Below are 57671 nucleotides of genomic sequence, written 5' to 3'. Positions count from 1 at the left end.
CCATGGCCGGGAAGGGGTGGGGCCCGGCCACGGTGCCGAAGAGGTAGTGCGTGTGGTCGACGTTGGCGACCCAGTCGCGGAACGCCTCGTTGATGGCGTCCTTGAGGGTGCGGGAGCCGGATTTCACGGCGACGACCTCGGCGCCGAGCATGCGCATCCGGGCCACGTTGAGGGCCTGCCGCTCGGTGTCGATCTCGCCCATGTAGATGGTGCAGTCGAGCCCGAAGAGGGCGCAGGCGGTGGCCGTGGCCACGCCGTGCTGGCCGGCGCCCGTCTCCGCGATGACCCGCGTCTTGCCCATCCGCTCGGTGAGGAGAGCTTGGCCGAGCACGTTGTTGATCTTGTGGGAACCGGTGTGGTTGAGGTCCTCGCGCTTGAGGAACACCCGGGCGCCACCGGCGTGTTCGGCGAACCGCGGCACCTCGGTGAGGGCGCTGGGCCGGCCGGTGTAGTGGACGAGCAGGTCGTCGAGGCGGCGGGCGAACTCGGGGTCGGACTTGGCCTTGTCGTACTCGACGGCCACCTCGTCCACGGCGGCGACGAGCGCCTCCGGGATGAACGCGCCGCCGAACGTGCCGAAGTAGCCCTCGGCGTCGGGGACCCGGCCCTCGGGGTCGGGAATGAAGAACTCGCTGGGCATGCGGAAACCTCGCAGGGGCGAAAGCCCCGGTCTGGTGGGATGGGGGTCACGTCGAAGGCGTGCGCGCGCTGTCCCCCCGGGCCGCCGTCCCGCGGTGCGGAACCACCGCGGGGTGTCCCTCCGCCGCCACGGCGATCAGCCGCGACGGCGTGAACGGGCGAGGTGTCACGGGAACCACTCACGGGGAGCGAGGAAGACGAACCCCCGTGCCGTCAGGGCGAACCCGGATTCGGCTCAGCGCAGGTGACCGGCGCGCACGCCGAGACGCCATCGCATGCCATTGACCTGGCCCGGCTCGTCACCGATGACATACCGCACCCGTCGCCCGTGCACCCGCCGCGCGGGCGCCCGGCAGCCGCGCGGCCGGCACCCACGGGCGAGGCGGGCATACGGATCCCTGGTCGCCACGGTGATCGGAAGCATCATCGGCGCCAACCCTACCGGGGTACGGCCGTCCGTGTGACCACCGGACAGCGGTGGCCACTGGACCGTCCCCAGAGTCATCGTCAGCCCCGCCCGTGCCGCAGCGCCGGGTGGGCGCCCGCCGCCACCAGGTCGGCGACCGCCGTCTTCGGGTCGCGTCCGGTCACCAGCGACTCGCCCACGAGTACCGCGTCGGCGCCCTCGTTGGCGTACGCGATCAGATCGTGGGGCCCGCGCACTCCGGACTCGGCGACCTTCACGATCCCTTCGGGGATCTCGGGCACGACCCGCTCGAACGTGGAGCGGTCGACCTCCAGAGTCTTCAGGTTGCGCGCGTTGACGCCGATGACCTTCGCTCCGGCGTCCACCGCCCGCTCCACCTCGTCCTCGTCATGCACCTCGACCAGCGGCGTGAGCCCGATGGACTCGGCGCGCTCGACGAGGGACTCCAGGGCGGGCTGGTCGAGGGCGGCGACGATCAGCAGCACGAGGTCGGCGCCGTATGCCCGCGCCTCCCACAGCTGGTACGACGTGACGATGAAGTCCTTGCGCAGCACGGGGATGTCGACCCGGGCCCGCACGGCCTCCAGGTCGGCGAGCGAGCCGCCGAAGCGGCGCTGCTCGGTGAGGACGGAGATGACGGAAGCGCCACCCGCCTCGTAGTCCGCCGCGAGCCTTGCCGGATCAGCGATGGCCGCGAGCGCGCCCTTGGACGGGCTGGAGCGCTTGACCTCGCAGATGACCTTGACTCCGTCGCCGCGCAGGGCGGCGACGCCGTCCTTGGCCGCGGGAGCTTTCGCCGCGCGCTCCTTGAGCTCGTCGAGGCTGACGCGCGCCTGCCGCTCCGCGAGGTCGGCACGGACTCCGTCGATGATCTCGTCGAGCACACTCACGCGAGCGGCCCCCTTCCTGACGGTTGATGATTCAAGAAGCCCGATGGAGGTCGGGCTTCGGCCACCGGACCGCCTCGGCGGGCGAAACCGATCGTCACTGTGATGGTATCCGCAGGAAGGCGCAGGCCTCGCATCTGGTTGACGCCGGTCCCACTACCTGGACATTCATAGGTTGATCAAGGGTGTAGCCAGCCACCGAAGGGCAAGTTCCGGACAACCGTGAAAACCAGCAGCAGGGGAATCAGGATCCACAGGTGCACGGGCTGGAGTTCGATCCGCTGCGGGCGCCCCCGGGCCGCCCGGACCACCCAGACGATCCACACCACGGCGAAGACCAGACAGCCGACGACGGCCAGGGCGTTGTCCTGAAGCGCCGTCGGAATGTCGCCGTGGACGAAGGCGTGGGCGCTGCGCAGACCGCCGCAGCCGGGGCAGTACAGACCGGTGTAGTGCAGCAGCGGGCAGACGGGGTAGTGCCCCGGTTCGTTGGGGTCCACCACCCCGACGTATGCGAAGGCCGCGACGACACCCGCGAGCGCCCCGACGGGGACGGCCGTCCGCCGGAGCACGGCGGCGGCTCCGGTGTCCGCGCGGGTCGGGGTCGGGATCGGCGATGCGGGGTTCACGCCGGCCATTCTGCCCGCCCCGGGTCCACCGTGCCCGAGAAGACGGGAGGCGGCCCCGGCGCTGATGGGCCGGGGCCGCCTCCCGCCGACGGCTCGTGGAGCGCTCAGCTCTCCGTCGCGCTCGCGGGCTGGTGCGCAGTGGTCTTCGACTGGCCGAGACCCATCTGGCGCATTATGCCGCCGACGACCCCCCCGAGAGCGACGATGGCTATGCCCGCCCAGAAGCCGACGGGCTGGGCCATCACGGTGAAAGCGCCCCCGACGCAGAAACCGATGAAGGCGATGATGACACCGGTCCAGGCGGCCGGGGTGTGACCGTGGCTGCTGCCCGACATGACTTGCTCCTCGTTAGCTGAATGTGCATGTGTGAGCCGGACGCTCGGCGCCATTCTCCCGTACCCGTGCCCACGGCGTGACCTCGGGGTCGCTCCTCGGACGTCAGGCTCCTGTCGGGTCCTCGCCCCGGTCGAGCGCCTTCCACAGGTCCTCGGGGCGGTCCGGGTCGACGGGCCTGACCGCGCGCGGCCGAGGGGCGCCGTCGCGCTCGTAGCGGCCCGACATCGCGGGCCACAGCCTGCTGTAACGCAGGGCGAGCAGCCCGGCGACGAGGATCAGCGCACCGCCGACGGCCGCGACGTACGGCCAGGCGGTGTGCGTGAGCGCGATGGCGGTGGCGGAACTGTCACCGGCCGCCTGTGCCGCCTTCTCGTCGAGTGCCGAGTTGTCCCCGGCGCCGAGCAGCGCTGCCGCGACGGTGCCCGCACCGGACAACGCCAGCAGACCGGCGACGAGCAGGCGTCCTGCCCTGCGGACCGCGAAGACGGCGACGAGCGCGGCGAGGCCCACTATGGCGAGGGCCGCGGGCACGCCCGTGACATCGCTGCCCTTGACGGTCAGCGGATAGTGGCCACCGGCCACCGGCACGGCCCCCGCCGACCAGCCCTGGCGGGAGGAGAGCAGCGCCACGGCCGCGCCGAGCGCGCCGCACAGCAGGGCCAGGGCAAGGCTGCGGCGGCCGGACCGGACGGGTACGGCGGCCTCGGAGCGGGGATGAGGTACGGCAGTCACGTACCCACTATCACCCGAGCCCCCGGCGACGCGTCACCCGGGTCGCGTCAAACCCGTGATCGCGCAACCCCTCCTCCATGTCGCTCCCGGAAACAGCACACGGGACTCCCGGGAACGCACACGGCGCCGCGTACCGCCGCGCGTCAGGATGACGTGAGCCGGTTCGCCGTGTGCACCGCGCGCAGGACGGCGGCCGCCTTGTTGCGGCACTCGTTGTCCTCCGAGACCGGGTCGGAGTCGGCGACGATGCCGGCCCCGGCCTGCACGTACGCCGTGCCGTCCCGCAGCAGGGCCGTCCGGATGGCGATGGCGGTGTCGGAGTCGCCCGCGAAGTCGAGATAGCCGACGCAGCCGCCGTACAGCCCCCGCCGCGACGGCTCGAGCTCGTCGATGATCTGCATCGCGCGCGGCTTGGGTGCGCCGGAGAGCGTGCCGGCCGGGAAGCAGGCCGCCAGCACGTCGAAGGCGGTGCGGCCGCCGGCGACCCGGCCCGTCACGGTCGAGACGATGTGCATCACGTGCGAGTACCGCTCGACGGACATGAAGTCGACCACCTCGACGGAGCCGGGCTCGCAGACCCGTCCGAGGTCGTTGCGGCCCAGGTCGACGAGCATGAGGTGCTCGGCACGCTCCTTGGGGTCGGCGAGCAGCTCCTCGGCAAGGGTCTGGTCCTCCTGCGGGGTCGCGCCGCGGTGCCGGGTGCCCGCGATGGGGTGCACCATCGCCCGGCCGTCCTCGACCTTCACCAGCGCTTCCGGGCTCGACCCGACGACGTCGAAGCCGTCGAAGCGGAACAGGTACATGTACGGGGACGGATTGGTGGCCCGCAGCACCCGGTACACATCCAGCGCGCTCGCCGTGCACGGCGTCTCGAAGCGCTGCGAGGGCACGACCTGGAAGGCCTCGCCCGCCCGGATCCGCTCCTTGATGTCCTCGACGGCCTCCTGGAAGTCCACGCCGCCCCAACGCGCCGTGTACATCGGCAGTTCGGACGGCGGGAGAACGGCGGGCGGCTGGGCGACCGGACGGGACAGATCGGCCTCCATCGCGTCGAGCCGGGCCACGGCGTCCGCGTGGGCCTCGTCGACACCCGTGTCGAGGTCGTTGTGGTTGATCGCGTTGGCGATCAGCAGGACCGAGCCCTCCCAGTGGTCCATGACCGCGAGATCACTGGTGAGGAGCATGGTCAGCTCGGGGAGCCTCAGCTCGTCGCTCTCGCCGGGACCGATCTTCTCCAGGCGGCGCACGATGTCGTAGCCCAGATAGCCGACCATGCCGCCGGTGAAGGGGGGCAGGCCCTCCTGGCGTGGCGTGTGCAGGGCCTCGACGGTGGCCCGCAGGGCGGCCAGCGGATCGCCGTCGACGGGTACGCCGACGGGCGGAGCGCCCAGCCAGTGGGCCCGGCCGTCCCGTTCCGTCAGGGTGGCGGCGCTGCGGACGCCCACGAAGGAGTAGCGGGACCAGGAGCGGCCGTTCTCCGCGGACTCCAGCAGGAAGGTGCCCGAGCGCTCCGCGGCCAGTTTGCGGTAGAGCGCGACCGGGGTGTCGCCGTCGGCGAGGAGCTTGCGCGTGACCGGGATGACGCGGCGGTCGGTGGCCAGCTTGCGGAACGTCTCGAGGTCCATGGCGGCAGACCTTACTGATGCCCGGAAGGTACGCCGGAAGGGGCGTTCTCGAGGAGCACGTCGGCGTCGAAGCAGCTGCGGTCGCCGGTGTGGCAGGCGGCGCCCACCTGGTCGACCTTGACCAGCAGGGTGTCGGCGTCGCAGTCCAGGGCGACCGACTTCACGTGCTGGACATGACCGGAGGTGTCGCCCTTGACCCAGTACTCCTGACGGCTGCGCGACCAGTACGTGCAGCGGCCGGTCGTCAGGGTGCGGTGCAGTGCCTCGTCGTCCATCCAGCCGAGCATCAGCACCTCACCGGTGTCGTACTGCTGGGCGATGGCGGGGATCAGCCCGTCGGCGCTGCGCTTGAGGCGCGCCGCGATCTCGGGGTCGAGGCTGCTGGGCCTGCTGGGGTCGGGCGTGCTGGTCATGCGGACCATTGTGCCGCGCCACGCCGGCCGTCTCGGCCATCGTCCGGTGGGCGGACTGCCCCCCCGGTCGTACGCTGACACCATGTCGACCCATGCCAAGCGTGAACGACTTCTCCTCGCCGATCTGTTGGAGGCCGCGGGTCCGGACGCCCCCACACTGTGCGAGGGCTGGAACACCCGGGACCTGGCCGCGCATGTGGTGGTGCGCGAGCGCCGCCCGGACGCCGCGGGGGGCATCCTGATCAAGCAACTCGCGCCGCGCCTGGAGAAGGTGATGGAGGAGTTCACCGCGAAGCCGTACGAGGAGCTGATCCAGCTCATCCGTACGGGCCCGCCGCGCTTCTCCCCCTTCTCGCTGAAGCAGATCGACGAGATGTCGAACACCATCGAGTTCTACGTCCACACGGAGGACGTCCGCCGGGCACAGCCCGATTGGACGCCACGTGAGCTGGACGCCGTCTTCCAGGACGCGCTGTGGTCGCGGCTGGAGCGGAGCGCCCGGCTGACCGGTCGCGGCGCGCCGACGGGCCTGGTGCTGCGCCGCCCGGACGGGCAGACGGCGGTCGCCCACCGGGGCACGCCGGTCGTGACGGTCACCGGCGAACCCGCGGAACTGCTGATGTTCGCCATGGGGCGGCAGCGGGTGGCGGACGTGCAGCTGGAGGGCGACGAGGACGCGATCGCGAAGGCGCGGGACACCAAGGAACTGGGGATCTGAGGCCGCGGGGCCCCGGCGGCGTGTTCAGCCCGGCAGCTCGGCGCGCCGCAGGTCGCGGGCGCACAGGGCGACGACTCCGCCGAGACCGCAGACGGCGGCACTGACGACGAAGACCGGGCCGGTTCCCCAGGCGCCGATCGCGGCGGCGGACAGCGGCATGCTGAGCGGCGCGAAGCCCAGGCTGACGAGGCTGGACACAGCGGTGACCCGGCCCAGGCAGGCGGGTTCGGACTGGGTCTGCAGCAGCGCGCCGCACAGGGCGCCGCTCAGTCCGGCGAGCAGGCCGACGAGCAGGGCCACCTCCACGGCGGTCACGATGCCCGGGACCTGGGCGAGGGCGCCGATGGCCACGGAACCCGCGAAGATCAGGTACGCGGCCAGCCGCCCCGCGTGGGGCAGCCGACCGCGCACGGTCAGCAACAGGGAGGCCGCGCCCGCGCCGGTGCCGAAGCCGGCCAGCACCCAGCCCATGCCGGAGGCGCCCCAGCCGCGCTCGTCGGCCAGCAGGGTGAGGCCCACGTTGAGCGGACCGACGAAACCGAGGTCGCCGAGGGCTATGGCCAGCATCAGGGGGGCCAGGACGCGGTGCCTGCGGATGTACCGCAGGCCCACCACCAGGTCGCGCCAGGCGGTCTGCCACCGGCGCCGGCGGTGTCGTCCGGGGGCAGCTCGCGCATCCGTACGGAGATCAGCAGCGGCACGGAGACGGCGATCAGCAGCCCGGCGAGCCCGAACGCCGACGCCGCGCCGCCGAGCGCGACGCCCAGGCCGCCGAGCGGGGCGCCGACGACACTGGCGAACCGGATCGCCAGGCCCCGCATGCCTTGCACGCGCGCGAGCTGGCCCCGGCTCGTCATGCGCGCGGGGAGGGCGCCCACGGCGGGCATGAACACGGCGTCCACGGTGCCGAAGACGAGGGCGAGCAGGGTCAGCGGCCACAGGCCGGGGCCGGCGAGCCACAGCAGGACCGCAACGCAGAGAGCGGCGGCGCAGCGTACGGCGTCGCTGCCGATGACGACCCTGCGGGGCCCGAACCGGTCCGCGATCACTCCCCCGCCGAGCATGAGCAGGGCCCTGGGCAGCGCGCTCACCGCCATCACGACTCCGGCCTGGGCAGGTGATCCGGCCTGGACCGACGCCCAGGACAGGGCGAGGTAGTAGACGTTGTCGCCGACCATCGACGCGGTGTAGGCGGTCAGCCAGCGCAGCACGTTGGCGTCGCGGTGGGCGGGGCGTTCGGCGGTGGGCGCGTCGGCGGATGCCGCGGACACGGTGGTCAAGGCGGTGGCCTCTCTCAGACGCGGAAGGGGAATCCGTACACGTGCAGCGCGACGTGCTCGCGCCCTTCGGTGTCACCGGCCTCTTCGGCGGCGAGCCCGCGTTCCTTGTACTTGAGAGCATCAGGGCGTCCAGCTCCCGGGACAGCTCGGCCAGTTCGGGTGCGGTGAGCCGGGCGAGGTACTCGGAGTCGAAGGAGGCGCTGTTCCACTCGGGGCTCCAGTGGGCGCGCTCGTCGATGTGGCGGTGGTACAGCTCGCTGCGCTGCTCGTAGAAGAGCCGGGAGGCCGCCATGTGCGCGGCCGCCTTCTCCGGTGCGTCCCGGAAGTCCTCGTCGTGGATGCTGACGCCTTCCGACGCCGGGCGCCACCAGCGCTCCCGCCCGTCGCCGCTCTGTCCCCGGGCCTCCTCGATCAACCCGTGCTCGGCGAGCTTGCGCAGGTGGTAGCTGACCAGCGAAACGGCCTCGTCGACGATGTCGGCCAGCCGGGAGGCCGTCGCGACGCGCTCGAGGTACAGCGGCGGAACAGAAGGCCCCGGTCACTCCCCGGCCGCCGGTGAGTGACCGGCGGCCGGGGCTCTTGTCGGGCGGGGTGATGCCTGCGACTAGCGGACGGGGTGCCCCGCTCCCCGCAGCGTCTCCTTGACCTGCCCGATCCTCAGGTCGCCGAAGTGGAACACCGAGGCCGCGAGGACCGCGTCCGCGCCCGCCGAGACGGCCGGCGGGAAGTGGGCGAGGCGGCCGGCGCCGCCCGAGGCGATCAGCGGGACCGTGACGTGCTTGCGGACGGCGGAGATCATCTCCAGGTCATAGCCGTCCTTGGTGCCGTCCGCGTCCATCGAGTTGAGCAGGATCTCGCCCGCGCCCTGCTCGGCGGCCCGGTGCGACCACTCGACCGCATCGATGCCGGTGCCACGCCGCCCGCCATGGGTCGTCACCTCGAACGAACCGGACGCCGTGCGGCGCGCGTCGACCGACAGCACCAGAACCTGCCGGCCGAACCGCTCGGCGATCTCGCGGATCAGGTCAGGACGGGCGATCGCGGCCGTGTTGACGCCCACCTTGTCGGCGCCCGCCCGCAGCAGCCGGTCCACGTCCTCGGCCGTACGGACACCGCCGCCGACCGTCAGCGGGATGAACACCTGCTCGGCGGTGCGGCGCACCACGTCGTACGTCGTCTCACGGTCGCCCGAGGACGCGGTGATGTCCAGGAACGTCAGTTCGTCGGCGCCTTCGGCGTCGTACACCTTGGCCATCTCGACGGGGTCGCCCGCGTCGCGCAGGTTCTGGAAGTTGACGCCCTTGACGACCCGGCCGTTGTCCACGTCCAGGCAGGGGATGACTCGGACCGCCAGGGTCATGAATCCACGGCTCCTCTTGCTGCTTCTAGCCTCTGAAGGCTTCCAGTTCCACTTCGACCAGGATGCGGGGGTCGACGAAACCCTCCACGACCAGCAACGTCGCGGCCGGGCGCACGGAGTCGAAGATCTCCTTGTGGGCTCGTCCCACTTCGTCGACGTCCCGCAGATGGGTCAGGTACATCCGGGTCCTGAGCACCGACCCGGGACCGAGCCCGAACTCGGCGATCGCCTCGAGCGCGCTGGTGAACGCCACCTTGGCCTGCTCGTAGGGGTCGCCCTCCCCGTACAGCACGCGGCCCCTGAAGGCCGTCGTGCCGGCCACCAGCACACGGTCGCCCGCCGCGACGGCACGTGCGAACCCGAAGGTCTCTTCCCACGGACTTCCGCTCTGCACGCGCCGTACGGCATCGGACGTCATGACGACACTGCCTCCAAAGCCTCTTCCAGAGTGAACGCCTTCGCGTACAGGGCCTTCCCGACGATGGAGCCCTCGACACCGAGGGGGACGAGATCGGCGATGGCCCGCAGGTCCGCCAGGGACGAGACACCGCCGGAGGCCACGACCGGGCTGTCGGTGACGGCGCAGACGTTCTTCAGCAGCTCCAGGTTCGGGCCCTGGAGCGTGCCGTCCTTGGCGATGTCGGTGACGACGTACCGCGCGCAGCCCTCCTTGTCGAGCCGCTCCAGCGTCTCGTAGAGGTCGCCGCCGTCACGGGTCCAGCCGCGGCCCCGCAGGGTGGTGCCCCGCACATCGAGGCCGACCGCGATCCTGTCGCCGTGCCCGGCGATGACCTTGGCGACCCACTGCGGGGTCTCCAGGGCGGCCGTGCCGAGATTCACACGGGTGCAGCCGGTGGCCAGGGCGGCGGCCAGCGTGTCGTCGTCCCGGATGCCGCCGGACAGCTCGACCTTGATGTCCATCGCCCTGGTGACTTCGGCGACGAGGGCACGGTTGTCGCCGGTGCCGAACGCGGCGTCCAGATCGACCAGGTGCAGCCACTCGGCGCCCGCCGCCTGCCAGGCGAGGGCGGCCTGAAGCGGGGAGCCGTAGGCGGTCTCGGTCCCGGACTCGCCGTGCACGAGGCGGACGGCCTGGCCGTCGCGGACGTCGACGGCGGGGAGGAGTTCGAGCTTGGCCATGGTCTACAAGGTTCCGATCCAGTTGGTGAGCAGCTGCGCTCCGGCGTCGCCGGACTTCTCGGGGTGGAACTGCGTGCCCCACAGAGCCCCGTTCTCGACGGCGGCCACGAACGGCTTGCCGTGCGTCGACCAGGTCACCTTGGGGGCGTGCAGCAGTTGGCTGGTCGTCTCGAACCGCCAGTCGTGTACGGCGTAGGAGTGCACGAAGTAGAAGCGTGCGTCCGCGTCGAGGCCGGCGAACAGCTCGGAGTCGGGCGGTGCCTCGACGGTGTTCCAGCCCATGTGGGGCACGATCTCGGCCTGCAGCGGCTCGACCGAGCCGGGCCACTCGTCGAGGCCCTCGGTCTCCACTCCGTGCTCGATGCCGCGCGCGAACAGGATCTGCATGCCGACGCAGATGCCCATGACCGGGCGCCCGCCGGACAGGCGGCGGTCGATGATCCAGTCGCCGCGTGCCTGCTTCAGGCCCTGCATGCAGGCGGCGAAGGCTCCGACACCCGGCACCAGTAGGCCGTGGGCGTTCATGGCCTTGTCGTAGTCACGGGTGATCTCGACGTCGGCTCCCGCACGCGCAAGGGCTCGCTCGGCGGAGCGGACGTTGCCGAAGCCGTAGTCGAAGACCACGACGTTCTTGGCGGTGCTCAATTCCACACCTCCAGCCGGAGGACGCCCGCGACGAGACACAGTCCCGCGCTGACCGAGAGCAGCACGATGAGGCTCTTCGGCATCTGCTGCTTGGCAAAGGAGATGATTCCGCCGACGAGGAAGAGGCCGACGACGATCAGGACGGTCGACAGTCCGTTCATGGCTCTACAGCGCGCCCTTCGTGGAGGGGAGGATGCCGGCCGCGCGGGGATCGCGCTCGCTCGCGTAGCGCAGCGCCCGTGCCAGCGCCTTGAACTGGCACTCCACGATGTGGTGCGCGTTGCGCCCGTACGGCACGTGCACGTGCAGTGCTATCTGGGCCTGAGCGACGAAGGACTCCAGGATGTGCCGGGTCATCGTGGTGTCGTACTCGCCGATCATCGGCGCCATGTTCTCGGGCTCGGTGTGCACGAGGTACGGGCGGCCGGACAGGTCGACGGTGACCTGGGCGAGCGACTCGTCCAGCGGGACCGTGCAGTTGCCGAAGCGGTAGATCCCCACCTTGTCGCCGAGCGCCTGCTTGAAGGCGGCACCGAGCGCGAGGGCGGTGTCCTCGATGGTGTGGTGCGAGTCGATGTGCAGGTCACCGTCGGTCTTCACGGTCAGGTCGAACAGACCGTGCCTGCCGAGCTGGTCGAGCATGTGGTCGTAGAAACCGACGCCGGTCGCGATGTCGGTCCTCCCGGTGCCGTCGAGGTCGATCTCGACGAGGACCGAGGTCTCCTTGGTGGTGCGCTCGCTTCTTCCGAGGCGTCCCTCGCGAGTCATGCGCTGTGCTCCTTCTTCAGTTCACGTACCGCGTCGAGGAACGCGTCGTTCTCCTGTGGGGTTCCGGCAGACACCCGCAGCCACCCGGGGACGCCGTTGTCCCGGACCAGGACGCCCCGGTCGAGAATCCCCCGCCAGGCCTCGTGGGTGTCGGCGAACCGTCCGAACTGGACGAAGTTCGCGTCGGAATCCGTCACGTCGTAGCCGACCGCGCGCAGTTCGGCGACCAGCCGGTCCCGCTCGGACTTCAGCTGCTCGACGTACTTCAGCAGCGTGTCGGTGTGCTCCAGGGCGGCCAGGGCGGTCGCCTGGGTGATCGCCGACAGATGGTAGGGCAGCCGTACGAGCTGGACGGCGTCCACGACCGCCGGGTGCGCTGCGAGATAGCCGAGGCGCAGGCCCGCCGCGCCGAACGCCTTCGACATCGTCCGCGACAGGACGAGGTTCGGCCGGCCCTCGATGAGCGGCAGCAGCGAGTTGCCGTGGCTGAACTCGATGTACGCCTCGTCCACGACGACCACGGACGGCTTCGCCGCCTGCGCGGCCTCGTACAGGGCGAGGACCGTCTCGGCGGGAACCGCGTTGCCGGTGGGATTGTTGGGGGTCGTGATGAAGACGACGTCGGGCCGGTTCTCGGCGATCGCCTTCGCGGCCGCGGCGAGGTCGATCGTGAAGTCCTCGTCGCGAGGGCCCGAGATCCAGCCGGTGCCGGTGCCGCGCGCGATGAGCGCGTGCATCGAGTACGACGGCTCGAAGCCGATCGCCGTGCGGCCCGGTCCGCCGAAGGTCTGCAGCAACTGCTGGATGACCTCGTTGGAGCCGTTGGCCGCCCAGACGTTCTCGAGGCCGACCTCGTGCCTGCCGGTCCTCGTCAGGTACTCGGCGAGCTTCGTACGCAGCTCGACGGCGTCCCGGTCCGGATAGCGGTTGAGGTCGCGGGCGGCGTCGCGCACACGCTCGGCGATCCGCTCGACCAGCGGCTCGGGCAGCGGGTACGGGTTCTCGTTGGTGTTCAGCCGCACGGGGACGTCCAACTGGGGCGCGCCGTAAGGCGACTTGCCCCGCAGTTCGTCCCGTACGGGAAGATCGTCGATTCCGAAGCTCACTTGCTCTCAGGCACCTTCCAGCCGAACCGGGCCTTGATCGCGGCGCCGTGCGCCGGCAGGTCCTCCGCCTCCGCGAGCGTCACCACATGGTGGGCGACCTCGGCCAGCGCGTCCTTCGTGTAGTCGACGATATGGATGCCGCGCAGGAAGGACTGGACGGACAGGCCAGAGGAGTGGCAGGCGCAACCGCCGGTCGGCAGCACGTGATTGGAACCGGCCGCGTAGTCGCCCAGGGAGACCGGCGCCCAGGGGCCGACGAAGACCGCGCCGGCGTTCCGCACCCGGTCGGCCACCGCTGCGGCGTCCGCCGTCTGGATCTCCAGGTGTTCGGCGCCGTACGCGTCGACCACCCTGAGGCCCTCGTCGACGCCGTCGACGAGCACGATCGCGGACTGCTTGCCCGCGAGCGCCGGGCGGATCCGGTCCTCGATGTGCTTGGTGGCCTCGGTCTGCGGCTCCAGCTCCTTCTCCACCGCGTCGGCGAGCTCCACCGAGTCGGTCACCAGGACCGCGGCCGCCAGCGGGTCGTGCTCGGCCTGGCTGATCAGGTCCGCGGCCACGTGCACCGGGTCGGCCGTGTCGTCCGCGAGGATCGCGATCTCGGTGGGACCGGCCTCGGTGTCGATGCCGACCCTGCCGGTGAAGTAGCGCTTGGCCGCGGCGACCCAGATGTTGCCGGGGCCGGTGACCATGGTGGCGGGCGGGCAGGACTCGGTGCCGTAGGCGAACATGGCCACCGCGGTCGCGCCGCCGGCCGCGTACACCTCGTCGACGCCGAGCAGGGCGCAGGCGGCCAGAATCGTCGGGTGCGGCAGACCACCGAACTCGGCCTGGGCCGGGGAGGCGAGGGCGATCGACTCGACACCCGCCTCCTGCGCGGGCACGGCGTTCATGATCACGGAGGAGGGGTAGACGGACCGGCCGCCCGGCGCGTACAGCCCGACGCGTTCCACCGGCACCCACTTCTCGGTGACGGAGCCGCCGGGTACGACCCGGGTGGTGTGCGCGGTGCGGCGCTGGTCGCGGTGCACGAGGCGAGCGCGGCGGATGGACTCCTCCAGGGCCGCGCGCACGGCCGGGTCGAGCCGGTCGAGCGCCTCACCGAGTGCCTCGGCCGGGACCCGGACGGACTCCAGGCGCACCCCGTCGAACCTCTCGGCGAAGTCGATCAGCGCCGCGTCGCCGCGATGATGCACGGCTTCGCAGATCGGGCGCACCTTCTCCAGGGCGGCCGATACGTCGAAGTCGGCTCGGGGCAGCAGGTCACGCAGGGCAGGCCCTTCGGGGAGGGCGTCGCCGCGCAGATCGATTCGGGAGATCACAAGGCTAATTCTCTCAGACGGCGACGGCCCGCTGAGCGGCCGTATCAGTGACTGATACGGAGCGTGTCCGGGTGGGCGGATTGCGTGGCCGCCCGGGCGCGGGTCGTACGGCGACCCGTCCGGGCGTCGCCGGGAGCCGCGCCCGCGCGTGTCGGACCGCCGGGGTCGTGTGCCCCCGGCCGGGTAAGCCGACGCGGGCCGCTGACCGGCCCCGGCTTCCCGGGGCTCCGGCGGGGCCGGACCGCGGCCGGCACACGGTGGTGCGGAAGGCGTCGATTATGGCCGGATCGAGTGACTGACACCGGACCCGGAAGATCACCTTCACCATTGGCGTTCGGCCCGTCACCCAGCGGGCATGAACGGTCGTACGAGCCCGCGAGCAGCCGGGGAGAAAGGAAGGTGCCGTGACCGAGGGTGCCGGCGTCCGCACCGGGGACCTGCCGGAGGACCTGACCGCGACAGAGGCCGGGATGTGGCAGGCCTTCCGCAACGGCAGCGCGTACGACGTGCGCAGCGGGGACGCCGCCGTGGACGATCCGCACGGCGGCCACCCGTGGGGACCCGAGCGCTCCGTGCGGGCACGGATCGTGGCCTGGCTCCTCCTGGGCGGGCCGCCCGCGCTGGCGGGACGGGTCGCCTCGCTCAAGCTGACCGGCGTGCAGATCACGGACACGCTGGACCTCGCGGGCGGCACGATCGTGCCGTACGTGGAGTTCATGGGCTGCCGGTTCGAGAAGGAGATCCTGCTGCCGGAGGCCCGCTTCACGACCGCACGGCTGGTGGACTGCTCGGTCCCGCGCCTGGAGGCGGCGCGGGTGCAGACCGAGGGCGATCTGCATCTGCCGCGCTGCCGGTTCCACAACGGCGTGCGGCTCACCGACGCGCACATCGGCACCGATCTGCTGCTCAACCAGGCCGTCGTCTACCGGGACCGGCGCGGCCGCTCGATCACCGCGGACGGGCTGACCGTCGGACAGGACCTCCAGGCCGAGATGCTGGAGTCGCACGGTGAGCTGAGCCTGCGCAGCGCCACCGTCGGCGTCTCGCTGAGCCTGCGCGGCGCCCAGCTGACCAACCCCTACGGCCGGCTGGCGCTGAACGCCCCCCAGCTGACCGTGGAGCGGTCGCTCTACCTCACCCCGGCGGGCGTCGGCAATCCGCTGCTGACCAGCGGCACCACACCCGCGCGCGGGACGCGGATGCAGCGGTTCGAGTGCCGGGGCGGGGTCCGGCTGGACGACGGGCGATTCGGGGACGCCATCGACCTGGAGCAGGCCCATTTCGCCCTCGAGGACGACCAGGAGCTGTCTCTGCGCCGGATCCAGACACCCGAGCTGCGCTTCCTGGGTGAGGGTCCCGAGCGCGGCAAGGTGGTCCTCTCGGGCGGGCGGATCGTGACCCTGGTCGACCGATGGACGAGCTGGCCGGGCCCCGGCAATCTGCACATGGGCGGTTTCGCCTACGAGAATCTCGTCCCGCAGGACGCCTTCCCGCTCGCCCGGCGCCTGGAGTGGGTGGCGGCGGCGACCGCCGAGTACAACCCGGAACCCTACGAGCGGCTCGCGACCGTGCTGCGCAACTCCGGGGAGGACGAGGACGCCCGCGAGGTGCTGCTCGCCAAGCAGCGGCGCCGCCGCGAGACGCTGCCGCTCGCGGCCAAGCTGTGGGGGTACGCGCAGGACTGGACCGTCGCCTACGGCTACCGGCCCGGCCGCGCGGCGGTGTGGATGGCGGTGTTGTGGGCGGCGACGTCGATCGCGTTCTCGCACGCGAGTCACCCCCCGGTGAACAAGGACGGCCATCCGGCGTGGAACCCCTCCCTGCTGGCCCTGGACCTGCTGCTGCCGGTCATCGACCTCGGCCAGGTCGGGCAGTGGCAGCTGAGCGGCGGCTGGCAGTGGTTGTCCGCGGTGGTGATCCTGCTGGGCTGGATCCTGGCGACGACGGTCGCGGCGGGGGCGACGAGACTGCTGCGGCGCGGCTGAACGGACAGCGGCCGGGCAGCCGGCACATAGGAGCCCAACCACACCGAAACGGTCTTCCTTTGCCGACTCTTGACTGTTGAGAGTACAACTAACCACGAATAATGTTTTCGCTCTGGCGCGTTCCCGACCTGCGGCTTTTCAATGGTCGACACCATGGCACTGCTGCGCGCGTTCATCCGCAGGACACGGATGGCCCGTTCCTCCTCCGACCTCGCCGCCGGGCTGCCCGCGGACGGCGAGGTCCTGCTCGACGCACCCGACGAGCACCTCGCACCGGCCCTGGTCGCGGCGGCCCGCGGCGACCACGGCCCGGCCGCCAAGCTGCTCGCGGCCACTCGGGAGACCGCCGAGTGGGAGGACCGCGACCGGTATGTGACACGGCTCGCCGGCTTCGCCCGCTCGCGTGGCGAGTGGTTCACGGAGTGGTGCGCCGTCGCCCCGGACGGCCCGGACGCGCTGCTGGTGAAGGCGGAACTGGCCCTGACCCGCGCCTGGGAGTCACCCGAGCGTGCCGAACTGCTGCGCCGGACAGGCTCGTTGATCACGGCCGCCTGCGAGGCGGATCCGCGCGACCCGGTGCCGTGGCGGGTGGCGCTCGACCACGCGCGCGGCACCGCAGCGGGGCACCGGGAGTTCGAGCGGCTGTGGGGCGAGGCGGTCCACCGCTCCCCGCACCACTACGGCTGCCATGTGGCCGCCCTGCGTTACCTCGCCTCCTCCTGGCGCGGATCGCACAGCGAGTGCCTCGACTTCGCCGAGACCGCGGCGCAGGACGCGCTGCCCGGCTCGCTCGTGCAGGCTCTCCCTCTGCGTGCGGCCTTCACCTGTCTCGCGGACGGCGGTGGGGCGGTGGTGGGCCGCGACCGGCTGGACGCGGCGGCGGACCGGGCGATCGCGTTGTCGGCGCTGTACGAGGCCGCCGACCCGTGGCCCGCAGAGGTCCGCAACCTCCTCACGTTCGTGCTGGTCAGGCTGGAGCGCTGGGAGGAGGCGTTGACGCAGTTGCGTATGATCGGCCCGTACGCCACGTCGTTCCCCTGGGAACGCGTCGGTGACGATCCTCTGGGCCTGTTCCTCCAACTGCGGGAGAGCGTCTGCCACGAGGTGCCGTCCCGCCGGGTCCCGCGTTCGGCCGGGCCGCTCCTTCCACGGAGTGGGCGCGCCGGATCCACGTCCGCGCGCGCCCATTAGGCTTTCCCGTCGTGACCACCGTCCGGCTCCCGCTCTTCCCACTCAACTCGGTGCTGTTCCCGGGACTCGTGCTCCCGCTGAACGTCTTCGAGGAGCGCTATCGCGCGATGATGCGCGACCTCCTGAAGACCCCCGAGGACGAACCGCGCCGCTTCGCCGTCGTCGCGATCCGCGACGGCCACGAGGTGGCGCCCAGCGCTCCGGGCATGCCGGACCCGACGGCACTGCCAGACCGGGGACCCACGGCGGGTTTCGGGGCCGATCCGGCCGGGGCCTTCCACAAGGTGGGCTGTGTCGCGGACGCGGCGACGATCCGGGAGCGGGCCGACGGCACGTTCGAGGTGCTGGCGACGGGCACGACGCGTGTCCGGCTGCTCTCGGTGGATGCCTCGGGCCCGTATCTGACGGCCGAGTTGGAGGAGTTGCCGGAGGAGCAGGGCGACGAGGCGGGCGCACTCGCCGAGGGCGTGCTGCGGGCGTTCCGGCAGTACCAGAAGCGGCTGGCGGGCGCGCGGGAGAGGTCCCTGTCGACGGGCGCAGACCTGCCGGACGAGCCGGCGGTGGTGTCGTACCTGGTGGCGGCAGCGGTGATGCTGGACACGCCGACGAAGCAGCGACTGCTCCAGGCACCGGACACGGCGTCCCGCCTCCGTGACGAACTGAAACTGCTCCGCTCGGAGACGGCGATCATCCGTAGTCTGCCGTCGTTGCCGGTGTCGGAACTGACACGGGCTCCGACCAGTCTGAACTGAAGCACGATAAGTGGGGAACGGCCGGGATGGCGAAGAAGACCAGGAAGCAGCAGCCGGGGGGAACCCCGGCGACGGTGGCGCTGGCCGCAGCCGGGGTGGAGTTCACGGTCCACTCCTACGACCACGACCCGTCGCACCCCTCGTACGGCGAGGAGGCGGCGGAGGCGATGGGCGTGTCCCCCGACCGGGTCTTCAAGACGCTGGTGGCGGACGTGGACGGCGCGCTGGTGGTCGGGGTGGTCCCCGTGGCGGGATCGCTGGACCTGAAGGCGCTGGCGACCGCGGTGGGCGGCAAGCGGGCCGCGATGGCCGACCCGACGCTGGCGGAGCGTACGACCGGATACGTGCGGGGCGGCATCTCTCCGGTGGGCCAGCGCAAGAAGCTGCGCACAGTGGTCGACGAGTCGGCGTCGTCGCACGCCACGATCTGCGTCTCGGCGGGCCGCCGCGGCCTGGAGGTGGAATTGACCGCCGACGACCTTGCGAGGCTCACAGAGGCGATCCTGGCGCCGATCGCGCGTGCGTGACCACTCGACGTACGGCCGTTCCTCGGCTAGTACGGAAACATGTCGAAGAGGACACGCAAGCGCAAATGGCGCATGAAGAAGGGTCACGCCAACCACGGCCATCGGCCGGCGTGACCACGCCCGACAACCAGAACAACGCCGAGAACAAGAACAGCGCCGGGCAGCTCGCCCGAGCTGCCCGGCGCCTCGGCCGCATCAAGGGGTCACGCCACCGGCGGTCCCCCGTAGGACGTCGCGTACGGGTCCGGATCGCGCGGGCCGAACAGACCCGTCAGGCCCAGGTGCACCACCAGCGCGGCCAGCGACCACGCCAGCAGCGCCCCCTTGGCGCCCAGCTTCAGGGGCGCGGAGAACGTCACTCCCTTGCCCACGGTCCTGGCGTGGGCGATCACGTTCTGTGTGGGTCCCAGCCAGACCCCGACACGCCATGCGAGCAGGGAACCGAGCAGCCCGCCCAGAGCGAGCGCCACGACCAGCGGGACACCGCCCCGCCGGCGCGCCAGGAAGACGACCAGGGCGCTGACGGCGCCGAAGCCCAGCGCCAGCAGGGTGAAGGTCCCGTCCACGCCGATGGCCTGCTCGCCCTCGGTGTCCTTCAGGTAGACGACCCAGCTCTTGTCGACCAGGTCCCCGACCAGCGGCACACGCGGCGCCAGCCACGCCCACAGCACCCCGAGCAGCACCCCGGCGAGCGCGACGCTCACCGTGATCACGGCTGCCTCCCGCACCTCCGTCTTCATGGCGGGCCCGCCATGACCGAACACGGACGTGGCACCGTGCGGGGCGGGTCCGGCTCCCGGACGGGCGGACACGGCATGCCACGCGTCGTGCGAAGAGTGCGGCGACTGTTCATGCGGCGGCGGAGGCGGAGTCAAGGGAGCGGTCACCTTCACATCCTGCCAGTCGTAGCTGTCAGAGGCGTCACCGGACGGCCGCCCGGCGGTACGCCCAGGTGGCCAGGGCGAGCGAGGCCACACCGACGGCGGCGCAAACGCCCAGGTCCCCGAGGACGAGCGCCCAGTCCGGACGCGCGCCGAAGGTCCGTGCGAGCGCCTCGACGCCGTAGGTGGACGGCAGCGCATCCCGTACGAGCTGCACGATCTCCGGCATCCGGTGGGCCGGCAGCACGCCCAGCAGCAGCGCCGCCGACATGCCCAGCTGTCCGAGCAGCGTGGCCAGTTCGGGGCGCGGCGCGAGCAGCCCGAGCGCGGCGCCGAGCCCGGACAGGGCGGCCCCGGCCAGCGGGATCACCGCGACGAGCACCCACAGATGGGCCAACGGCAGCCCGAAGAGCACACAGCCGAAGACAGCGGTCACCACCGTTCCGGGCACGGTGAAGGACGCGTACGCCCCCGCCGCCCCGAGGACCACCGCGGAGGCCGGCACCGGCAGCGTGGCGTAGTGGTCGAGCCCGCCGCTTGCGCGCAGCTGACCGAAGTACTGCGCCAGCAGGTTCAGCCCGACGTAGGCGACCACCAGTACGGACGACCCGGCGACCACGGACCGCGCGTCCGCCCCGCCGGACACGACCCCGCGCATCATGATCATGATGCCGATCGACTGGAACGTCGCCACGAACAGCAGCGGGATCCGCGCGACCCGCGCCCGGGAGAGCTGCGCGCGGTACACGGCGGCCAGCGACGGCCACAGTCGTGGCCGCGGCCCGAGGACCGCGGCGTCCTCGACGCCCTCGTCGGCCACCCCGACCCCGGGCAGAACCTCGGCGGGTACGACACTCACGTCGTGCTGCTCCTCTTCGTTGCTGCCGCCGCCCCGCCCGGCACGGACGCGACGCCCCTTGCGGTCCGTACGGACCCGACGATCCCAGCGCTCATCCCTTCACCAGCCCCCGGGTGCTGCCGCCGAGCGCCAGGTAGACGTCTTCCAGACTGGGCGTGGCCAGTGTGAAGTCGTCGAGGGCGGCGAAGGCGGCACCGCCCGTCACGGTGGCGACGGCCGCGCGCGCCTCCTCGGGGGCCATCCGCAGCGACCAGCGGCGCCCGGACTCCACGGCGCGGGCGCGCAGCGCCGCGACCTCCGGCACCTCGAGCGGCGCCTGCTCGCGCCACACGAGTTCGACCCGCACCTCGCCCGCCACGCGCTCCTTGAGACCGGCCGGCGTGTCGCAGGCGATGACACGTCCCCGGTCGAGAACGGCGACCCGGTCGAGGACCGTCTCCGCCTCGATCACGTTGTGGGTGACGAGCACCACGGTGCTCCCGCGCTCGGCGCGCCGCCGGTCCACGGCGGCCCACACGGACCGCCGGGCGACGGGGTCCATCCCGGCGGTCGGCTCGTCGAGCACGAGCAGCGGCCGCTCCCCCACGAGCGCGGCGGCGAAGCACGCGAGCCGGCGCTGGCCGCCGGAGAGCTTCTTGAGGGGCCGTGAGGCGACCGGCATGAGCCCGAGCTCCTCGAGGACGGCGTCCCGCTCCTGACGCGCCCGCCGCACATCGAGACCGCGCAGTCGCCCCGTCGTCTCGGTGGCGAGCGAGACCGTCAGCTCGTCGAGCGCGGTGGACTCCTGCCCCAGGTAGGCGAGGATCCGCGCGGCCCGCTCGGGGTGGCGCACGATGTCGTGTCCGAGGATCTCGATGCTGCCGCGGTCGGGACGCATCAGCCCGGTCAGCTGCCGTACGAGGGTCGACTTTCCGGCGCCGTTCGGCCCGAGCAGCCCGAAGATCTCCCCACGCCGGATGTCCAGCTGCACGTCGTCGGTGGCGCGCACCTCGGGCGACCCGGGTGTGCCGCGCCGGCCACGCACTGCCGGATAGGTCTTGGTCAACCCCCGCACGGCGCACACGACGGCGCCACCCTGCCGTTGTGCCTGTGCGGTGCGCGTACTCACAAAGGACGAGGGTACGGGGTACCGCCCGTCGCCAGGCTCCCGGGGCCCGACGGCCCCGCGTGCCCTACTGCCCGGCAGATGCATGCTCCGTCGCGGTGCGCTGGTCGATCTCCCTCCAGAAGCCCGCCCGGATCGCGTACCGGTCGTGCTCGTCGATCTGGTCGTCCTTGTGCGCGAGCAGGCCGAACCGCGCCGCGTAGCGGAGCAGTTCCCCGTCGATACGATGCGGCACGCGCGGATACATGCCCGACAGCTTCGGCAGGTGCGTCTGGTCGGCGAGCCGCCCGATCCACCGCCGTGCGAACACCTGTCCCACCTCGTAGGGGTCACCGCCGACCGTGGTGATGTCCTCCTCCCGGTCGGCCCACCGCTGCTCCGCCGTCGTCAGCTGCGCCAGCGTCGGCAGGGAGGCGGCTTCCGGCGACTCGGCCGCGACGGACCGGTCCACCCAGCCCTTGTCGGACGACCATCGCAGCGTGGCCCCGGCGGGCTGCTGGACCGTCTGGGTGCCCTGCCCCCTCAGGGTCGCCAGATCCTTCGGGGTGGGGACCCCCTTGGAGGTCGACACACGCTCCTGGACGCCGTTCGGCGAGGCGGACGCCGAGACGTGTTCCGGCTCGGCGTCGGGCCGCTCCGTCGCGGCGGTGAGCGTCGGCTCGGGCAGCGGCGCCGACAGGATCGCGGCGATCTCCGGCCGCGGCGCCGGCGGGGGCGCACACACCCCGCCCAGTTCCTTGGCCTGTACGGCCTTGGTGATCCAGGTCCGGTCGAGCACGCGCCGCTCGTCGGCCTCGGCGACCAGGTCCTCGGACTGGTTGTAGTCACCGTCGGCGGCCTGCACGGCCCACAGGTGCACGGCGACCCCGTGCTCCTTCGCGGCCATCATGCCCGGCAGCAGATCTCCGTCACCGGTGACGAGCACAACGTCCGAGCAGGCGCGATTGCGGGCCAGCTCGGTCAGTTCCGCGTGCATCGCGGCGTCGACGCCCTTCTGCGCCCATCGCCCGTCGCTGCGGGTCAGCGCGCCCAGGCGCACGGTCACCCGGGGCATCACACGCAACCTGCGGTGCTCCGGCTGCGGTACCCGGTCAGGGGCGCCGTCGAACCAGTAGATGCGCAGCAGCGGCCGTTCGGTTTCGGCCTCGGCACGTTCACGCAGCCCCAGGATGAGAGCGGCGTGGTCGACGGTGATCCGTGACCTCGAGGGCTCACCGGCGAGGAGACTGGCGGCAGCCCCGAGCAGATACCCGGCGTCCACCAGGACGATGCAGCGGTCCACGCGTTCCACCCTCTTTCCGGGAGGTTTGCTTCGGGCTTCCTTCGAGTCTGCCCGACCGCCGGGAGGTTAACGGCCCGAACTCGATCTTCGGCGTGGCGGAATGCGGACACGACCCCTCCACTGCCTTTATCACGCACGGTAATTGCACGACATGCGTTCTTTATCAGCCTATGTGAATCTGGTCCCGGCCCTGGCCCCTAGATCCCCCACAGGAGGCATCACCATGGCCAAGAACAAGAACCGCAAGCAGGCCGGCCCCCAGCACCGCTCCCCCCAGCCCGAGCAGGCGCAGGAGCAGACGCACAGGCCCGCGGCGGAGGCGCATCAGTCTCCTATGTCGCCGGCCCAGGGCAGCCCTGCGGATGTTGCCCGTAAGAAGCAGAAGAGCTTCGGCCACAACTGAAGGGCGTACCAGGGCCGTTGAAGCCCCGGAACACACCGAGGGGCGCACCTGTGCACGGGTGCGCCCCTTACGTGTCGCGGCTCGGTCCACCGGGCCGCGGGTCCCTCACGGGGGCAACTAACCGGCCAGGCAGGAGGGGCCGAGCAGGACCTTCAGGTCGCCGTAGAGCGCCGGGTCCGGCTTGACCCGGTGCCGGTCCAGACGCAGGACGGTCGTCCTGCGCGGGCCCTGGAGCTTGATGCGGACCTCGCTGTCGCCCTTGTGCTGGCTGAGGATCTCACCGAGCCGGCTCACCATGGGCGGTGTCACCTTCACCGCCGGGATAATGAGCACCACGGGCGCGTTGGTGCCCGCGTTCGACAGGTCGGGAACCATCAGTTCCATCGCGACCAGCCGCGGCACGTCCTCGCGCTTGTCGAGACGGCCCTTGACGAACACGACGGCGTCCTCGACGAGTTGGGTCGACACGAGCTGGTAGGTCGCCGGGAAGAACATGCACTCGATGGAGCCGGCGAGGTCCTCGACCGTCGCGATCGCCCAGGCGTTGCCCTGCTTGGTCATCTTGCGCTGCAGGCCGGAGATGATGCCGCCGATGGTGACGACCGCGCCGTCCGCGTGCTCGCCTCCGGTGAGCTGGGCGATGCCCGCGTCGGCCTTGTCGGACAGCACGTGCTCCAGACCGAAGAGCGGGTGGTCGGAGACATACAGACCGAGCATCTCCCGCTCCTGTGCGAGCAGATAGGTCTTGTCCCACTCGTCGTCCGTGAACGCGACGTCGAGGCCGAAGCCGGGCTCGTCGTTCTGCTCCTCGCCCAGGCCGCCGAAGAGGTCGAACTGCCCCTCGGCCTCCTTGCGCTTGACCGCGACCACATTGTCGATCATCGGCTCGTACTGCGCGGTGAGGCCCTTGCGGGTGTGTCCCATCGTGTCGAAGGCGCCCGCCTTGATCAGCGATTCCGTGGTGCGCTTGTTGCACACCACCGCCTCGACCTTGTCGAGATAGTCCGGGAAGGACGCGTACTTCCCCTTGGCCTTGCGGCACTTGATGATCGACTCGACGACGTTCGTACCGACGTTGCGCACGGCGGAGAGGCCGAAGAGGATCACGTCGTCGCCCTGGGCGGCGAAGTTCGCCTCCGACTCGTTGACGTTGGGCGGGAGCACCCTGATGCCCATGCGGCGGCACTCGTTCAGGTAGACGGCCGACTTGTCCTTGTCGTCCTTCACCGAGGTGAGCAGCGCGGCCATGTACTCGGCGGGGTGGTTCGCCTTCAAGTAGGCGGTCCAGTACGACACGAGGCCGTACGCCGCCGAGTGCGCCTTGTTGAACGCGTAGCCGGCGAAGGGGACCAGCACGTCCCACAGGGCCTGGATGGCCTCGTCGCTGTAGCCGTTCTTGCGCGCGCCGGTCTGGAAGATGGTGAAGTTCTTCGCCAGTTCCTCGGGCTTCTTCTTGCCCATCACACGGCGGAGGATGTCGGCCTCGCCGAGCGAGTAGCCCGCGATGATCTGGGCGGCCTTCTGCACCTGCTCCTGGTAGACGATCAGGCCGTAAGTGACGTCCAGAACCTCCTTGAGCGGCTCCTCGAGCTCCGGGTGGATCGGCGTGATCTCCTGCTGGCCGTTCTTGCGCAGCGCGTAGTTGGTGTGCGAGTTCATGCCCATCGGGCCCGGGCGGTACAGGGCCGAGACGGCGGAGATGTCCTCGAAGTTGTCCGGCTTCATCAGACGCAGCAGGGAGCGCATGGGCCCGCCGTCGAACTGGAAGACACCGAGGGTGTCGCCGCGCTGGAGCAGGTCGAAGCTCTTGGGGTCGTCCAGCGGGAGGCTCAGCAGGTCGATGTCGACGCCCTTGTTGGACTTCACCATCTTGACGGCGTCGTCCATGATCGTCAGGTTGCGCAGACCGAGGAAGTCCATCTTCAGCAGGCCGAGCGACTCACAGCTCGGGTAGTCCCACTGGGTGATGGTCACGCCGTCGGTGTGCCGCACCCAGACGGGCACATGCTCGGTGATGGTCTCGCTGGACATGATCACGCCGGCCGCGTGCACGCCCATCTGCCGCACCAGGCCCTCGACGCCCTTGGCGGTGTCGATCACCTTCTTCACGTCCGGCTCGTTCTCGTACATCCCGCGGACCTCGCCCGCCTCCGAGTACCGGGGGTGGCTGGAGTCGGTGATGCCGGACAGCGGGATGCCCTTGCCGAGGACGTCGGCGGGCATGGCCTTGGTGATGCGGTCGCCCATCGCGTACGGGTAGCCCAGCACGCGCGCGGAGTCCTTGATGGCGTTCTTGGCCTTGATGGTGCCGTATGTGCCGATCATGGCGACCTTGTCGGCGCCGTATTTCTCCGTCACGTACCTGATCACCTCGACGCGCCGACGCTCGTCGAAGTCGATGTCGACGTCCGGCATCGAGACGCGCTCGGGGTTGAGGAACCGCTCAAAGATCAGACCGTGCGGGATCGGGTCGAGGTCGGTGATCCCCATGGCGTAGGCGACGATCGAGCCGGCCGCGGAGCCTCGCCCGGGACCGACGGCGATGCCGTTCTTCTTGGCCCACATGATGAAGTCGGCGACCACGAGGAAGTAGCCCGGGAACCCCATCTGGATGATGACGTCCATCTCGTACTCGGCCTGCTTCTGGCGGTCCTCGGGGATGCCGCCCGGGAAGCGGCGCTCCATGCCGCGGCGCACCTCCTCCTGGAACCAGGTGACCTCGGTGTAGCCCTCGGGGATGTCGAACTTGGGCATGAGGTCGCGCTTCTCGAACATGCCGGTCGTGTCGACCATCTCGGCCACGAGGAGCGTGTTGGCGCAGCCTTCCTGCCAGGCGTCCGAGGAGTCGATGGCGTACATCTCGTCCGTGGACTTCAGGTAGTAGCCGGTGCCGTCGAACTTGAAGCGGTCCGGGTCGGAGAGGTTCTTGCCCGTCTGGATGCACAGCAGGGCGTCGTGGGCACCCGCCTCATGGGCGTGTGTGTAGTGCGAGTCGTTGGTGACCAGCGGGGGGATGCCGAGCTTCCGGCCGATCTCCAGCAGGCCGTCGCGGACCCGGCGCTCGATCTCGATGCCGTGGTCCATCAGCTCCAGGAAGTACTTGTCCTTGCCGAAGATGTCCTGGTACTCGGCGGCCGCCTTCAGGGCCTCGTCGAAGTGGCCGAGACGCAACCGGGTCTGCACCTCCCCCGAGGGACAGCCCGTGGAGGCGACGATGCCCTCGGACCACTGAGCGATGGTCTCCTTGTCCATGCGGGGCCACTTCTGCAGCCAGCCCTCGGCGTACGCGTCCGAGGACAGACGGAAGAGATTGTGCAGACCGGTCTTGTTCACCGCCCACATCGTCTTGTGGGTGTAACCGCCGGAGCCGGAGATGTCGTCCCTCTTCTGGTGCGGCTGGCCCCACAGGATCTTGCGCTTGTTGCGCCGGGACTCGGGAGCGACATACGCCTCGATGCCGATGATCGGGGTGATTCCGGCCTTCTTCGCGGAGTGGAAGAAGTCGTACGCGCCGTGGAGGTTGCCGTGGTCGGACATGGCGATGTGCGTCATGCCCATCTCGTTGCACGCGTTGAACATGTCCTTCAGCCGCGCCGCACCGTCCAGCAGCGAGTACTGGGTGTGGACGTGCAGGTGCGTGAACGGCGGCTTCGACACGGCTTCGGCCTCCCATAGGCAGTGTGGGTGGTGGTCGGGTGACGGGCGGGCAGTGTGGCGCGGAGCGCCTCGTCGAGGGGCGGTGGTCGGGTGACGGGCGGGCAGACGTCAACGGCGGTCCGACAGGCTGCGGACAGTCTGGGGGACAGCGTCGAAGTCTATGCCTCGGCACTGACACCCGAAGGCCTTCCACGCGTACCTTCATCCGAGGGACACGGACCGCGCACCCGCGCCTTCACGCGGCGAACACGGACCGTGCACCCGTATCTTCGTGCGACGGACACGGGCCTCACCGCCCGTGTCCTCGTGCGAAGGTCACGGGCACTCCCGCGTACCGTCGTCCGTTGGAAGGGGACGGACGACTCCGTCCCACACGTCACGCACCACCTGCACCTGGAGGCACCCAGCGATGTCGGTTCCGCAGCTCAGCGCCGAGCAACGCGGCGAGGAGATCCTCGCCGTCTTCGACACCGCCTTCGGCGAGCTGCTCGCCGCCGACCCGGCCGCGTTCCGCGTGAAGTTCCGCAAGATGGCGGCTTCCGCCTTCGCGTTCTACCGGGGCACGGCGTGCCTCTTCTACCACGACCTCGACGCCGAGAAGCGCGGCGGCCCCTACCTGGACGACCGCACCTCCCGGGTGTGGATCCACGGCGACCTGCACGGCGAGAACTTCGGCACGTACATGGACTCCACGGGCCGCCTGATCTTCAATGTGAACGACTTCGACGAGGCGTACGTCGGCCCCTTCACCTGGGACCTGAAGCGCTTCGCCGCCTCCATGGCACTGATCGGGTACGCGAAGGCGCTCAGCGACGGGCAGATCACCGAGCTGGTCAAGGTCTACGCGTCGGCCTACCGCGAGCGCATCCACGCCCTCGCGACCGGCGCCAAGAGGGACGAGGTGCCGCCCTTCACCCTGGACACCGCACAGGGGCCGCTCCTGGACGCGCTGCGTGACGCCCGTTCGCTGACCCGCTTCGGGCTGCTGGACTCGATGACCGAGATCCGCGAGTTCGAGCGACGCTTCGCACCGGGCGGCGGCTCCATCGAGCTGGACGCCGCCACCCGGTACAAGGTGCTGGCGGCCTTCGACGGCTACCTGGAGACGCTGCCGGAGTCGTCTCTGGCGCGCCCGGACTCCTACCGCGTCAAGGACGTGGTCGGCCGCCGTGGCATCGGCATCGGCTCCGCAGGCCTGCCGTCGTACAACATCCTTCTCGAGGGCAACAGCGACGCCCTGGAGAACGACGTGGTGATCTACATCAAGCAGGCCCAGACCCCGGCCGTCTCCCGTCACATCACCGACCGGGCGATCCGTGAATACTTCCAGCACGAGGGCCACCGCACGGTGATCTCCCAGCGCGCCCTGCAGGCGCACGCCGACCCGTGGCTGGGCTGGACCGAGCTGGACGGTGCGGGCCAGCTGGTCGCCGAGGTGTCGCCGTACGCCGTGGACCTGGACTGGGGCGACATCGACGACCCGGAGGAGATCGCGGCGGTCGTCGCCGACCTGGGCCGCGCCACCGCCACCATGCACGCGGCCGCGGACGACCAGTCCGGCGAGTCCCTGGTGCCGTTCTCCACGGAGCGGGCCATCGACGCGGCGATCGCCGCCGACGAGGCGGGCTTCCCGGAGCTGCTGGCCGACTTCGCGCACGAGTACGGGGCACGCGCGCGTGCCGACCACCAGATCTTCGTGGATCTGTTCCGCAACGGCCGGATCCCCGGTCTGCAGGCCTCCTAGACCGCTCCCCGCACAACGCTCCCGTAACGCCTGGCCCCCCTTTAAGGGCCCCTTACGGGAGCGCATGCGACACTCTCACCGCTATGGACATATCCGGGACCCAGCTCAGAGCCGTACGCGCGGCGCTGTTCACGACCATGGTCGTGACGCTCAGCACCGCGTCGCACGTGCTGCTGTCCGAGGTCCCGCTGCCGATGGGGACGGTGGCCGTGATCGCCGGCGCCGTCTTCGTCGTCTCGTACGCGCTGGCGGGCCGCGAGCGCGGCTTCAGGAAGATCGCGGCCCTGCTGGTGCCCCTGGAGCTGACCGCGGACACGGTGTTCACCGCGGGCCAGCACGCCTGCTACGGCAGGGTGGGCGGCCCGGTCACCGGTCCGCTGCGCTCGGTGGGCCTGGACGTCCTGTGCAGCGGCGGCACCCTGGCCACTCCGCTGACCCGGGTCACCGGTACCGGCAGCGACCGGGTCGCGGCACTCCTCACGCACGCCGACCCGGCCACCGCCTGGATACTGCTGGCCGCGCATGTCAGCGTGGGGCTCTTCGCGGCCTCCTGGCTGCGCAGGGGCGAGCGGGCGCTGGCCGATCTGCTGCGCGCGGCGGCCGCAACCACGTTCCGGCCCCTGCTGGTCGCCGTCGCCGCGGTCGCGGTGCGGCTCTCCCCCTCCTGCCGGGCTCCGCGCCCCGTCCACCGCGCCGCCACCACCCGTACCCACCTGTTCGTGCACTCCCTGGGACGCCGGGGTCCTCCGCGCTCGGTCGCCTTCGCCTGAACCACCCGAGCACCGGAAGACCCCCCACACATCCCGCGCACCATGCGTGCGCACATCCCCATGGAGATCACCCAATGAGCAAGCGGAACAGCCAGCCGGCGAAGACGGCGGCCCGAGAGCGGCTGCGTCAGGAGCGCGAGCGTCAGGCCAAGCGCGACAAGACGAAGCGGCAGGTCATCGTCGCCGCCTCGGTCGTGGCGGTCCTGGCCGCCGCCGGCGGCATAGGCTACGCCGTCGTCCAGAACAACAAGCCCGGCTATTGGGAGGCGGCGAAGGACGACAAGCTCGTCAAGCCGGCCAACACCAGCGGCGCCGACGGCACGACCGTCGTCATCGGCAAGAGCACCGCCCCGAAGACCCTCGAGATGTACGAGGACCCGCGCTGCCCGATCTGCGCCCAGTTCGAGCAGACCGTCGGCGCGACCGTGAAGAAGGACGTCGACGACGGGAAGTTCAAGATCCAGTACGTCGGTGCCTCGTTCATCGACAACAACACGCAGGGCGAGGGCTCCAAGAACGCGCTGAGCGCCATGGGCGCCGCGCTCAATGTGAGCCCCGAGGCCTTCCTGGAGTACAAGGCGGCCCTGTACTCCAAGCAGTGGCACCCCGACGAGACCGACGACAAGTTCAAGGACGACAGCTACCTGATCAAGGTCGCGGACACGGTGCCGGCCCTCAAGGGCAACGCCGCCTTCCAGAAGGCCGTGAAGGACGGCACCTACGACAAGTGGGCGCTGGACATGTCCGGCGCGTTCAACAAGAGCGGTGTGCAGGGCACTCCGACCCTGAAGATGGACGGCAAGACGATCACCGGATCCGACGGCCAGAACGCGCCCATGACGGTGCCCGAGTTCACCACGGCGATCGACAAGGTGCTCCAGGGCTGACACCGGCCCGGGGGATCCACCCCGGGGACCGGCAGACAAAGAGCGGGCGAACTTTCCACGTTCGCCCGCTCTTTATGCGTACCGGTCAGTAATCTGATCGGCCGTGACCAGTCGACACAGAGCATCCGAGAGTGGCAACTCCCTCTCCCCGCGCCGCCGTACGGTCGTCAAGGCCGCTGCCGCCACCGCCGTCCTGGGCGTTCCGCTCGCCGCCGCCCTCCCGGCCCGTGCCGCCACCGACGCTCCCGCCTTCCTGCACGGCGTGGCCTCCGGAGACCCGCTGCCGGACGGCGTCCTGCTGTGGACCCGGGTGACCCCCACCGCCGAGGCGCTGCCCGGCTCCGGGATCGGCCCGGACACCGTGGTGAGCTGGGTCATCGCCAAGGACAAGGCGCTGACGAACATCGTCGCCAAGGGGTCCGTCACCGCCGCTGCCGCCTCCGACCACACGGTCAAGGCGGACATACGCGGTCTCGAACCCGCCACGGACTACTGGTTCCGCTTCTCCGCCGGCGGCACCGACTCCCCCGTCGCCCGCACCCGCACGGCCCCGGCCGCCAATGCCTCGGTGTCCGGACTGCGTTTCGGCGTGGTCTCCTGCGCGAACTGGGAGGCCGGTTACTTCTCGGCGTACCGTCACCTGGCCGCCCGGGGCGATCTGGACGCGTGGCTGCACCTGGGCGACTACATCTACGAGTACCAGAGCGGCGAGTACGGGACCCGGGGCACAGTCGTCCGCCCGCACTCCCCGGCCAACGAGATCATCACGCTCGCCGACTACCGGACCCGGCACGCCCGTTACAAGACCGACCCCGACCTCCAGGCCCTGCACCACAAGGCGCCGGTCATCGCGATCTGGGACGACCACGAGTTCGCCGACAACACCTGGTCGGGCGGCGCGGTCAACCACACGGAGGGCGCCGAGGGCACCTGGACCACCCGTAAGGCGGCCGCCAAGCAGGCGTACTTCGAGTGGATGCCGGTCCGCCCGGCGATCGAGGGCACCACCTACCGCCGGCTGCGCTTCGGCAGGCTCGCCGACCTCTCGCTGCTCGACCTGCGCTCGTTCCGCTCGCAGCAGGCGTCCACGGCCAGCGGTTCGGTCGACGACCCGAACCGCACGATCACGGGACGCGCCCAGCTCGACTGGCTGAAGGCGGGCCTGAAGGCCTCGGACACCACCTGGCGACTGGTCGGCAACTCGGTGATGATCTCGCCCTTCGCCATCGGCTCGCTCACCGCGGACCTGCTCAAGCCGCTGGCGAAGCTGCTGGGCCTGCCGCAGGAGGGCATGGCCCTCAACACCGACCAGTGGGACGGCTACACGGACGACCGCCGGGAACTCCTCGCCCACCTGCGGAACAACGCCATCAGGAACACGGTCTTCCTCACCGGCGACATCCACATGGCGTGGGCCAACGACATACCGATCGACGCCGGCACCTATCCGCTGTCCCCCTCGGCCGGCACCGAGTTCGTGGTCACCTCGGTCACCTCCGACAACCTCGACGACATCGTCAAGGTCCCCGAGGGCACCGTCTCGGCGCTGGCCTCCCCTGTCATCCGCGCGGCCAACCGGCACGTGCAGTGGGTGGACACCGACCGCCACGGCTACGGCGTGCTGGACATCACCGCCGAGCGGGCGCAGATGGACTACTACGTCCTGTCCGACCGCACCAGCCCGAACGCCACCTCCTCGTGGGCGCGCTCCTACCGCACCCGCAGCGGCACGCAGAAGGTCGAGCGCGCGTACGACCCGGTGTGACCCCCGCCGGGTAGACCGCTCACAGACCGTCGAGGAAGCCGAGCGCCACCCGCCAGGTGGTCTCGGCCGCCTCTTCGTCGTAGTCCGGCAGATCGGGGTCGGTGTAGAGGTGCCCGGCGCCGGCGTAACGGTAGATCTCCACATCGGCTCCCGCCTTGCCCATCTGCAGGTACCAGGCGGTCAGCCAGTCGTCCGTCTCGAACGGGTCCGGCTCGGCGACATGCAGCTGGACCGGCAGGTCGTCCACCGAGGCGCTCGGCGCGATGTCCGACGTACCGTGCAGCAGCAGCAGCCCGCGGGCCTTGCCGTCGCCGAGCGCCAGGGTCTGCGCGGTGGCGGCACCCAGGGAGAATCCGGCGTACACAAGCCCTCGCTCCGAGTACGGCGCGGCGGCCAGGACGGCCCGCTTGAGCAGCTCCTCCTTGCCGATCTCGTCCTTGAACGCCATGCCCTCCTCGACCGTCTCGAAGGTACGGCCGTCGAACAGGTCGGGTGTCCACACTTCGTGCCCGGCGGCGCGGAGCCGGTCGGCGGCGGCCCGGACCGCGGGCCGCAGTCCGTACGTCGAGTGGAAGAGCATGATGTTCATGAGCCCATGGTGCCAGCCGGGACGGACGGCGCCGTCGGCAGCGCGTAGCCGGGTGGATCCAGGTCGCATGTTCATCTTCGCGTCGTCCGGTTACGTTCCAAGGCATGGAGAACGTACTGCGCCCGGTGATCGTCGTCGGCGGCTCGGTCGTGCTCACACTGCTCATCGGGTGGGGCACGGACCTCCTGCTGCGCAAGGCGAACGGCCGGCACCCCGAGACCCCCCTGTGGGGACTGCTCCGTCGCGGCCGCATCCCCTACCAGCTCGTCCTGTGCGCGGCCCTGCTGAGGGGCTCCTACGACCAGGCGAAGCTCCTCGAGGCCCACCGGGTCGGCGTCGGCCGGACCCTGACGCTGGTGCTGATCGGTGCGGCCGCATGGCTGGTGATCCGGATCGCCGCCGCGGTCGTGGAGACCTCGTACACCCGCTATGCCCGCGCCCACCCCGATGCGGCCCGGGTCCGCCGGGTGCGCACCCAAGTGTCGCTGATCATGCGCGTGGTGGCAGCGGTGGTCGGCGTGATGGCGGCCTCCGCCATGCTGCTGACGTTCCCGGCGATGCGGGCGGCCGGCGCGTCGCTGCTCGCCTCGGCCGGCATCCTCGGCATTGTCGCCGGTGTGGCCGCCCAGTCCACGCTCGCCAACCTCTTCGCCGGGCTGCAGATAGCGTTCGGCGACGTGGTGCGGCTCGGCGACACGGTCGTGGTGGACGGCGAGTGGGGCACCGTCGACGAGATCACGCTCACCTTCCTCACGGTGCGAACCTGGGACGAGCGCCGGATCACCATGCCGGTGTCGTACTTCACCTCGAAGCCGTTCGAGAACTGGTCGCGCGGCAGCCCCCAGATGACGGGCATCGTCCACTTCCACGTCGACCACGCCGCGCCCGTGGAGGCGATGCGCGAAAAGCTCCGCGACATCCTGCGCGAGTGCCCGGCCTGGGACGGACGTGCCCTCGGCCTCCAGGTCACCGACACGACGCCCAACACCATGCAGGTGCGGGCGCTGGTGACGGCGAAGGACGCGGACGACATCTGGACGGTCCGGGTCACGGTCCGCGAGCAGATGATCCGCTGGCTGGCCGAGGAGCACCCCTACGCGCTGCCGCGGGTCAACACGGCGGACGCGGTACCACCGCCCAGCAGGAACGGCCAAGGGTCGCCCGAAGCGGCCCGCAGGGCGTACGAACCGCCGCGGACGAGCCGGGGCTGAGACGGCGGTCCGTCAGTGTCCGTGCTCGGCACCACCGTTGACCTGAATCACCTGCGCGGTGATGTGTCCCGCTCCGTGGGACGCCAGCCAGTGCAGGGTCTCGGCGATGTCGCCGGGCGTCCCGGCCCGGCCGGTCGACGTCTCCGCGATGAGCCGTCGGCGCCGCGCCGGGTCCATCGCCTCGCCGAAGATCTCGGTGTCCTCGACATAGCCGGGAGCGACCACGTTCACCGTGATCCCGCGCGGTCCCAGCTCCCGGGCCAGGTCGAAGGCGTACGGGTGCAGGGCGGCCTTGGACGCGGCGTACGCTCCGCTGCCGGAGCCGCGGTAGGCGGCGATGGAGCTCAGGAACAGCACGCGCCCGCCTGGCGAGGCGAGCCGGTCGCGCAGCGCCTCCGTGAGGAGGGTCGCGGTCAGCACGTTCAGCCGGAAGTTGACGGTCCAGGCGTGCGCCACGGCGTCGAGCCGGTCCTCGGTGTCGGCCGCGGGCTCCGGATTCCCGGCTCCGCCCGCGCTGTTGACGAGGACGTCCACGGTGCCGAGCTCGTCGGCCACGAAACGGGCCACCCCGCGCACCGCGTGGGGGTCGCTCAGGTCGGCCGCGTAGGTGAGCGCGCCGGGCAGCTCGGCCTTCTCCAGGACCTCCGGCCGCCGGCCGAGGAGCAACACCCGGTCCCCGTCCGACGCGAAGGCTCGCGCCGCCGCGAGCCCGATCCCCGTACCGCCGCCACTGATCACCACATTGCGCGCCATGATCCGATCGTACAAAGCCGGGCAACCGCGGGGCGGTTGTTTCTCCCGGGCCCCGGCACGAGTCGTCGGGTCCTGCGCAGCCGTCAGCGCAGGCTGCGCACGTCCAGGTGGCGGAGCACCCGATCGACGACCTCCGGGTCCGCCCCCGGTTCGCTGCGCGCCGCCAGCACCTCGTGCCGGGCCGCGCTGAGCATCTCCCCCTGGATCCGGCGCAGCCGCTTCAGGCGCTTGACGCGCTGCTGGTGCGCCTCGCGCCGCTCCTCGTCCGCGAGTTCGGGGCTGATGCGCACTCCGATGTCGGAGGCCCGCCGCAGCAGTTGTTCGGACAGTTCCTCCGGCAGTTCCTCGACGTCCTCGATCTCCTTCAGCCGGCGCTTCGCCGCCTTGGCCGCGCGGACCGCCAGCGCCCGTTCGAACTCCTTCTCCCTCACCGTGTCGGCCCGCACCCCGAGCCTCTTCACCAGCCACGGCAGCGTCAGCCCCTGGAGCACCAAGGTCGCCATGATCACCCCGAACGCGATGAAAATGATCTCGTCCCGGGCGGGGAAGGGCGACCCGTCGTCCATGGTCAGCGGAATGGCCAGGGCAAGCGCCACCGAGGCCACGCCGCGCATTCCCGACCACCACATCACGACGGTCTCCCGCCACGACATGGGAATGTCCTCGTCGTAGTCCCGCATGGCGTGCAGCCGCTTGGTCAGCCAGGTCGCCGGCAGCAGATACACGAACCGCACGAACACCACGACACCCACGATCGCCGCGGCCCAGACCAGCATGTGGTCCCACCGCCCGGACGCGGTCCGGATCGCCTGGTGCAGCTCGAGCCCGATCAGCCCGAACGCGATCCCGGTGACGAGGGTGTCGATCACCTCCCAGAACGTGTGCCCGGCCAGGCGCATCAGCACGTCGTCCGGATCCCGGGCCTCCGCCAGGAACAGCGCGGTGACCAGCACGGCCAGGACGCCGGAGCCGTGCAGTTCCTCGGCCAGAACGTACGACCCGTACGGCACCAGAAGGGTCAGCCCGACCTGCAGGGTGGCGTCGTTCAGCAGGTCCAGCAGCTTTCTGGCGGCCCAGCCGAGCACGAGCCCGACGACCAGGGCGACGATCGCGGAGAGCACCAGTTCCAGCAGGGCGTTGGGCAGTGAGAACGTTCCGCTCACGGCGGCGGCGATCGCGACGTGGTACAGCACGATCGCCGTCACGTCGTTGAACAGGCCCTCGCCCTCCAGGATCGAGACCAGCCTGCGGGGCAGTCCGAGCTGACCCGCCACGGCGGTGGCCGCGACCGGATCGGGCGGCGCGACCAGCGCGCCGAGGACGACCGCGGCGGCGACCGGCAGCCCGGGCACGATCGCGTGGGCCACCGCGGCCACACACATGGTGGTGACGAACACCAGCGCGACGGCCAGCAGGAAGATCGGCCGTTTGTTGGCCGCGAACTGGCGCCAGGAGGTACGGCGCGCGGCGGCGTACAGCAGCGGCGGCAGCAGCGCGGGCAGGATCAGCTCGGGCGGGACGTTCACGTTCGGCACGAAGTCCAGCAGTGCCAGCACGATCCCGAGCAGCGTCATCAGCACCGGAGCCGGCACCCCCAGCCGGTCCCCGACCGGGACACTGACCACGGCCCCGAGCAGCAACAGGAGCATCAGGGCCAGTTGATCCACGGTGAGCGCTCCGGCGGTTCGACGATCACACGGCAGACCCCAAGCCTGCCACGTCACCCTCCCGCGGGACCGTCCGGCGCTCCCCGGCTACACAGGGCGCCGCATCGCGCGATGCGGTATCCCGGCATCCGGGAACTCCGGCCCGTACGCCTCGTATCCCAGCCGCTCGTAGAACCCCAGTGCGTGCGTCTGTGCGTGCAGGTCCACCGCCGTGAGGCCACGTGCGCGTGCCGCGTCCTCGATCGCCCGGACCAGCGCCGCGCCGACGCCGAGACCTCGCGCTTCACGTGTCACCGCGAGACGCCCCAGGGACCCCACGGACGGATCACCGCCGTTATTCGCCGCGGCCGCCTCCCCGGACAGCAGGCGCCCCGTGCCGAGCGGCACGCCGTCCTCCCGCACGGCCAGCACATGCACCGCGTCGGCGTCGTGGACGTCGTACTCGATGTCCTCGGGAACGCCCTGCTCCCTCACGAAGACCTCCTTACGGACCGTGAAGCACGCCTCACGGTCGGCGGGGTCCTCGGCTGTGCGCACCACGTACGCCGCGGTCATGCCCAGCTCTCCTCACGTACCTTGTCCAGCGCCTTCTGCAGGTCGGCGGGGTAGGCGCTCTCGAACTCCACCCACGTTCCGGCCCCCGGATGCTCGAATCCCAGGCGCACGGCGTGCAGCCACTGGCGGGTCAGGCCGAGCCGCTTGGCGACCGTCGGGTCCGCACCGTAGGTCAGGTCGCCGACGCACGGGTGCCGGTGGGCGGCCATGTGGACCCGGATCTGGTGGGTGCGCCCGGTCTCCAGCTTGACGTCGAGCAGGGAGGCCGAGCGGAAGGCCTCGATCAGGTCGTAGTGCGTGACGGACGGCTTGCCGTCGGCCGTGACCGCCCACTTGTAGTCGTGCGTGGGGTGCCGTCCGATGGGCGCGTCGATGGTTCCGCTGGTCGGATCGGGATGACCCTGGACAAGCGTGTGGTAGCGCTTGTCGACCGTGCGCTCCTTGAACTGCCGCTTGAGCGACGTGTACGCGTGCTCCGACTTGGCCACGACCATCAGGCCCGAGGTGCCCACGTCGAGGCGGTGCACGATGCCCTGGCGCTCGGCGGCGCCCGAGGTCGAGATGCGGTACCCGGCGGCGGCGAGACCGCCGATCACGGTCGGGCCCGACCAGCCCGGCGACGGATGCGCGGCCACACCGATCGGCTTCACGATCACGACCACGTCCTCGTCGTCGTGCACGATGTCCATGCCCTCGACCGGCTCGGCGACCACCTGAACCGGCGCGGGTGCCTGTGGCATCTCGACCTCGAGCCAGGCCCCGCCGCGCACCCGCTCCGACTTGCCGACCACCGTGCCGTCGACCTGCACCTTGCCCGCGGCGGCCAGCTCCGCCGCCTTCGTGCGGGAGAAGCCGAACATGCGGGAGATGGCGGCGTCGACGCGCTCGCCCTCCAGGCCGTCCGGTACGGGCAGGGTACGGATCTCGGGAAGCGTGCTCACCCGTCGAGTATGCCGGACGGGTCGGACAGTGCCGTACGAGAGTCCCGGCGGCTCAGTCCTTGTGGACCGTTCCGTCCGGGTCGAGCCCGCGGAAGGACAGCAGCACGATCAGGATGCCGCCGCACACGATCGCCGAGTCGGCCAGATTGAAGACGGCGAAGTCCTTCGGCGCGACGAAGTCGACGACCGCGCCCTCGAAGACGCCCGGCGAGCGGAAGATCCGGTCGGTGAGGTTGCCCAGGGCGCCGCCGAGCAGCAGGCCGAGCGCGACCGCCCAGGGGACGCTGTAGAGCTTGCGCGCGAGGCGGGCGATCACCACGATCACGGCGGCCGCGATCACCGTGAAGATCACAGTGAAGGCCTCGCCGAAACCGAAGGCCGCGCCCGGATTGCGAATGGCCTCGAGCTTCAGCCAGTCGCCGATGACCTCGATCGGCGCGTGGTGCTCCAGCTTCGCGACCACGATCAGCTTGCTGACCAGGTCGAGGGCGTAGGCGAAGGCCGCGACCGCGAACAGGACCGTGATCCGGCGCTTGCCCTTGGGGCGCTCGGCGACACTGGACCCCGCCTCGTTCGCGCCGGAGCCGTCCGCCGGGGCCCGTTCCTCGGACTGCTCCGGCCCGGCCCCCGACGCGTCTGGGATGTCCGGCGTACCGATGATGCGCTCCGCCTCTGCCACGTGAATCCCTCAACCTAGGTGCCTGACTGAGGACGAGAGTACGGCACCACCCGGCTCCACCAGGTGTTCAGGAGAGGATCACTACCGACGTTCCTGCTTCTGCTTGCACTCCACGCACAGCGTGGCGCGCGGGAAGGCCTGCATACGGGCCTTTCCGATGGGGTCGCCGCAACTCTCGCACAGGCCGTAGGTGCCGGCGTCGAGGCCGTCCAGGGCGCGTTCGGTCTGCTCCAGCATCTCCCGCGCGTTGGCGGAGAGCGCCATCTCGTGCTCGCGCGTGATGTTCTTCGTGCCCGTGTCCGCCTGGTCGTCGCCGGCGCCGTCCCCGGAGTCGCGCATCAGCCCGACCAGCGCCTGCTCGGACGCGTCGATCTCGCCGCGCAGCCGCATCGCCTCGGACTCGAGCTCCGCGCGTGCCTCCGCCACCTCCTCGGGAGTCCACGGGTCCTCGCCGGGGCGCACCGCCAGCTCGCCGGGCTCCACCGCGGCGAACCTCGCCTTGGGAACCGCGGTGGGGTTCGTCGCCGCTGTGGCCGTGCCAGGAGTCTTCTTCGCAACCACCGTCGTGGCTCCCGTCTGCTTCGCGACCTTTCCCGCACCCGCCTTCTTGGCCGTGCTCTTCTTGGCCGCACTCTTTGTGGGGATGCTTTTCGTGGTGCCGCCCCTACCGGCAGCGCTCTTCGGGGCCGTGGCCTTGGCCGCGGCCGTCTTCTTGGCGACGGCCTTCTTGGCTGCTGCCTTCTTGCCCGGTGCCTTCTTGGCGGCGGACTTCTTCGACGAAGCCCCCTCGGCGACGGTGCCTTCCGCCGCCTTCTTGGCGACGGGCTTCTTCGCCGCTGTCGCCTTCCTCACCACGGTGCTGGTCACCGCTGCCTCCTTGGCGCCGGGCCTCTTCGCTGCCGGCTTCTTGGCGGTGGTGGCGGTCACCGCCTTCTTCTTGCCGGCCGCCGACTTCTTCCCCGCCGGTCCCTCGGGACCGCCGTCCTCCTGTCCTCGGCCCTTCCTCCCGGCCGTTCTCTTCGGAGCCACCGCCTTCCCGGCGTCTCCGGCCTGGTCCTGCTTCCTGGCGGCCGGCTCCCTGCCGGCCGTCCCCCCGGCCGATCTCCTTCCGCCGGCCGTCTTCCTGCCGGCCGTGTCGGAAGCCGATCTCCCACCGGCCGTCACGGCCGTCGCCGATGTGGCCGCCGCCTTCTTCGTGGGCGCCCCACGGGAGGCGCCCGCGGTGGCGGCGGGCTTCTCGGAAGGCGTCTTCCGAGCCGCCGTCTTCCCGGCGGACGCCCGGGCTCTCGAATTCCCAGCGTTCCCAGCGCTCCGAACATTCCCGACATTCCCGGCAACCGACTTCCCGGCTACGGACTTCTTGGCGCCCGACTTCGCCGATGCCTTCCCCGCCGCGCCCACCGACGCGGACGAGGCCGCCTCCCTGGCGGGCGTCTCCCCGGCCCCGGCCTTCCGAGCAGCCGCCCGGCCGGCGTGCGGTGCCGCGACAGCCGTCCCCTTGCGGCCTCCCCGCGCATTTCCCGTGGCCCCGGGGTTTGCGGCCGCCCGCTGCCGGGCCGCCGCCTCCGCCGGCCCCCTCCCGGCCCTGGCGGCCCCGCCGACAGCCGCCCCCAGCTTCCTCACCAGCCCGGCCGTCCGGCTCATGGCCGCGTGGGCGTTCTTCTTCCCGCGCACGTCAGGGGCCGCCGACGCGCCGGAGCCAGTCGTATCGGCGGTTCTGCCGGACGACGACTGCTGTACGGCGGTCTTCTTCGCCACCATGGCCGCGGCCCCTTCACATATTGTGACCTTGCGCGCGAATCGTGCTGGGACGATAAATCGACTTCTGGCCCGCGGCAACGGGGGCACGCCACCGAATCGCCCGCCGCGGGCGAGCCGCACGACGAGCCTGCATCCCTTGTGCCCAGCTCTCCGCCCCGTAATCCGCCGGGCCCTGCGTCCTGGGATCCGGGCAGTGGGGCCGCGCCATTCGGGTCACCGACGGGCCCATGGTGCCCCTGGCCTCGGAAGGAGGAAAACCGGTCGGCCGCCGTCCGTGCGGGGCCGTACACTGGGCGGAGCGAGAAGCGTGGATGGGGACGAGTAGCGCCGTACGCAGCCATGAGCGATCCGGGGACGGTGGAAGCCCGGGGGCGAGCGCGACGTGAAGATCACCCCGGAGCCGCCGGAAGAAAGCCTTGGACAGTGGGCAGAGCCCATGGACCGTCCAGGGTCACTAGAACCGGCATCGCGACCCCAATGAGGGGGTTCACCGGCGCGTACACCGCACCGGGGAACCAAGGAGGGTGGTACCGCGGGAGCGCGCCGCACACGGCGTACGGGGAATGCAGACGATTCCCGGCTCTCGTCCCTCCGACGGAAGGCAGCACGTCCGCCGGAGGAAGATCGATGACGCAGTACCGCCAGGTGCCCGCCCAGGTCGACCTGCCCGCGCTCGAGCACGCGGTGCTCGACTTCTGGCGCGAGCAGAAGATCTTTGCCAAGAGCCTGGAGCAGTCCGAGGGCCGCCCCGAGTGGGTGTTCTACGAGGGCCCGCCCACCGCCAACGGCATGCCGGGTGCCCACCACATCGAGGCCCGCGTCTTCAAGGACGTCTTCCCTCGTTTCCGCACCATGCGCGGCTACCACGTGGCCCGCAAGGCCGGCTGGGACTGCCACGGCCTCCCGGTGGAGCTGGCGGTGGAGAAGGAGCTCGGCTTCAGCGGCAAGAAGGACATCGAGGCGTACGGCATCGCCGAGTTCAACGCCAAGTGCCGCGAGTCCGTCCTCCGCCACACCGACGCCTTCTCCGAGCTGACCACCCGCATGGGTTACTGGGTCGACCTCGACGAGGCCTACGTCACGATGGAGCCCGAGTACATCGAGTCGGTCTGGTGGTCGCTGAAGGAGATCTTCAACAAGGGCCTGCTGGTCCAGGACCACCGCGTCGCCCCCTGGTGCCCCCGCTGCGGCACGGGCCTGTCGGACCACGAGCTGGCCCAGGGCTACGAGACCGTCGTGGACCCGTCGGTCTATGTCCGTTTCCCGCTCACCTCCGGTCCGCTCGGCGGCGAGGCCGCGCTCCTGGTGTGGACGACGACCCCCTGGACGCTCGTCTCGAACACCGCGGTCGCCGCGCACCCCGAGGTCACCTACGTCGTCGCGACGAACGGCGAGGAGAAGCTCGTCGTCGCCGAGCCGCTCGTCGGCAAGGCGCTCGGCGAGGGCTGGGAGCCCACGGGCCAGACCTTCACCGGCGCCGAGATGGAGCGCTGGACGTACCAACGGCCCTTCGAGCTGGTGGAGTTCCCGGAGACCCCGGGCGGCACCCACTACGTGGTGAACGCCACGTACGTCACCACCGAGGACGGCACGGGTCTGGTCCACCAGTCCCCCGCCTTCGGTGAGGACGACCTCAAGGTCTGCCGCGCGTACGGCCTGCCCGTGGTCAACCCGGTGCGCGCCGACGGCACCTTCGAGGAAGACGTCCCGCTGGTCGGCGGCGTCTTCTTCAAGAAGGCGGACGAACGCCTCACCGAAGACCTCCAGCAGCGCGGTCGGCTCTTCAAGCACATCCCGTACGAGCACAGCTACCCGCACTGCTGGCGCTGCCACACCGCGCTGATCTACTACGCGCAGCCGTCGTGGTACATCCGCACCACGGCCGTCAAGGACCGCCTTCTCGAGGAGAACGAGAAGACCAACTGGTTCCCCGAGACGGTCAAGCACGGCCGCTACGGCGACTGGCTGACCAACAACATCGACTGGGCGCTGTCCCGCAACCGCTACTGGGGCACGCCGCTGCCGATCTGGCGCTGCGAGGACGACCACCTCACCGTCGTCGGCTCCCGCGCGGAGCTGACCGCGCTGACGGGCACCGACCAGTCGGAGCTCGACGCGCACCGCCCCTTCATCGACGAGGTCACCTTCGCCTGCCCGCAGTGCGACAGGACGGCCACGCGCGTACCGGAGGTCATCGACGCCTGGTACGACTCGGGTTCGATGCCGTTCGCGCAGTGGGGCTACCCGTACAAGAACAAGGAACTGTTCGAGTCCCGCTACCCGGCGCAGTTCATCTCCGAGGCCATCGACCAGACCCGCGGCTGGTTCTACACGTTGATGGCGGTCGGCACGCTGGTCTTCGACAGATCGGCGTACGAGAACGTCGTGTGCCTGGGCCACATCCTCGCCGAGGACGGCCGCAAGATGTCCAAGCACCTCGGCAACATCCTCCAGCCGATCCCGCTGATGGACCAGCACGGTGCGGACGCGGTGCGCTGGTTCATGGCGGCGGGCGGCTCCCCCTGGGCGGCTCGCCGCGTGGGCCACGGCACGATCCAGGAGGTCGTCCGCAAGACGCTGCTGACGTACTGGAACACGGTCGCCTTCCAGGCCCTGTACGCCCGCACCTCGAGCTGGGCTCCGAGCGAGGCCGACCCCGCCCCGGCCGACCGTCCGGTGCTGGACCGCTGGCTGCTGTCCGAGCTGCACGCGCTCACCGACCAGGTGACCGAGGCCCTGGAGTCCTACGACACCCAGCGCGCCGGCAAGCTCCTGTCGGCCTTCGTCGACGACCTGTCGAACTGGTACGTCCGCCGCTCGCGCCGTCGTTTCTGGCAGGGCGACAAGGCCGCGCTGCGCACGTTGCACGAGGTCCTCGAGACGGTCACCAAGCTGATGGCACCGGTCACCCCGTTCATCACCGAGCGGGTCTGGCAGGACCTGGTCGTGCCGGTGACCGCGGGTGCCCCCGAGTCGGTGCACCTGGCCCCCTGGCCGGAGACGGACCTGTCCGCGATCGACCCGGAGCTGTCACGGCAGATGGTGCTGGTGCGCCGACTCGTGGAGCTGGGCCGTGCCACACGCGCGGAGTCGGGCGTCAAGACGCGTCAGCCGCTGTCCCGCGCGCTGGTCGCGGTGGCGGGCTTCGAGACCCTGGACCCGGAGCTGCATTCGCAGATCACGGAAGAGCTGAACGTGGAGGCGCTCGCCTCCCTCGCCGAGGTCGGCGGCTCGCTGGTCGACACGACGGCGAAGGCGAACTTCCGCGCCCTGGGCAAGCGCTTCGGCAAGCGCGTCCAGGACGTGGCGAAGGCCGTCGCGAACGCGGACGCGGCAGCGCTGTCCCTGGCACTGCGCGAGGGCACGGCGTCGGTGGAGGTCGACGGGGAGACGGTCACCCTGGCCCCCGACGAGGTGATCATCACGGAGACCCCCCGCGAGGGCTGGTCGGTGGCGTCCGACTCCGGAGCGACGGTCGCCCTCGATCTGGAGATCACCGAGGAGTTGCGCCAGGCGGGCCTCGCCCGAGACGCGATCCGGCTGATCCAGGAAGCTCGCAAGAACAGCGGCCTGGACGTCGCCGACCGCATCGCACTCCGGTGGACCGCGACGGACCCCGCGGTCATCGCGGCCCTGAGCCGGCACTCGGGCCTGATCGCCGAGGAGGTCCTCGCCACGGACTTCGCCCAGGGCGAGGCGGACGGCACCTACGGTGAGCTCTTCACCGACGAGGGCCTCACCCTGGCGTTCCGCCTGCGCAAGGCGTAGCGCACACGACAACGCCCGGGCCCGCCGAAAAAATCTTGGCGGGCCCGGGCCTTCGGCGTGGTGTGCGTACGCACAACCGCTCCCACACCCGAACACCAGTGGCACACACCCCGAACGGGCGTAGCACAAGGGCGGGGCTCCGGATCGAGAATCCGGAGCCCCGCCCTGAATGCTGCCGACGCCTATGGCGTACTCAATGCCGTCAGTTGTCGTCCTCGTCGATGAGGAACCCACGCATCGGCGAGGGGGCCTGACCCATCGGCGACGGGCCCTGCGGACGGACCGGCGCCATCGGCTGGGTCATCGCCGGGGACATCTGCTGCTGACCTCCGTAGGACGGAGGGGCAGGTGCCGGGGCACCACCCATCGTCTGGTTGCCGCCGTACGACGGGGCGCCCGCCGGAGCCATCGACGGCGCCGCCGGCGAGGGCAGGGAGGCCGTGGCCGGGGTGCGCGGCGGGGCCAGCGAGTCGTCGGCCTGGGTCTCCAGCTGACGCAGCTGCGACTCCAGGTACGACTTCAGCCGCGTGCGGTACTCGCGCTCGAAGCCGCGCAGGTCCTCGACCTTGCGCTCCAGCGTGGCGCGGGCGGACTCCAGCGAGCCCATCGCGACACGGTGCTTCTCCTGCGCGTCCCGCTCCAAAGCGTCGGCCTTGGCCCGGGCGTCACGCTCCAGACCCTCGGCGCGGCTGCGGGCCTCGCCGACGATCTTGTTGGCCTCGGAGCGAGCCTCGGCGATCGCCTGGTCGGCGGTCTGCTGAGCCAGCGAGAGGACACGCGCGGCGCTGTCGCCGCCGGGACCCTGACCGGGCATACCCGGACCGCCCATGGGGCCGCCCATCGGGCCACCCATGGGGGCGCCCATCTGCTGCGGCATCGGGGGCTGACCCATCGGGCCCTGCCCCATGGGGCCCTGACCCATCGGGCCCTGACCCATCGGCCCCTGACCCATCGGGCCGGGACCCTGCGGACCGCCCTGTCCACCGGGGCCGGCGGGCAGCTGCGGTGCACCGCTGGGCAGCTGGGGCGGACCACCCATGGGGCCACCCATCTGCTGCTGCGGCGGGCCCGATATCCCGGCGGGCACGGGACCACCGGGACCCCGCATGCCCTGCGGCTGGTCCTGCGGCTCCGGCGGCTTGCGCATGTTCTGCTGGTTCTGCGCGGCGGCACGCGTGGCGGCGGCCAGCTTGGCGCGCAGATCCTCGTTCTCCCGCAGCAGGCGGGTCAGTTCGGCTTCGACCTCGTCGAGGAAGGCATCGACCTCGTCCTCGTCATAGCCTTCTCGGAGGCGGACGGTCGTGAACTGCTTGTTCCGCACGTCCTCGGGGGTCAACGGCATCTCTTCACCTCAACGTAGTCATCGGCAGTCGGCAAGACCGTATCGTCCACATTCACCTCGCGAGATTCCCCACGATGGAGATCAGGATGTAGACGATGATCATCAGAACGAAGAAGGACAGGTCGAGCGCCACGCCCCCGAGACGCAGCGGCGGGATGAACCGCCGCAGAAGCTTCAGCGGTGGATCGGTGACAGTGTAGGTGGCCTCCAGAACGACCACCATCGCCTTGCCGGGTTGCCATGAGCGGGCGAACTGGAAGACATAGTCCATGACCAACCGGAAAATCAGCACGACGAGGAAGCACATCAGCACGATGTAGACAACCTCCAGGAACACGCCCATGATCCGTGCTTCCCTCTCCCCTGTTTCCGCGCTCTTTCCGGTGGTGCGTCTCAGCTCTGGTTGAAGAACCCGCCCTCTGCGATGCGGGCCTTGTCCTCCGCTGTGACATCGACGTTAGCAGGCGACAACAGGAACACCTTCTGCGTCACCCGCTCGATGCTGCCATGAAGACCAAACACCAGACCGGCCGCAAAGTCGACAAGTCGCTTCGCATCTGTGTCGTCCATCTCAGTCAGATTCATGATCACCGGTGTGCCTTCACGGAAGTGTTCCCCGATGGTACGGGCCTCGTTGTAGGTCCGTGGGTGAAGCGTGGTGATCCGGTACGGCTCTCGTTCGGACACGACCTTGGGCATGATCACCGGCGCGTTCTTCTCCAGACTCTGGCGTTCTTGTGTGATGGACGCCACGGGGGCGATGCGCGCCGGACGTCCTGATTCCGCGGGAAGCGAAGCAGGTTGGGGCACCGGTTCCCGTGGCGCCGGCGGCTGGACCATTCGCACCGATTCGTCCCGTTGGGGCTGATGCGCCTGGTGCGACTGGTGTGACGGTTCGTGCCGCCTGCGGTCCCTCTCCGGCTCCGGGTCGAGCTCGGGCTCGAAGTCGTCGTCGGGGTCGAATCCCCGGCCGTCGTACCCATCGTCCTCCACGAGGCCGAGGTAGACCGCCATCTTGCGCATCGCGCCGGCCATGCTCTGAGTCCTCCGCTCTGTGGTGGATCGGCTGACGACCGCCAAGTGCCCGCGATCCACGAGGTCGTTACGCCCGCCTCTCAGCGGTAATGACCATATTTTCTGCTGTGGTCCGACTTCTTGGCGACGTTACCCGAGCCTGGGGCGGACTCCGAGTACCGCGGTGCCGACGCGCACATGTGTCGCCCCGGCAGCCACGGCCTGATCGAGGTCCGCACTCATTCCTGCCGAGACCATGGTTGCAGCCGGATGGGCTCGGCGCAGGTCGGTCGACAAATCCATCAACCGCTCGAACGCCGCCTGTTGACGCCCCGCGTACTCACCGGTGAGCGGTGCGACAATCATCAGTCCGTCCAGCCTCAGCCCCCCGGCGCCTGCGACAAGGTCGCCCAACTCTTCGATTCCCGCGGGCGCCACGCCTCCACGAACCCCCCGTCCGCTCTCGTCCGCGTCGAGCGCGACCTGGATGAGGCACCCCACCTCGCGCCCGGCCCGCACAGCCTCCCTCGAGAGTGCCGTCACGAGCTTCGATCGATCGACGGACTGCACGAGATCGGCATAACCGACCACGGATCGCACTTTGTTGGTCTGCAATTGACCGACGAAATGCCATGTAAGCGGCAGATCCGAGCAAGCCGCCGCCTTGGGCGCCGCGTCCTGATCGCGGTTCTCGGCGACGTGACGGACACCGAGTTCCGACAGAATCCGCACATCACTTGCGGGATAGGTCTTGGTGACCACGATGAGGGTCACCTCTTCCCGCTTGCGTCCCGCGGCCGCGCACGCCGCCGCAATACGTTCCTCTACTTTCGCGAGGTTCGCTGCGATTTGATCCTTGCGGTCCGTCATGCCCCATCAGTCCAGCCAGACATAGCCCGCGAGCCGCCCGGTGGTGCGGTCGCGGCGGTACGAGAAATGATCATCCGACTCCAGCGTGCACACCGGCGACTGCGCCCGGTCGCGCACCCCGAGCCGTTCGAGCTGCGCATGCACTCCGGCGCCCACGTCGACCGCCGGAGTGCCCCAGCTGGTCTCGGCGTGCGCCGTGGGCTCGACGGCTGCCACCTCGGCGCGCATCACCTCCGGCACCTCGTAGCACCGGCCGCAGACCGTGGGTCCCGTGCGGGCGACGATCCGGGACGGTTCGGCGCCCAGCTCCATCATCGCTCGCACCGCGGCGGGGACGACTCCGGCAACCATGCCGGGCCGGCCCGCGTGAGCGGCGGCCGCCACCCCGGCGACCGGATCGGCAAGCAGGACGGGGGTGCAGTCGGCGGTGAGCACGGCGAGTGCGAGACCGCGCCGGACGGTGACGATCGCGTCAACCTCGGGCACCGGCTTTTCACCCCAGGGCTCGTCGACCACCGCCACGTCCGCCCCGTGCACCTGGTTCATCCAGACCACTCGGCCGGGGTCGAGCCCCAGCGACTTCGCGGCCAGCTCGCGGTTGGTGCGGACGACGTCGGGGGTGTCGCCGACCGCGCCGCCGAGATTGAGCTCCTCGTACGGAGCGGCGCTCACCCCGCCCCACCTGTCGGTGAAGGCGAAGTGCGCGCCGCTCACGGTGTCGCGCTGTCCTATCACTTCAGGAAGTCCGGTACGTCCAGTTCCTCGGCCGCACTGTCCGAGTAGCTCCGCGACTGCGGAATCGGCGGCGGGGTGACCGGGAACTCACTCACCGGCTCCGGGGCGGGCTCCGGCAACTCCTTGGGCGTGACGCTGCCGAGCGAACCGAAGGACGGACGGCCCTCCGCCGGGCGCGCCGGCGTGGGCTCCTCGCGCCTCGCGGCGGACGAGCCGAGGACGTTCTCCCGCTTGGAGGGGGGCTGACCGCCGTCGAACCCGGCGGCGATCACGGTGACCCGCACCTCGTCGCCGAGGGCGTCGTCGATGACGGCACCGAAGATGATGTTCGCCTCCGGGTGCGCGGCCTCACTCACCAGCTGGGCGGCCTCGTTGATCTCGAAGAGACCGAGGTCGGAGCCGCCGGAGATGGACAGCAGCACACCGCGCGCGCCGTCGATGGACGCCTCGAGCAGCGGCGAGGAGATCGCCATCTCGGCCGCGGCCACCGCTCGGTCGTCGCCGCGGGCCGAGCCGATACCCATGAGAGCCGAACCGGCCTCGGACATGACGGACTTGACATCGGCGAAGTCGAGGTTGATCAGACCGGGGGTGGTGATGAGGTCCGTGATGCCCTGAACACCGGAGAGCAGGACCTGGTCCGCCGACTTGAAGGCGTCGAGGACGGAGACCTGGCGGTCCGAGATGGACAGCAGCCGGTCGTTCGGGATGACGATGAGGGTGTCGACCTCTTCGCGGAGCTCGGCGATGCCGTCCTCGGCCTGGTTGGCGCGACGCCGTCCTTCGAAGGTGAACGGCCGCGTGACCACGCCGATGGTGAGGGCGCCGAGGGAGCGCGCGATGTTGGCCACGACGGGCGCGCCGCCCGTGCCGGTGCCGCCGCCTTCACCGGCCGTCACGAAGACCATGTCGGCCCCCTTGAGGACCTCCTCGATCTCCTCGCGGTGGTCCTCGGCGGCCTTGCGGCCGACGGCCGGGTTGGCTCCGGCGCCGAGTCCGCGGGTGAGTTCGCGGCCGACGTCGAGCTTGACGTCGGCGTCGCTCATCAACAGGGCTTGCGCGTCGGTGTTGATGGCGATGAACTCGACGCCCTTGAGACCGACCTCGATCATCCGGTTGATGGCATTGACACCACCGCCGCCGACACCGATGACCTTGATGACTGCGAGGTAGTTCTGCGGTGCTGCCACGTCGAAGGCCTCTCGCCTCGAATTACGTTGCCGTCGTCCCGCGGCTGCCCCGCGGCTCGCCGGCAGATGCCGAATGGGACGGTCCGAACGCCGACCCGACCCTAACCCTGAAGTTTAGGGTTACCAGTGTGTCTGTTCCTTGGACTCTTCCGAACAGGACACTAAGTCGACAAGTGGCGCACGTTCAACGAACACGCCGAACCTCCCGTTTTTCTTTTCACCCTATGTGATCAGCCGTAGCGCTGCCCAACCAGGGTGCTGGCCTGCGCGGATGCGCGTCAACTCCCCGATGACGCAGGGGCGCTGGGGACACTTACGTCGAAGTGCCGGGCGCCGGAAGCGGCTTTCATCAGCGCGGACAGTGCGACCGCCTTGGCGCGGCCCTTCTCGACGCTGCCCCACTGAACCGTCCGTCCGCCGTTCAACTCCAGCGAGATGGAGTCGTAGGAACGGACCGTGACGGTCCGCATATCGTGGGCGACGGCGGCGGGAACGTCTCGGGCCACACGAGCCGCCGCACGGAGGAGGCGCCCGGAACCGAAGCGCCTCGCGGCGGCCGAGCGGTCCACCGTCAATTTCAGGGCGGGAACACCCTTCGGAGGGGTGGAAACCGTGGCGAAACGTGCACCGTTCCGGTCCACTTCGATGAACTTTCCCTCGCTAGCCAGGATCAGGACGGGGATGCGTTCGGTCACTTTCAGCCCGATTCCGTGGGGCCAGGAACGGGTGACGTCAACCAAGTCGATCCGAGGCAATTTCCGGCGCAAACGCGCCTCGATCACATCGGTGTCGAGAGAAATCAGGGGTGTGCCGAGCCGCACACCGGCGGCCTCGCGCACCTGCGCCCGGGTCAGGACGTGCGTCCCCGCGACGGAGACATGCTCCACCCGCAGCCACGGGGAGCCGTACAGCAGCCAGATGGAGCCGCCGCCCGTCAACACCAGCACAAGGAAAAGGATGATGAGCATACGGAGGTGCCGACGACGGGGCGGCCGGGGCGGGCCGGACTCCAGCTGCTGTCGTTCGCCGCGCTCTGCGGTCGTAGGTCCGGCCACGCACCCTCCTTCTCCCAGGCTCGGTTCTCCCACGACCCTCGGCCGGGGGTACCCCACCGTGTCGGCTCATTCGCCGTATGTGCACCCCATGTCAGCCGGCGGCTCGTGCCGAGGCGATCGCCTCGTACACCATGCCGACGAGCAGGTCGTCCGCGTCGCGGCGGCCGAACTCGGAGGCGGCGCGGGACATCTGGTACAGCCGGTGCGGGTCGGCGAGTACGGGCAGCACGTTCTGCTGGACCCACTCGGGAGTCAGCTCCGCGTCGTCGACCAGCAGTCCGCCGCCCGCCTTGACCACCGGCTGGGCGTTCAGCCGTTGTTCGCCGTTGCCGATGGGCAGCGGGACGTACGCGGCCGGAAGTCCGACGGCGGAGAGCTCTGCGACGGTCATCGCGCCCGCGCGGCAGAGCATCATGTCGGCCGCGGCGTACGCGAGATCCATCCGGTCCACGTACGGTACCGGGACATAGGGGGGCATCCCCGGCATCTGGTGCACGCGCGGCATTTCGTTCTTCGGCCCGACCGCGTGCAGGATCTGGATCCCGCATTGCTGCAGGTACGGGGCGGCCTGCTGGACCACCTCGTTGAGCCTGCGGGCACCCTGCGAGCCGCCGGAGACGAGCAGCGTCGGCAGGTTCGGGTCGAGTCCGAACGCGGCCCGGGCCTCCGGGCGCACGGCGGCGCGGTCCAGGGTGGCGATGGCACGGCGCAGCGGGATGCCGATGTAACGGGCACCGCGCAGCTTGCTGTCGGGGGTGGAGACGGCAACCTGGGCCGCGTACCGCGAACCGATCTTGTTGGCCAGACCGGGGCGCGCGTTGGCCTCGTGGATGACGATCGGCACACCGAGCCGCTTGGCGGCCAGGTAGCCGGGCAGGGCGACATAACCGCCGAAACCGACGACGACGTCTGCCTTGGTGCGCTCGAGGATCTGCTCGGCCGCCTTGATCGTGCCGCGCAGCCGCCCGGGGACCGTGATCAGCTCGGGGGTCGGCTTGCGCGGCAGGGGCACGGCGGGGATCAGCGCGAGTTCATAGCCTCGCTCGGGGACGAGCCGGGTCTCCAGGCCGCGCTCTGTGCCCAGGGCCGTGATCCCCACGGTCGGATCCTGCCTGCGCAGGGCGTCCGCGAGGGCGAGCGCGGGCTCGATGTGGCCGGCGGTCCCCCCACCGGCGAGTACGACATGCACCGAAATTCACCGCTCTCCGGACGAGCGCGCCGCCGAGGCACGCCGTCGCATCGTGTTCCATCTCCGAGACCCCGGAGGGCCTCCCGCCCGCTTTCTACCAAAGCGAGGTTGCCGCATCGCAAGCGCCGCCCGCGCAGCGGGCTCGTCGCGCGCGAAGGCGATCAGCAACCCGATGGCGAACATGGTCGGCAGCAGGGCGGATCCTCCGTAGGAGAACAGCGGAAGGGGAACGCCGGCGATCGGCAGCAGGCCGAGCACCGCACCGATGTTGATCACCGCCTGAGCAATGATCCAGGTCGTCACGCCTCCCGCGGCATACCTCACGAAGGGGTCCTCCGTGTGTCCGGCCACGCGGATACCCGCATAGCCTAGAGCCGCGAAGAGGGCGAGCACCGACAGCGTCCCCGCGAGACCCAGTTCCTCACCGGTGACGGCGAAGATGAAGTCGGTGTGCGCTTCGGGGAGTTGACCCCATTTCTCCACACTCGCCCCGAGTCCGGAACCGAAAATTCCGCCGGACGCCAGAGCGTAGATGCCATGCACGGCCTGCCAGCAGTCGGCGGGGCCCGTCTGGGGCTCGGTGGCACCGATGCAGGCGAGGCGGGCCATGCGGTTCGGGCTGGTCTTGATCAGGATGACGCCGATCGTGGCCGCGATGGACAGCACCGCGACGAACATCCGGGTCGGTGCCCCGGCCAGCCACAGCAGCCCGAAGAGGATCGCGGTCAGGATGATGGCCGTGCCCATGTCGCCGCCGAGCATGATCAGCCCGAGCAGCAGGAAGGCCACCGGGACCAGTGGCACGAGCATGTGCTTCCACTGTGTGAGCAGCCGCTTGTCCTGCTTGCGGGCGATCAGGTCGGCGCCCCACAGGACGAGGGCGAGCTTGCCGAACTCGCTGGGCTGGATCTGGAAGGAACCACCGAGCGAGATCCAGTTCTGGTTGCCGTTGACCGCCATCCCTATCCCGGGCACCTGCACCAGTGCCATCAGGAAGACGGCACCCGCCAGCATCGGGTACGCCAGCGCCCGGTGCAGCTTCACGGGCATCCGCGAGGCGACGAACAGCAGCACGGCACCGATGGAGGCGGCGAGGAACTGCTTCCGGAAGAAGTACGACCCCGGCAGCGACATCTGCAGCGCGGTGATCTGCGAAGCAGAGTAGACCATCACCAGACCCAGCACAGTGATCAGCAGGCTTCCGCCGAGGATCAGGTAGTAGGCGGTGAGCGGCCGGTCCCAGGCCCGCCGGGCGCGGGTGAGGAGACGGGCCGCGGGGTGGTCGCGCGGGAGGCGGGGACGGGTGGGCCGCCCGGCCGGCCGCTGGACCGCACGGCTACTGGATGCCACCGGTCACCTCGCCGCACCAAGCGGTGCCGGCGGCGGACAGCCGCCCGCCAAACACCGACCACGATGGCGTCGTCACGCGTCCCTCCCAGGGTCCCGGGCGCGCCCGGACCGACCGGGACCCGCCGTCAGGCGCCCGCGGCGCCGAGTTCGCGTACGGCCTCCGCGAACGCGTCCCCGCGCTTGTTGTAGTTCGCGAACATGTCCATGGAGGCGCAAGCGGGAGCCAACAGCACCGTGTCCCCGGGGTGTGCCAGCCGTCGCGCCTCCCGCACGGCCGCACGCATCGCCCCAGTGTCGGCCCGGTCGAGGTCGACGACGGGTACTTCCGGGGCGTGTCGCACGAGGGCTTCACCGATCAGCGCGCGATCCTCACCGATCAGCACCACACCGCGAAGCCGCTTCGCCGACCTGGCGACCAGTTCGTCGAAGGTGGCGCCCTTGGCGAGCCCGCCCGCGATCCACACGATCGACTCGTACGCCGCCAACGAGGCTTCCGCCGCATGGGTGTTGGTGGCCTTGGAGTCGTCGACGTAGGCGACCCCGTCCACGTCCGCCACATGCGCGATGCGGTGGGCGTCCGGGGTGAAGGACCGCAGCCCCTCCCGTACGGCTCCGGCGGGCACCCCGAAGGCCCGCGCGAGGGCCGCCGCGGCAAGGGCGTTGGCGACGTTGTGCGGGGCCGGCGGGTTGACGTCGGAGACCTCGGCCAGCTCCTGCGCGCTCTTCTGCCGGTCCTCGACGAAGGCGCGGTCGACCAGAATGCCGTCCACGACGCCGAATTGGGACGGAGCGGGCGTGCCCAGCGTGAAGCCGATCGCCCGGCAGCCCTCTTCGACGTCCGCCTCGCGCACCAGGTCCTCGGTCGCCCTGTCGGCGACGTTGTAGACGCAGGCGACCCGATTGCCCTCGTAGATACGGCCCTTGTCGGCGGCGTACGCCTCCATCGAGCCGTGCCAGTCGAGGTGGTCGGGCGCCAGATTGAGCACGGCGGCGGAGTGGGCCCGCAGCGACGGGGCCCAGTGGAGCTGGTAGCTCGACAGCTCCACCGCGAGGACGTCGTACTGCTCCTCGCCGAGGACGACGTCCAGCAGCGATACCCCGATGTTTCCGACGGCGGCCGTGCGCAGACCCGCCGCCCGCAGGATCGAGGCGAGCATCTGCACGGTGGTGGTCTTGCCGTTGGTCCCCGTGACCGCGAGCCAGGGGGCCGCGTCGGGCCCCCTCAGCCGCCAGGCCAGCTCGACGTCGCCCCAGACCGGGACGCCGGCCTCGGCCGCCGCCGCGAACAGCGGCTTGTCCGGCCTCCAGCCGGGCGCGGTGACGATCAGCTCGGTGCCCTCGGGCAGGGTGGCGCCGTCGCCGAGGCGGACCGTGATGCCGAGCACCTCCAGCTCGGCGGCCTGTGCCCGGGCCCGCTCGTCGTCGCCGTCGTTCACGACCGTGACGCGAGCGCCGAGCCCGTTCAGCACCTTGGCCGCCGGGACGCCGGAGACGCCGAGGCCGGCGACGGTGACGTGCTTCCCTTGCCAGTGGGTCACTTTTCCGCTGCCCATCCCGCGTAGAAGATGCCAAGACCCACGATCACGCAGATGCCCTGAATGATCCAGAAGCGGACTACGACCAGGACCTCGGACCAGCCCTTGAGCTCGAAATGGTGCTGGAGTGGAGCCATGCGGAAGACACGGCGGCCGGTGAGACGGAACGAGCCGACCTGGATGACGACCGACATCGTGATCAGGACGAAGAGGCCGCCCAGCAGCGCGAGCAGCAGTTCGGTGCGGGAGCAGATCGCGAGGCCGGCGAGCGCGCCGCCGAGAGCCAGCGATCCGGTGTCACCCATGAAGATCTTGGCGGGCGAGGTGTTCCACCACAGGAAGCCGAGGCAGGCGCCCATCAGCGCGGAGGAGACCACGGCCAGGTCGAGTGGGTCGCGTACCTCGTAGCAGGCGGCCGGGTTGGTCAGGGTCTGCGCGTTGGCGCAGGACTCCTGGAACTGCCAGACGCCGATGAACGTGTACGCGCCGAAGACGAGCACGGAGGCACCGGTGGCGAGGCCGTCGAGACCGTCGGTGAGGTTCACGCCGTTCGACATCGCGAGGATCATGAACAGCGCCCAGATCACGAACAGCACCGGGCCGATCGTCCAGCCGAAGTCCTGGACGAAGGAGAGCTTGGTGGACGCCGGGGTGTTGCCGCGGGCGTCGGCGAACTGCAGAGCCAGTACGGCGAAGGCGATGCCGACGATCAGCTGGCCGGCCATCTTCGCCTTGGCCCGCAGACCGAGTGAGCGCCGCTTGACGATCTTGATGTAGTCGTCGAGGAAACCGACCAGGCCCATGCCGGCCATCAGGCCGAGGACCAGCACCCCGGAGAAGGTCGGCGGCTTGCCCGTGATCACCTTGGACAGGAAGTACGCGGCGATCGTCGCCAGGATGAAGGCGATGCCACCCATGGTCGGCGTACCGCGCTTGCTGTGGTGCTCACGCGGGCCGTCGTCGCGGATGTACTGGCCGTAGCCCTTGCGGGCCAGCAGCTTGATCAGCAGCGGAGTGCCGATGAGGGTCAGGAAGAGGCCAATGACTCCTGCGAACAGGATCTGCTTCATCATCGGGCGGCAACCTCACCCTCGGCACCGGTCTCGAGCAGCGCCTGGGCCACACTCTCGAGCCCGACCGACCGGGACGCCTTCACGAGTACGACGTCCCCTGGGCGCAGCTCGCTGCGCAACAGGTCGACCGCCGCCTGTGCGTCGGACACGTGCACCGACTCCTCACCCCACGAACCCTCGTTATATGCGCCCAGTTGCAGCCAGGACGCTTCCCTGCCCCCGACCGCGACGAGCTTGCTGACGTTGAGCCGGACGGCGAGCCGTCCGACCGCGTCGTGCTCGGCGAGCGCCTCGTCCCCGAGCTCGGCCATCTTGCCGAGCACCGCCCACGTGCGACGTCCCTTGCCCATCGCCACGAGCGTGCGCAGTGCGGCTCGCATGGACTCGGGGTTCGCGTTGTAGGCGTCGTTGACGACCGTCACGCCGTCCGGGCGCTCGGTGACCTCCATCCGCCAACGGGAGAGGGTGCCCGCCTCGGAGAGAGCGGTTGCGATCTCTTCCGCGGACATGCCCAGCTCATGGGCGACGGCGGCCGCGGCGAGCGCGTTCGACACGTGGTGCTCACCGTACAGGCGCATGGTCACATCGCTGCACCCGGAGGGTGTGTGAAGGCTGAAGGCCGGCTGTCCACTGACCGTGAGTCTCACGTTCTCAGCGCGAACGTCCGCTTCGTCGGACTCTCCGAAAAGGACCACCTTCGCCGGCGTACGGGAGGCCATGGCCCGGACGAGCGGATCGTCGGCGTTGAGCACCGCGACGCCGCCCTCGTCCTTGGAGGGGAGGCTTTCGACGAGTTCGCCCTTCGCCAGCGCGATCTGCTCCCGGCCGCCGAACTCGCCGATGTGGGCGGTCCCGACGTTCAGCACCAGTCCGATCCTCGGCGGCGTCAGGCCGGCGAGGTAGCGGATGTGGCCGATCCCCCGCGCGCCCATCTCCAGCACGAGGAACCTCGTCTCCTCGGTGGCGCCGAGGGCCGTGAGCGGCAGCCCGATCTCGTTGTTGAGCGAGCCGGGGGTCCACACGGTCGGCGCCTTGCGCTGGAGCACCTGGGCGATGAGGTCCTTGGTGCTGGTCTTGCCGGCGGAACCGGTGAGGGCCACGAGGGTCGCCCCCAGCCGCCGCACCACGTGGCGTGCGAGAGCCCCGAGGGCGGCCTGTACGTCGTCCACGACGATCGCGGGCACGCCGACGGGGCGGGACGCCAGGACGGCTGCGGCGCCCGCCTCGATCACCGCTGGTGCGAAGTCGTGCCCGTCCACACGCTCGCCGACGAAGGCGACGAACAGGCCGCCGGGCTCCACCTCGCGGGAGTCCCGGACGACCGGTGCGGCGACCTGAACGGACGGGTCCGGTATGTCATGCATCTGCCCGCCGACGACTGTGGCGATCTCGGCGAGGGAGAGGGCGATCACAAGTTCATCCCTGGGTCTTCTGGATAGCTTCGCGAAGCACCTGGCGGTCGTCGAAGGGACGGACCACTCCGGCGATGTCCTGGCCCTGTTCGTGGCCCTTGCCCGCGACCAGCACGGTGTCCCCGGGCCGCGCGCGGGCGACGGCGGCGGCGATGGCGGCGGCCCGGTCCTCGAGGACCTGCACCTCGCCGCGTTCGTGTGCGGGTACGGAGGCCGCGCCCTCGAGCATGGTCGCAAGGATCGCGAGGGGATCCTCGGAGCGAGGGTTGTCGGAGGTCAGCACCGCGGTGTCGGCGAGCCGGGCCGCGGCGGCACCCATCGGGGCGCGCTTCGTGGCGTCCCGGTCGCCGCCGCAGCCGAGCACGACGTGCAGCTTGCCCTCGGTGACCTTGCGCAGGGCGCGCAGCACCGATTCGACGGCGTCGGTCTTGTGGGCGTAGTCGACCACCGCGAGATAGGGCTGCCCGGCGTCCACGCGCTCCAGGCGGCCCGGGACGCCCGGCACGGCGGCGATGCCGTCGGCGGCGGTCTGCGGGTCGATCCCGGCCGTGGCGAGGGCGACGATCGCGGCGAGGCTGTTGGCCACGTTGAAGGGACCCGGGAGCGGCGACTTGGCGGAGATCCGCTGGTCCTCGGGGCCGAGGACGGTGAAGGTCGAGTCCAGCGGGCCGACCCGGACGTCCTCGGCGCGCCAGTCGGCGTCAGGGTGGCCCTCGGCCGAGAACGTGACGACCGGGACGCCGGCCTCCTTCAGGAGCCTGCGGCCGTACTCGTCGTCGAAGTTGACGACGCCGATCCGGCTGCGCTTCTCGGTGAACAGCTGCGCCTTGGCCCGGTAGTAGTCCTCCATGTCGGCGTGGAACTCCATGTGTTCCGGGCTGAGGTTGGTGAAGACCGCGACGTCGAAGACGCAGCCGTCGACCCGGCCGAGGACCAGCGCGTGGCTGGAGACCTCCATGGCGACCGCCTCGACCCCGCGTTCGCGCATGACCGCGAACAGGGCCTGCAGGTCCGTGGCTTCGGGCGTGGTGCGCTCGGACTTGATGCGCTCGTCGCCGATGCGCATCTCGACCGTGCCGATGAGCCCGGTGCTGCGGGTGGTTTGCAGCCCGCCCTCGACGAGGTAGGCGGTCGTGGTCTTGCCGGA

Annotated in this window: 53 protein-coding genes and 2 pseudogenes (2 of these 55 cut by a window edge); 12 read left to right on the top strand and 43 right to left on the bottom strand. The window is 70.5% G+C overall.

Annotated elements, in window-relative coordinates:
- From trpB to hisI, 8 genes are all read right to left on the bottom strand, one after another.
- Nucleotides 1-640, bottom strand: the 5' portion of a protein-coding gene (gene trpB / locus VXC91_RS00530; protein ID WP_329504252.1) for a tryptophan synthase subunit beta. It extends 647 nt beyond the left edge of the window; only the first 640 of its 1287 coding nucleotides appear in the window; its start codon is at nt 638-640; the stop codon falls past the left edge of the window.
- Between the two features lie 234 nt (nt 641-874).
- A complete protein-coding gene (gene trpM, locus VXC91_RS46885; protein WP_345124760.1) occupies nt 875-1066 on the bottom strand; it encodes a tryptophan biosynthesis modulator TrpM in 192 nt (63 codons plus the stop codon).
- 80 nt (nt 1067-1146) lie between these two features.
- The gene (gene trpC / locus VXC91_RS00525) at nt 1147-1956 is read right to left on the bottom strand and encodes an indole-3-glycerol phosphate synthase TrpC (RefSeq protein ID WP_329504251.1); all 810 of its coding nucleotides are present in this window, start codon (nt 1954-1956) and stop codon (nt 1147-1149) included.
- A gap of 176 nt (nt 1957-2132) precedes the next feature.
- Nucleotides 2133-2591: a DUF2752 domain-containing protein gene (locus VXC91_RS00520; protein ID WP_329504250.1), complete on the bottom strand. Its 459-nt coding sequence runs from the start codon at nt 2589-2591 to the stop codon at nt 2133-2135.
- Between the two features lie 95 nt (nt 2592-2686).
- Complete coding sequence (locus tag VXC91_RS00515; RefSeq protein ID WP_329504249.1) at nt 2687-2917, bottom strand: HGxxPAAW family protein; 231 nt, start codon at nt 2915-2917, stop codon at nt 2687-2689.
- 103 nt (nt 2918-3020) lie between these two features.
- Complete coding sequence (locus tag VXC91_RS00510) at nt 3021-3650, bottom strand: TIGR02234 family membrane protein (RefSeq protein WP_329504247.1); 630 nt, start codon at nt 3648-3650, stop codon at nt 3021-3023.
- Nucleotides 3651-3793: 143 nt separating this feature from the next.
- Nucleotides 3794-5275 carry an anthranilate synthase component I gene (locus VXC91_RS00505; RefSeq protein ID WP_329504245.1) on the bottom strand — a complete coding sequence of 494 codons (1482 nt, stop codon included), beginning with the start codon at nt 5273-5275 and terminating at the stop codon, nt 3794-3796.
- A gap of 11 nt (nt 5276-5286) precedes the next feature.
- Nucleotides 5287-5688 carry a phosphoribosyl-AMP cyclohydrolase gene (gene hisI, locus VXC91_RS00500; protein ID WP_329504244.1) on the bottom strand — a complete coding sequence of 134 codons (402 nt, stop codon included), beginning with the start codon at nt 5686-5688 and terminating at the stop codon, nt 5287-5289.
- Between the two features lie 82 nt (nt 5689-5770).
- Here hisI and VXC91_RS00495 point away from each other — a divergent pair, with 82 nt between their 5' ends.
- On the top strand, nt 5771-6406 hold the full coding sequence (locus tag VXC91_RS00495) for a TIGR03085 family metal-binding protein (protein WP_329504243.1): 636 nt from the start codon (nt 5771-5773) through the stop codon (nt 6404-6406).
- Nucleotides 6407-6430: 24 nt separating this feature from the next.
- Here the strand turns inward: VXC91_RS00495 and VXC91_RS00490 are convergent.
- The 10 genes and pseudogenes from VXC91_RS00490 to hisD all read right to left on the bottom strand — a co-directional run bounded on the left by VXC91_RS00490 (nt 6431) and on the right by hisD (nt 14027).
- Nucleotides 6431-7584 (bottom strand): annotated as a pseudogene (locus VXC91_RS00490) (MFS transporter).
- Between the two features lie 116 nt (nt 7585-7700).
- Nucleotides 7701-8203: pseudogene (locus VXC91_RS00485) on the bottom strand (helix-turn-helix domain-containing protein).
- Between the two features lie 87 nt (nt 8204-8290).
- Nucleotides 8291-9046, bottom strand: a complete 756-nt coding sequence (hisF, locus tag VXC91_RS00480) for an imidazole glycerol phosphate synthase subunit HisF (protein WP_329504242.1) — start codon at nt 9044-9046, stop codon at nt 8291-8293.
- 25 nt (nt 9047-9071) lie between these two features.
- Nucleotides 9072-9464, bottom strand: a complete 393-nt coding sequence (locus tag VXC91_RS00475; RefSeq protein WP_329504241.1) for a RidA family protein — start codon at nt 9462-9464, stop codon at nt 9072-9074.
- On the bottom strand, nt 9461-10186 hold the full coding sequence (gene priA / locus VXC91_RS00470; protein ID WP_329504240.1) for a bifunctional 1-(5-phosphoribosyl)-5-((5-phosphoribosylamino)methylideneamino)imidazole-4-carboxamide isomerase/phosphoribosylanthranilate isomerase PriA: 726 nt from the start codon (nt 10184-10186) through the stop codon (nt 9461-9463). Before priA ends, VXC91_RS00475 begins: the two co-directional genes overlap by 4 nt.
- A 3-nt stretch (nt 10187-10189) precedes the next feature.
- Nucleotides 10190-10831 carry an imidazole glycerol phosphate synthase subunit HisH gene (hisH, locus tag VXC91_RS00465; protein WP_408057310.1) on the bottom strand — a complete coding sequence of 214 codons (642 nt, stop codon included), beginning with the start codon at nt 10829-10831 and terminating at the stop codon, nt 10190-10192.
- Complete coding sequence (locus tag VXC91_RS00460; RefSeq protein ID WP_329504238.1) at nt 10828-10992, bottom strand: hypothetical protein; 165 nt, start codon at nt 10990-10992, stop codon at nt 10828-10830. Before VXC91_RS00460 ends, hisH begins: the two co-directional genes overlap by 4 nt.
- 4 nt (nt 10993-10996) lie before the next feature.
- Nucleotides 10997-11599 (bottom strand): imidazoleglycerol-phosphate dehydratase HisB, encoded by a 603-nt coding sequence (gene hisB / locus VXC91_RS00455; RefSeq protein WP_329504237.1) that lies wholly within the window; start codon nt 11597-11599, stop codon nt 10997-10999.
- Nucleotides 11596-12705: a histidinol-phosphate transaminase gene (locus tag VXC91_RS00450; RefSeq protein WP_329504236.1), complete on the bottom strand. Its 1110-nt coding sequence runs from the start codon at nt 12703-12705 to the stop codon at nt 11596-11598. The genes hisB and VXC91_RS00450 overlap by 4 nt, the downstream gene beginning before the upstream one ends.
- A complete protein-coding gene (hisD, locus tag VXC91_RS00445; RefSeq protein ID WP_329504235.1) occupies nt 12702-14027 on the bottom strand; it encodes a histidinol dehydrogenase in 1326 nt (441 codons plus the stop codon). The genes VXC91_RS00450 and hisD overlap by 4 nt, the downstream gene beginning before the upstream one ends.
- Before the next feature lie 404 nt (nt 14028-14431).
- Here hisD and VXC91_RS00440 point away from each other — a divergent pair, with 404 nt between their 5' ends.
- The 4 genes from VXC91_RS00440 (at nt 14432) to ybaK (ending at nt 18482) form a co-directional block, all read left to right on the top strand.
- Nucleotides 14432-16012, top strand: a complete 1581-nt coding sequence (locus VXC91_RS00440) for an oxidoreductase (RefSeq protein ID WP_329504234.1) — start codon at nt 14432-14434, stop codon at nt 16010-16012.
- Between the two features lie 141 nt (nt 16013-16153).
- Nucleotides 16154-17203: a hypothetical protein gene (locus tag VXC91_RS00435; protein ID WP_329504233.1), complete on the top strand. Its 1050-nt coding sequence runs from the start codon at nt 16154-16156 to the stop codon at nt 17201-17203.
- 11 nt (nt 17204-17214) lie between these two features.
- Complete coding sequence (locus VXC91_RS00430) at nt 17215-17955, top strand: LON peptidase substrate-binding domain-containing protein (protein WP_329504232.1); 741 nt, start codon at nt 17215-17217, stop codon at nt 17953-17955.
- 26 nt (nt 17956-17981) lie between these two features.
- Complete coding sequence (gene ybaK, locus VXC91_RS00425) at nt 17982-18482, top strand: Cys-tRNA(Pro) deacylase (protein ID WP_329504231.1); 501 nt, start codon at nt 17982-17984, stop codon at nt 18480-18482.
- Nucleotides 18483-18685: 203 nt separating this feature from the next.
- On the opposite strand, the gene VXC91_RS00420 is transcribed toward ybaK, so the two are convergent.
- From VXC91_RS00420 to VXC91_RS00405, 4 genes are all read right to left on the bottom strand, one after another.
- Nucleotides 18686-19369, bottom strand: coding sequence for an AAA family ATPase (locus VXC91_RS00420; RefSeq protein WP_329504230.1), 684 nt, complete (start codon nt 19367-19369; stop codon nt 18686-18688).
- A gap of 34 nt (nt 19370-19403) precedes the next feature.
- Entirely contained in the window at nt 19404-20222 is an 819-nt protein-coding gene (locus tag VXC91_RS00415) for an ABC transporter permease (protein WP_329504229.1), read from the bottom strand.
- A 91-nt stretch (nt 20223-20313) separates the two neighbouring features.
- On the bottom strand, nt 20314-21285 hold the full coding sequence (locus tag VXC91_RS00410) for an ABC transporter ATP-binding protein (protein WP_329504326.1): 972 nt from the start codon (nt 21283-21285) through the stop codon (nt 20314-20316).
- 109 nt (nt 21286-21394) lie between these two features.
- A complete protein-coding gene (locus tag VXC91_RS00405; RefSeq protein WP_329504228.1) occupies nt 21395-22609 on the bottom strand; it encodes an NYN domain-containing protein in 1215 nt (404 codons plus the stop codon).
- A gap of 223 nt (nt 22610-22832) precedes the next feature.
- Between VXC91_RS00405 and VXC91_RS00400 the strand changes: the two genes are divergently transcribed.
- Complete coding sequence (locus tag VXC91_RS00400) at nt 22833-23012, top strand: hypothetical protein (protein WP_329504227.1); 180 nt, start codon at nt 22833-22835, stop codon at nt 23010-23012.
- Nucleotides 23013-23129: 117 nt separating this feature from the next.
- Here the strand turns inward: VXC91_RS00400 and dnaE are convergent, their stop codons facing one another.
- Nucleotides 23130-26669 carry a DNA polymerase III subunit alpha gene (dnaE, locus tag VXC91_RS00395; RefSeq protein WP_329504226.1) on the bottom strand — a complete coding sequence of 1180 codons (3540 nt, stop codon included), beginning with the start codon at nt 26667-26669 and terminating at the stop codon, nt 23130-23132.
- A gap of 409 nt (nt 26670-27078) precedes the next feature.
- Here dnaE and VXC91_RS00390 point away from each other — a divergent pair, with 409 nt between their 5' ends.
- The 4 genes from VXC91_RS00390 (at nt 27079) to VXC91_RS00375 (ending at nt 31835) form a co-directional block, all read left to right on the top strand.
- Nucleotides 27079-28413, top strand: a complete 1335-nt coding sequence (locus tag VXC91_RS00390; protein ID WP_329504225.1) for a DUF2252 domain-containing protein — start codon at nt 27079-27081, stop codon at nt 28411-28413.
- Between the two features lie 83 nt (nt 28414-28496).
- Nucleotides 28497-29183 (top strand): hypothetical protein, encoded by a 687-nt coding sequence (locus tag VXC91_RS00385; protein ID WP_329504224.1) that lies wholly within the window; start codon nt 28497-28499, stop codon nt 29181-29183.
- A 74-nt stretch (nt 29184-29257) separates the two neighbouring features.
- Entirely contained in the window at nt 29258-30070 is an 813-nt protein-coding gene (locus VXC91_RS00380; protein WP_329504223.1) for a DsbA family protein, read from the top strand.
- Between the two features lie 103 nt (nt 30071-30173).
- The gene (locus tag VXC91_RS00375) at nt 30174-31835 is read left to right on the top strand and encodes an alkaline phosphatase D family protein (RefSeq protein WP_329504222.1); all 1662 of its coding nucleotides are present in this window, start codon (nt 30174-30176) and stop codon (nt 31833-31835) included.
- Nucleotides 31836-31854: 19 nt separating this feature from the next.
- Here VXC91_RS00375 and VXC91_RS00370 read toward each other — a convergent pair whose 3' ends face one another.
- Nucleotides 31855-32424: a dienelactone hydrolase family protein gene (locus VXC91_RS00370; protein ID WP_329504220.1), complete on the bottom strand. Its 570-nt coding sequence runs from the start codon at nt 32422-32424 to the stop codon at nt 31855-31857.
- Between the two features lie 104 nt (nt 32425-32528).
- Here VXC91_RS00370 and VXC91_RS00365 point away from each other — a divergent pair, with 104 nt between their 5' ends.
- The gene (locus VXC91_RS00365; RefSeq protein ID WP_329504218.1) at nt 32529-33635 is read left to right on the top strand and encodes a mechanosensitive ion channel family protein; all 1107 of its coding nucleotides are present in this window, start codon (nt 32529-32531) and stop codon (nt 33633-33635) included.
- A 12-nt stretch (nt 33636-33647) separates the two neighbouring features.
- Here the strand turns inward: VXC91_RS00365 and VXC91_RS00360 are convergent, their stop codons facing one another.
- The 6 genes from VXC91_RS00360 to VXC91_RS00335 form a co-directional block, all read right to left on the bottom strand.
- The gene (locus VXC91_RS00360; protein WP_329504216.1) at nt 33648-34388 is read right to left on the bottom strand and encodes an SDR family NAD(P)-dependent oxidoreductase; all 741 of its coding nucleotides are present in this window, start codon (nt 34386-34388) and stop codon (nt 33648-33650) included.
- Between the two features lie 83 nt (nt 34389-34471).
- Nucleotides 34472-36055 carry a Na+/H+ antiporter gene (locus VXC91_RS00355; RefSeq protein ID WP_329504213.1) on the bottom strand — a complete coding sequence of 528 codons (1584 nt, stop codon included), beginning with the start codon at nt 36053-36055 and terminating at the stop codon, nt 34472-34474.
- A gap of 87 nt (nt 36056-36142) precedes the next feature.
- Nucleotides 36143-36610: a GNAT family N-acetyltransferase gene (locus VXC91_RS00350; RefSeq protein WP_329504211.1), complete on the bottom strand. Its 468-nt coding sequence runs from the start codon at nt 36608-36610 to the stop codon at nt 36143-36145.
- On the bottom strand, nt 36607-37551 hold the full coding sequence (locus VXC91_RS00345; RefSeq protein WP_329504209.1) for an RluA family pseudouridine synthase: 945 nt from the start codon (nt 37549-37551) through the stop codon (nt 36607-36609). The genes VXC91_RS00350 and VXC91_RS00345 overlap by 4 nt, the downstream gene beginning before the upstream one ends.
- A gap of 52 nt (nt 37552-37603) precedes the next feature.
- Nucleotides 37604-38230: a signal peptidase II gene (lspA, locus tag VXC91_RS00340; RefSeq protein WP_329504207.1), complete on the bottom strand. Its 627-nt coding sequence runs from the start codon at nt 38228-38230 to the stop codon at nt 37604-37606.
- Between the two features lie 81 nt (nt 38231-38311).
- Nucleotides 38312-39259 (bottom strand): TraR/DksA family transcriptional regulator, encoded by a 948-nt coding sequence (locus VXC91_RS00335; RefSeq protein WP_329504205.1) that lies wholly within the window; start codon nt 39257-39259, stop codon nt 38312-38314.
- 1359 nt (nt 39260-40618) lie between these two features.
- Between VXC91_RS00335 and ileS the strand changes: the two genes are divergently transcribed.
- Nucleotides 40619-43759 (top strand): isoleucine--tRNA ligase, encoded by a 3141-nt coding sequence (gene ileS, locus VXC91_RS00330; RefSeq protein WP_329504204.1) that lies wholly within the window; start codon nt 40619-40621, stop codon nt 43757-43759.
- A gap of 202 nt (nt 43760-43961) precedes the next feature.
- On the opposite strand, the gene VXC91_RS00325 is transcribed toward ileS, so the two are convergent.
- The 13 genes from VXC91_RS00325 to VXC91_RS00265 form a co-directional block, all read right to left on the bottom strand.
- Nucleotides 43962-45101: a DivIVA domain-containing protein gene (locus VXC91_RS00325; RefSeq protein ID WP_329504202.1), complete on the bottom strand. Its 1140-nt coding sequence runs from the start codon at nt 45099-45101 to the stop codon at nt 43962-43964.
- 52 nt (nt 45102-45153) lie between these two features.
- Complete coding sequence (locus VXC91_RS00320) at nt 45154-45444, bottom strand: YggT family protein (RefSeq protein ID WP_059133220.1); 291 nt, start codon at nt 45442-45444, stop codon at nt 45154-45156.
- A 50-nt stretch (nt 45445-45494) separates the two neighbouring features.
- Nucleotides 45495-46136: a cell division protein SepF gene (locus VXC91_RS00315; RefSeq protein WP_329504197.1), complete on the bottom strand. Its 642-nt coding sequence runs from the start codon at nt 46134-46136 to the stop codon at nt 45495-45497.
- 129 nt (nt 46137-46265) lie between these two features.
- Nucleotides 46266-46985, bottom strand: coding sequence for a YggS family pyridoxal phosphate-dependent enzyme (locus tag VXC91_RS00310; protein ID WP_329504195.1), 720 nt, complete (start codon nt 46983-46985; stop codon nt 46266-46268).
- A gap of 6 nt (nt 46986-46991) precedes the next feature.
- Nucleotides 46992-47720, bottom strand: a complete 729-nt coding sequence (gene pgeF, locus VXC91_RS00305; protein WP_329504193.1) for a peptidoglycan editing factor PgeF — start codon at nt 47718-47720, stop codon at nt 46992-46994.
- Entirely contained in the window at nt 47717-48910 is a 1194-nt protein-coding gene (gene ftsZ / locus VXC91_RS00300) for a cell division protein FtsZ (RefSeq protein ID WP_329504191.1), read from the bottom strand. Before ftsZ ends, pgeF begins: the two co-directional genes overlap by 4 nt.
- A 278-nt stretch (nt 48911-49188) precedes the next feature.
- Nucleotides 49189-49965, bottom strand: a complete 777-nt coding sequence (locus VXC91_RS00295; protein ID WP_329504189.1) for a cell division protein FtsQ/DivIB — start codon at nt 49963-49965, stop codon at nt 49189-49191.
- A gap of 91 nt (nt 49966-50056) precedes the next feature.
- The gene (gene murG / locus VXC91_RS00290; RefSeq protein WP_329504187.1) at nt 50057-51154 is read right to left on the bottom strand and encodes an undecaprenyldiphospho-muramoylpentapeptide beta-N-acetylglucosaminyltransferase; all 1098 of its coding nucleotides are present in this window, start codon (nt 51152-51154) and stop codon (nt 50057-50059) included.
- A gap of 6 nt (nt 51155-51160) precedes the next feature.
- Nucleotides 51161-52504, bottom strand: coding sequence for a putative lipid II flippase FtsW (ftsW, locus tag VXC91_RS00285; RefSeq protein WP_329504185.1), 1344 nt, complete (start codon nt 52502-52504; stop codon nt 51161-51163).
- A gap of 125 nt (nt 52505-52629) precedes the next feature.
- Nucleotides 52630-54057, bottom strand: coding sequence for a UDP-N-acetylmuramoyl-L-alanine--D-glutamate ligase (gene murD, locus VXC91_RS00280; protein WP_329504183.1), 1428 nt, complete (start codon nt 54055-54057; stop codon nt 52630-52632).
- Complete coding sequence (gene mraY, locus VXC91_RS00275) at nt 54039-55112, bottom strand: phospho-N-acetylmuramoyl-pentapeptide-transferase (protein ID WP_329504181.1); 1074 nt, start codon at nt 55110-55112, stop codon at nt 54039-54041. The genes murD and mraY overlap by 19 nt, the downstream gene beginning before the upstream one ends.
- Nucleotides 55109-56524, bottom strand: a complete 1416-nt coding sequence (locus VXC91_RS00270; RefSeq protein ID WP_329504180.1) for a UDP-N-acetylmuramoyl-tripeptide--D-alanyl-D-alanine ligase — start codon at nt 56522-56524, stop codon at nt 55109-55111. The genes mraY and VXC91_RS00270 overlap by 4 nt, the downstream gene beginning before the upstream one ends.
- A gap of 4 nt (nt 56525-56528) precedes the next feature.
- Nucleotides 56529-57671, bottom strand: partial view of a UDP-N-acetylmuramoyl-L-alanyl-D-glutamate--2,6-diaminopimelate ligase gene (locus tag VXC91_RS00265; protein ID WP_329504178.1) — the 3' portion only. Its footprint extends 378 nt past the window's final position; 1143 of the gene's 1521 nt are visible here — the last part of the coding sequence; its start codon lies off the right edge, out of view; its stop codon occupies nt 56529-56531.

The organism is Streptomyces chiangmaiensis, from assembly GCF_036281785.1.
Taxonomy (GTDB): domain Bacteria; phylum Actinomycetota; class Actinomycetes; order Streptomycetales; family Streptomycetaceae; genus Streptomyces; species Streptomyces chiangmaiensis.
This window is presented reverse-complemented; position numbering and strand designations above follow the sequence as displayed.

Excerpts from the sequence above, each read along its gene's own strand:
- trpM (WP_345124760.1), bottom strand. The coding sequence starts at position 1,066 with ATGATGCTTCCGATCACCGTGGCGACCAGGGATCCGTATGCCCGCCTC.
- VXC91_RS00520 (WP_329504250.1), bottom strand. The coding sequence starts at position 2,591 with ATGGCCGGCGTGAACCCCGCATCGCCGATCCCGACCCCGACCCGCGCG.
- VXC91_RS00515 (WP_329504249.1), bottom strand. The coding sequence starts at position 2,917 with ATGTCGGGCAGCAGCCACGGTCACACCCCGGCCGCCTGGACCGGTGTC.
- VXC91_RS00505 (WP_329504245.1), bottom strand. The coding sequence starts at position 5,275 with ATGGACCTCGAGACGTTCCGCAAGCTGGCCACCGACCGCCGCGTCATC.
- hisI (WP_329504244.1), bottom strand. The coding sequence starts at position 5,688 with ATGACCAGCACGCCCGACCCCAGCAGGCCCAGCAGCCTCGACCCCGAG.
- VXC91_RS00495 (WP_329504243.1), top strand. The coding sequence starts at position 5,771 with ATGTCGACCCATGCCAAGCGTGAACGACTTCTCCTCGCCGATCTGTTG.
- hisF (WP_329504242.1), bottom strand. The coding sequence starts at position 9,046 with ATGACCCTGGCGGTCCGAGTCATCCCCTGCCTGGACGTGGACAACGGC.
- VXC91_RS00475 (WP_329504241.1), bottom strand. The coding sequence starts at position 9,464 with ATGACGTCCGATGCCGTACGGCGCGTGCAGAGCGGAAGTCCGTGGGAA.
- priA (WP_329504240.1), bottom strand. The coding sequence starts at position 10,186 with ATGGCCAAGCTCGAACTCCTCCCCGCCGTCGACGTCCGCGACGGCCAG.
- VXC91_RS00460 (WP_329504238.1), bottom strand. The coding sequence starts at position 10,992 with ATGAACGGACTGTCGACCGTCCTGATCGTCGTCGGCCTCTTCCTCGTC.
- hisB (WP_329504237.1), bottom strand. The coding sequence starts at position 11,599 with ATGACTCGCGAGGGACGCCTCGGAAGAAGCGAGCGCACCACCAAGGAG.
- VXC91_RS00435 (WP_329504233.1), top strand. The coding sequence starts at position 16,154 with ATGGTCGACACCATGGCACTGCTGCGCGCGTTCATCCGCAGGACACGG.
- ybaK (WP_329504231.1), top strand. The coding sequence starts at position 17,982 with ATGGCGAAGAAGACCAGGAAGCAGCAGCCGGGGGGAACCCCGGCGACG.
- VXC91_RS00400 (WP_329504227.1), top strand. The coding sequence starts at position 22,833 with ATGGCCAAGAACAAGAACCGCAAGCAGGCCGGCCCCCAGCACCGCTCC.
- VXC91_RS00390 (WP_329504225.1), top strand. The coding sequence starts at position 27,079 with ATGTCGGTTCCGCAGCTCAGCGCCGAGCAACGCGGCGAGGAGATCCTC.
- VXC91_RS00385 (WP_329504224.1), top strand. The coding sequence starts at position 28,497 with ATGGACATATCCGGGACCCAGCTCAGAGCCGTACGCGCGGCGCTGTTC.
- VXC91_RS00380 (WP_329504223.1), top strand. The coding sequence starts at position 29,258 with ATGAGCAAGCGGAACAGCCAGCCGGCGAAGACGGCGGCCCGAGAGCGG.
- VXC91_RS00370 (WP_329504220.1), bottom strand. The coding sequence starts at position 32,424 with ATGAACATCATGCTCTTCCACTCGACGTACGGACTGCGGCCCGCGGTC.
- VXC91_RS00365 (WP_329504218.1), top strand. The coding sequence starts at position 32,529 with ATGGAGAACGTACTGCGCCCGGTGATCGTCGTCGGCGGCTCGGTCGTG.
- VXC91_RS00360 (WP_329504216.1), bottom strand. The coding sequence starts at position 34,388 with ATGGCGCGCAATGTGGTGATCAGTGGCGGCGGTACGGGGATCGGGCTC.
- VXC91_RS00350 (WP_329504211.1), bottom strand. The coding sequence starts at position 36,610 with ATGACCGCGGCGTACGTGGTGCGCACAGCCGAGGACCCCGCCGACCGT.
- ileS (WP_329504204.1), top strand. The coding sequence starts at position 40,619 with ATGACGCAGTACCGCCAGGTGCCCGCCCAGGTCGACCTGCCCGCGCTC.
- VXC91_RS00325 (WP_329504202.1), bottom strand. The coding sequence starts at position 45,101 with ATGCCGTTGACCCCCGAGGACGTGCGGAACAAGCAGTTCACGACCGTC.
- VXC91_RS00320 (WP_059133220.1), bottom strand. The coding sequence starts at position 45,444 with ATGGGCGTGTTCCTGGAGGTTGTCTACATCGTGCTGATGTGCTTCCTC.
- VXC91_RS00315 (WP_329504197.1), bottom strand. The coding sequence starts at position 46,136 with ATGGCCGGCGCGATGCGCAAGATGGCGGTCTACCTCGGCCTCGTGGAG.
- VXC91_RS00310 (WP_329504195.1), bottom strand. The coding sequence starts at position 46,985 with ATGACGGACCGCAAGGATCAAATCGCAGCGAACCTCGCGAAAGTAGAG.
- murD (WP_329504183.1), bottom strand. The coding sequence starts at position 54,057 with ATGGGCAGCGGAAAAGTGACCCACTGGCAAGGGAAGCACGTCACCGTC.
- mraY (WP_329504181.1), bottom strand. The coding sequence starts at position 55,112 with ATGATGAAGCAGATCCTGTTCGCAGGAGTCATTGGCCTCTTCCTGACC.